We start from the raw sequence: 56,140 nt of genomic DNA on the forward strand, positions 1-56,140 counted from the left end.
TCCCGATGGCCACGGTGGACGCCTACAAGACCGGGCTGGCCCCGGTCGAGGAGCTGCCGCCGACGGCGGCCGGGCGGGCCCTGGAGGCGGTCGGGGTGAGCGTCTCCGGCCTCAACTCGCTGCTCCGGCAGGGCGCCGCCCAGCTGCTCCAGGTGCTGCTGCTGGTCGGTGTGGTGGTGGCGTTCCGGGCCCGGCGGCGGATCTTCCAGCCGGTCCGCGACCAGCTCACCCTGACGGTGGGCGCGGTCACCGTGATCGCGCTGCTCACCGTGGTGCCGCAGCTCTCGGTGGACTACGGCGTGCTGCGCGCCTTCCAGCAGGGCCTGTTCGTGTTCGCGCCGTTCGTCGCGGCCGGCACCCTCTGGCTGGCCCGCTGGGCCGGCCGGCGCGCGGTGCCGGTGGTCTGCGTGCTGGTGACCGGCCTCTTCCTGGACCTGACCGGTGTGGTGCCGCAGCTGCTCGGCGGCTACCCGGCCCAGCTCCAGCTGAACAACTCCGGCCGGGCGTACGACATCTACCACCCCACCACCGAGGAGCGGCTGGCCGCGTACTGGCTGGAGCGGACCACGGCCGGCCAGAAGCCGCAGCAGCTGGTGCAGACCGACGCGTACACCTTCGCCCGGCTGCAGACCCTGATCGAGGGCCCGGCGGTCGGCGACCTGTTCCCGACGGCGGTGCGCGCGCACGCCTACGTCATCCTGGGAACGGCCACCGTGCGCAGCGGCCAGGTGACCTTCGCCTACCAGGGCGACCTGATCACCTATCAGTACCCGGTCGGCCTGCTGGACTCGACCAAGAACCGGATCTACAGCAGCGAAGGGGCGGCGATCTACCGATGAGCACCACCGAGGCGCCTGTGCGGGTCCTGCTGGTCAGCCACTACTACCCGCCGCACCTGGGCGGCGTGGAGAACGTGGTCCGGCAGGAGGCCGTCCGGCTGGCCGCCGCCGGGGCCGAGGTCACCGTGCTGACCAGCGGCGAGCGCTCCTCCAGCACCCTGGAGGAGGGCGTCCGGGTGGTCCGGGTGGCGGCCTGGAACGGCGCGGAGAAGGCCGGGGTGCCGTTCCCGGTGCTGGCGCCGACGGTGCTCACCACCGCGCTGCGGCTGGCCCGCCGGGCCGACGTGGTGCACCTGCACGACTGCCTCTACCTGACCTCCTGGGCGGCCGGGCTGGCCGCCCTCCTCACCCGCACCCCGCACCTGCTGACCCAGCACGTCGGGATGGTGCAGCACCCGTCCGCCGTGGTCCGCGGCGTCCAGCAGGCGGTCTACGCGGTGGCCGGCCGGGCGCTGCTGCGCCGGGCCCGCCGGGTGATCACCCTGAACGCCTCGGTGGCCGCGTTCGTGCTGCGCCACGGCGCCCGCCCCGAACGCGCCGTGCACCTGGCCAACGGGGTGGACACCGAGCTGTTCCGCCCGGCCGCCGATGCGGACGAACGCGCCCGGGCCCGCAAGGAGTTCGGCCTGCCCGAGGACCGTCCGCTGGTGCTGTTCGCCGGCCGGCTGGTGCCCAAGAAGGGCTTCGACCTGCTGCTCGCCGCGCACGGGCCGGCGGCCGGCCACGACCTGGTGTTCGCCGGGGACGGCGACTCGGCCCCGCTGGCCGGCCGGGCCGGGGTGCACCACCTGGGCACCCTGACCCCCGAGCGGCTGGCCGTGCTGTACCGCGCCTGCGACGTCTTCGCGCTGCCCTCGACCGCGGAGGGCTTCCCGCTCACCGTGCAGGAGGCGATGGCCTCCGGACTGCCGGTGCTGACCACCGACGACCCCGGCTACGCGCCCTACGCCCTGGACCGCGGGCTGGTCCGGCTGGTGGAGCGGGACCCGGAGGTGCTGCGCGCCGCGCTGGCCGCCCTGACGGGCGATCAGGAGCTGCGGGAGCGGATGGGGCGCTACTCGCGCGGCTACGCCACCGGCTCCTTCGACTGGACGGAGCACGCCGCCACGCTGCTGCGCTGGTACCGGGAGCACCGTGGCTAGACACCGGGGCGGCCCCGGCGAACGAGACCGGGAGCGGACGGGCCGTCAGGAGGGCCGCCCGGCCCGGCGGCACGCCCGCCCGGCCGACCAGATGTACCGCAGCTCGCTCTTCATGCTGGCCTCGACCGCCGTCACGGCCGGGCTGGGCTTCCTGTTCTGGGTGGTGGTGGCCAACTTCTACCCGGCCCGCCAGGTCGGCCTGGCCACCTCGCTGATCTCGGCCACCACGCTGATCGCCTACCTGAGCCAGTTCGGCCTGGACAGCACGCTGATCCGCTTCCCGGCCGCCAGGACCTCCCGGAACGGGCAGCTGACCCAGTCGCTGGCGCTGGTCTCGGTGGTCGCCTGCCTGCTCGCCACCGGCTACCTGCTGGGCCTGCCGCTCTACGGCGAGAAGCTGCTCTTCGTCCGGGACAACCCGCTGGTGGCGGTGGCCTTCGTGGTGCTCTGCGCCTGCGCCGGGGTGAACCTGCTGACCAAGTCGGTCTTCGTCGGCGCCCGGGTGCCGCAGTTCAACGTGCTGGTGGACGGCCTGCTCCAGGGCCTGGCCAAGCTGGCGCTGCCGGCCGCCCTGGTCGGCTTCGGCACCTTCGGCATCGTCGGCTCCACCGGTGGCGGGTACGTGGTGGCCGCACTGGCCGCCCAGGTGCTGCTGCACCGCAAGCTGGGCTTCCGCTTCGACTTCCGCACCCGGGGCACCCGGCTGCGCGAGCAGCTGCGGTTCTCGGTGGCCAGCTACTCGGCCAGCCTGCTGAACCTGCTGCCGCAGCTGGTCACCCCGCTGATCGTGCTGCACCACCTGGGCGCCGAGGCGGCGGGCTACTACTACGTGGCCTACCAGATCGCCACCCTGCTGTACGCGATCTCCTGGTCGGTCGGCGACGCGGTCTTCGCCGAGGCCTCCTACGACCCGTCCCGCTTCGGGGTGCTGCTCCGCCGCTCGGCGGTGATCATGGCGGCGGTGCAGATCCCGGCCGCCGCCGTGGTGGCGCTCGGCAGCGGCCTGGTGCTGAAGCTGTTCGGCCACGGCTACGCCGAGCACGCCCAGGCGCTGCTGGCCGCGCTGGCGGTGGCGGCCGGGGCGGTGGCGCTGAACACCTGGGCCACCTTCGTGCTCAAGCTGACCGGCCAGCTGAAGACCCTGGTGGCCTGCAACGTGCTCTACGTGACGGTCTCGATCGGGCTGGCCCTGTCCTGGGCGCCGCGCGGCCTGGTCTGGTTCGGCTGGGCCTGGGCGGTCGGCAACCTGGCGGCCGGGCTGGCCGCGCTGGCCGGCCTGGCGCTCGGTCGCGGCTCGCGCCCGCCGGCCCCGCCGCCGCCCCCGCCGGTGCCGCCGGTCGAGGTGCCGCCGGCCCAGCACCGGCTGCCGTACTGGGCGCGGCCCCGGCAGCCCGAGGGCGAGCCGGCCGGACCGGACGAGGGTGCGCCGGCCGGACCGTACGGGGGCGAGCCCGGCGGGTCGTACGGGCGGCCGACGGAGGGTCAGGGGCCGTACGGCCCGCAGGACGTGGACCGGCCGGACTCCGGGGCGTGGGTGCCGGGCCGGCCGAGGACGGCGGAGAGTCACGCATGAGGGTGCTGCAGATCGTCAACCTGGGCTTCGAGGCGGGCGGTGCGGAGAAGAGCGTCCGCCTGATCGCCGAGGGCCTGACCGCCCGGGGGCACCGGGTCCGGGTGGTGGCCACCGACCGGCTGGCCGAGGGCCGGCCGGTGTTCGCGGACGAGCTGGTGCCCGGCATCTCCGGCGGCGCGGCGGCCCGGCTGCTGGGCTACTTCTGGCACCGGCCCGCGTACCGCGCGGTCCGCCGGACGGTCCGGGACTTCCGGCCGGACGTGGTCCACCTGCACACCATCGGCGAGTTCAGCCCGGCGGTGCTGGCCGCCACCGCCGGGGTGCCCCGGGTGCTGACCGTGCACGGCCCCGAGGACTGGACCCGGGACCTGCTGCGGTGGAACCTCGCCTCCGCCTCGGCCGGCGGCCCGCTCTCCGCCGGGGACCGGGCCCGCTACCTCTACCTGCGCTTCCTCCAGCGGCCCGCCTACCTGCCCCGGCTGCGCCGGGTCAGCCGGGTGCTGGCGCCCAGCCGGTACTTCGCCGAGACGGTCCGCCCGGACGTCGGCCGGGTGCCGGTGCACGTGCTGCCCAACGGCATCCCGCGCACCACCCGCCCCGAGCCGTTGACCGCCGACGACCAGCTGCTGTACGTCGGCCGGCTGGAGCCGGTCAAGGGCGTGCACGTGCTGCTGGACGCCTTCCGCCGGCTGACCGCCCGTCATCCCGGGGCCCGGCTCTCGGTGGTCGGCGACGGCCCGGCCCGGGCCGCGCTGGAGGAGCGGGCCGCCGATCTGGTGGCGGGCGGGCGGGTGGTCTTCTACGGCTGGCTGACGGGCGATCAGGTGGCCGCCCGGCTGCGGGCCGCCTCGGTGGTGGTGCTGCCCTCGCTCTGGCCGGAGAACTTCCCGACCGTCGCGCTGGAGGCGCTCCAGCTCGGCCGCCCGCTGGTGGCCTCCCGGGTCGGCGGCCTGCCCGAACTGGTCGGGCCGGACAACGGCGCGCTGGTCGAGCCCGGCGACCCGGCCGCGCTGGCCGCCGCGCTCGGCGGACTGCTCGGTGACCGCGGGCTGCTGGCCCGGCTCGGCGAGGGCTCGGCCGCGCGGGCCGGGCGGTACGGCGTCGAGGAGTTCCTGGACGGCCTGGAGCGGCACTACACGGAGGTGACGGCCCGGTGAGCACGACCACGGGTACCCGGCGGACGGTCGCCGTGGTGGCGCCCTACTACCCGCCCAAGGTCGGCGGGGTGGAGCACTACGCCGCCCGGATCGCCGCCGCGCTGGCCGCCGCGCCGGACCTGGAGCCGGTGGTGATCACCACCCGGCCGTCCGGCCTGCGCACCACCGTCACCACCGAACAGGGCGTCCGGGTGGTCCGGTTGGGCGCCTGGCTGAAGCTCTCCAACACCCCGCTCAGCCCGCTCTGGCCGTTCCAGCTGCGCCGCTGGCTGCGCCGCACCGGCGCCGAGCTGGTGAACGCGCACGCCCCGGTGCCGGGCCTGCCCGACCTGGCGGTCGCGGTCTGCGGCCGGCGCCCGGCCGTGCTCACCTACCACGCGGGCTCGATGCACAAGGGCGAGCCGGGCAGCGGGCTGGCCGACCGGCTGATCGGCGGGTACGAACGGGCCGTGCTGCCAAGGGTGTTCCGCCGGGCGAAGGCGCTGGTCGCGGTCTCCCCGGTCTCGCTGGCGGCCGGGCAGCCGCACGCGGTGCAGATCACCCCGGGCGTGGACACCGCCCGTTTCACCCCCGGCCCGCCCGCCTCCGGCCGGCCGCGCACCCTGCTCTACGTCGGCCGGATGGACCGCACCTCGGCCTGGAAGGGCGTGGACGTGCTGGTCGAGGCGTTCGCCCGGCTGGCCGACCTGCCCGACGCCCGGCTGCGGCTGGTCGGCGGCGGCGACGCGGTGCCGGAGCTGCTGGCCCTGGCCGGTCGGCTCGGGGTGGCCGAACGGGTCGAGGCGGTGGGCGAGCTGACGGGGGAGCAGCTGGTCTCCGAGGTGCGTGGGGCGGCCGTGCTGGCGCTGCCCTCGCGGACCGAGGCGGAGTCCTTCGGCATGGCCCTGGTCGAGGCGATGGCCTGCGCCACCCCGGTGGTCGGCTCGGCGGTCGGCGGCATCCCGCACGTGGTGACCGAGGGCGAGACCGGACTGCTGGTGGCCCCCGGGGACGCCGGGGCCCTGGCGGCGGCCTGCCGCCGGCTGCTCACCGACGGGGAGCTGGCCGACCGGCTGGGCGCCGCGGGCCGCCGCGAGGTGGAACGCCGGTACGCCTGGGACGGGCTGACCGAGCGTTACCTGGAGCTGTTCCGCTCGCTCTGAGCCGGGCGGCGCCCCCGGGGTGCCGCTACCCCTGGGGGTGCTGGGCCTCGTAGGCGCTGATCGCGGCCTTCCAGGAGTTCAGCGCGGCCTTCGGCGATCCGTCGTGGTAGCGCAGGCCGTAGAACTTCGAGCGGAACTGCCGGTCCTTCTCGGTGCCCTCGTCCTTGCCGGAGAACCAGAACACCGCTCCCACGTGCTTGTTGGCCGCCGCGGCCGGGACGGTGTCCAGGGCGATCGCGGCCTGGTAGGCCTCGGTGACGTGGGTGGCGTTCGGCGGGATGGTCGTGCCGTCCGCGGCGGCCCCCGGGCCGTTGGTGGCCGCGCCGGTCTCGGTCAGCCAGATCGGCAGGTCGGGGGTGCCGTAGGTCTCCAGGACGGCGACCAGGTTGCCCTTGGAGCTGCTGATCGCCTCGAAGGCGGTGCCGAAGTCGGTCTTGGCGCTGGGCAGGTGGGGGTAGGTGTACGGGTGGTACCCGATCGCGTCCACCAGCTTGTTGGCACCGAGCTTGCAGACCTCGGTGAGGTAGTCGGAGTGCGAGACGAAGTTCTTGTCCGGGTTGGTGCCGACCGCCGCCAGGCCGCCCATCACCAGGAACGCCTGGGAGTCCGCCGCCCGCATCGCCTTGGTGGTGGCGCGCAGCAGGTCGGTGTAGGCGGCCGGGTCGGGCTTGGGGTACCAGAACGGGATGTTGGGCTCGTTCCAGATCTCCCAGGTGTGCAGCCCCTGCGGGGCGTACCGCTCGACCGCCTTGCGGGCGAAGGCGGCGAAGGTCTCAGGGTTGGCCGGGACGCAGGAGACGTCGTTCGTGCAGCCGGGCTTGCGGGCCCAGGGCGGGGTGTAGCCGATGGTGGCGATCACCTCCAGCTTGCGGTCCCGGGCCGCCTTGAAGACCCGGTCGAAGCGCTGCCACTCGTAGCGCTTGGAGTTCTCCGGCTGGATGTTGGCCCAGGACAGGTCCACCCGGACCCACTTGGAGCCGGTGTTCACCGCGTCGTCCAGGCCGAGGGCGAGGTTGGCGTCCGACTCCCAGGTCAGCTGGTCGCCGTAGGCGATGCCGATCGGCAGGCCCTTGGGCTTGGACGGCTGGGAGGCGGACGGCGCGGCGGACGGCCCGCCGGTGGCGGCGGCATTGGCAGTGGGGTTCTGCGGGGAGGCCGGGGCCGGTCCGCCCCCGCCGGTCAGTATCGTGGCGCCCAGGGCGACCACGAACGCGAACAGCCCCACCACCAGCCGCTGCCGCCCACCCGAGTACCCCATCATGGCGACAGCTTAGACGAGGGGGGTGCGCGGCCCGCCGAGGAGGTTGCCGGACGGTGGCTCAGAGGTGCTCGGCCGAGTTCCACAGCTCCGGGCGCAGCCGGCCGTCCCGGGACCGCCAGAGGCTGGCGGAGCAGTTGGCCACCGGGGCGAGGTCGAGCAGCTGGCGCTCCGTCAGGCGGTCGAGGACGTACCGCAGCATCAGCACCGGGCAGTCGTGCGAGACCACCAGGACCGGCCGGCCCGCCTCCTCCTCGGCGAGGTCACGGAGCAGGCTGCGCATCCGCAGGGCGACGTCCAGGAAGGACTCGCCGCCCGGCGGCCGGTAGTACAGCTCGCCCATCTTGCGGCGGCGGGCGGCCTCGCCCGGGTGCTCCTTCTCGATCGCGGCGGCGGTGAGCATCTCCAGCACGCCGAGCTCGCGGTCCCGCAGCCGCTCGTCGTAACGGACCGTCAGGCCGACCGGCACCGCGCCGAGGCCGCCGGCCTGGGCCAGTGCGATCCGGGCGGTCTCGGCGGTGCGCACGTACGGCGAGCACCAGACCGAGCGCGGGCGGTCGGCCGGGGGCAGCGCGGCCCACCAGCGGCCGAGCGCCTGGGCCTGGGCCTGGCCGTGCAGGGAGAGCGGGATGTCGGCGTCCCGGCAGGTGATCGGGACGGCCATCGCGCCGGTCTCGGCCGCGAGTTGGAACTCCACGTTGGCGATCGACTCGCCGTGTCTGGTGGCGATCAGCGCCGACGGCAGTGGCGCTGTCCGGCGCTCACCGTCCTCGGCGGGGCGGGTGGTCTCCAGGACGCCGTTGCCGGTGCTGCTGCCGTTGAGGACGGTGCTGCGGTGATCCATGTGCTCTCCCCGTTGGTCCTACTACCCAATGATCGCGCCGTCCCCCCAGTGTTGACCGGGGAGACGGCGCGATCACAGGGCGCGCGCGGCACGGATCGGTGCGCCGTGGCGCCGTCAGTGCGCCGCGACGGGCTCCGGAGCCTCCGGCGATCCGGCGGCCGGCTTGGGGGCCTCGGCGGTGTAGTCCGCCTTGCTGGTCTCGTCGGCACCCTCGGGGGTCTTGAGCTGCCTGAGCACCACCGTCAGCACCACGGCGACCAGGACGTTCAGCACGAAGGCGGTCAGACCGATGTAGCCGATCTCGCCGACGCCGGGGATGACGGCCGAGCTCCCGCCGAAGTGCTTGGTGGCGGGGGAGGAGACCCCGTACGCCTTCCAGGTGCCGTAGACCATGCCGACCGCCCAGCCGGCCAGCAGCGCCCAGCGGTGGAACCACCGGGTGAACAGTCCGCCGACGATGGAGACGAAGGTCTGCAGGATCCAGATGCCGCCCAGCAGCTGGAGGTTGATGGCGAACTGCTTGTCCATCGCCAGCACGAAGGCCAGCGCGCCGACCTTCACCAGCAGCGAGGCGATCTTGGCGACCTTGGTCTCGTCCGCCGGGGTGGCGCCGGGCTTCAGGTACTCCTTGTAGATGTTGCGGGTGAAGAGGTTGGCGGCGGCGATCGACATGATGGCGGCCGGCACCAGGGCGCCGATGCCGATGGCGGCGAAGGCCACGCCGGTGAACCAGTCCGGGAACATGTTCTCGAACAGCTGCGGCACCGAGAGCTGCGGGTTGAAGCCCTTGACGCCCTTGCCGACCCCGGCCGCGATGGCCATGAAGCCGAGCAGCGCGAGCAGCCCGAGCATCAGCGAGTAGGCGGGCATGATGGCCATGTTCCGGCGCACCGTGTTGCGGGACTTGGAGGCCAGCACCCCGGTCACCGAGTGCGGGTACATGAAGAGCGCCAGGGCCGAGCCGAAGGCCAGGGTGGCGTAGGTCCACTGCGCGTTCGGCCCGGTGATCAGCGAGCCGGCCGGCTTGCCGGTGGCCGGGTTGACGGTGGAGAACTTCTGCGCGGCGGCGTCGAAGATCGCGCCGAAGCCGCCGAGCCGCATCGGGATGTAGATCACCGCGACGATGATCACCAGGTACACCAGGGTGTCCTTGACGAAGGCGATCAGCGCCGGGGCGCGCAGGCCCGAGGAGTAGGTGTAGGCCGCCAGCACCGCGAAGGCCAGGAACAGCGGCAGGTCCTTGACGAACCAGTTGCTGTCCGCGCTGCCGCCGACCCCGAGCACGTCCAGCACGGCCTGGATGCCGACCAGTTGGAGCGCGATGTACGGCATGGTGGCCAGGATGCCGGTGAGCGCGACCACCAGCGAGAGGCTCTTGGAGCCGTACCGCCCCTTCACGAAGTCGGCCGGGGTGACGTAGCCGTGCACCCGGGAGACCGACCAGAGCCGGGGGAGGAAGAGGAAGACCAGCGGGTAGGCCACGATCGTGTAGGGCACCGCGAAGAACCCGGCCGCGCCCGCGCCGTAGACCAGGGCCGGGACGGCCACGAAGGTGTACGCGGTGTAGAGGTCACCGCCGAGCAGGAACCAGGTGACCCAGGTGCCGAAGCTCCGGCCGCCGAGGCCCCACTCGTCCAGGTGCAGCGCGTCGTCCGCCCGGCGCCAGCGCGAGGCCAGGAAGCCCATCACGGTGACCAGGACGAAGAACAGCAGGAAGACCGTCAGCGCGGTCCAGTTGATCCCGGTGTGGCTCATGCGGACGCGTCCTTCCGGGGAGCGGGGACGCTCGCTGCCCGGCGGGCCTGCTCGTCACGGCGCAGCAGCAGGTAGGCCCCCACCGTGAAGACGGCCGAGAGCGGGACCCAGGCGAGTTGGTACCAGTAGAAGAAGGGCATCCCGCCGAGTTCGGGGGTGGCCTTGGCATACGAGGAAACCCAGAGCATCGCGACGACGGGCAGCAGCAGGCAGATTCCGGCGATCACCCGTGCCGGGGTGACCGCCGGGAGCTGACGTGCCCCTGGCATTTCTGACGACATGTGAGCGCTCCGCAACTGATCGACTGATCAGCGAAATCTAGGGCTCGTGGTGACGCGTGTCACCACCCCGTGCGGAACTTTCCGGATAACGGACGCTCTGGGTGCTACTCCGTCAGGAGGAGGGCCGCTGAAGGCGGGTGATGAACTTGTAGCGGTCGCCGCGGTAGATCGAACGGACCCATTCCACCGGGGCCCCTTCGGCGTCGAAGGAGTGCCGGGAGAGCTGGAGCATCGGCAGTCCGAGGTCGGAGCCGAGCAGGCCGGCCTCGCGCGGATTGGCCAGGGTGGTCTCGATGGTCTCCTCGGCCTCGGCGACGGTGACGCCGTAGACCTCGCGCAGCGCGGTGTAGAGGGAGTTGTGCTTGGCCAGGTTGCGCCGCAGGGCCGGGAAGCGCTTGGCGGAGAGGTGGGCCACCTCGATCGCCATCGGGTCGCCGTTGGCGAGGCGCAGGCGCTCGATCCGCAGCACCCGGCCGCCGGGCTTGATGTCCAGCAGCGGGGCCAGGTGGTCGTCGGCGCTGATGTAGCCGATCTCGATCAGCCGGGAGGTGGGCTCCAGGCCCTGGGCCCGCATGTCCTCGGTGTAGGAGGTGAGCTGGAGCGCCTGGGCCACCTTCGGCTTGGCCACGAAGGTGCCCTTGCCCTGGATGCGCTCCAGCCGGCCCTCGACCACCAGCTCCTGGAGGGCCTGGCGGACGGTCGTGCGGGAGGTGTCGAACTGGGCGGCCAGCGCGCGCTCGGGCGGCACCGGGGTGCCGGCCGGCTGGGTCTCGGTCAGCTGCAGCAGGTGGCGCTTGAGTCCGTAGTACTTGGGGACGCGGGCGGTCGGGTCGGCCGCCGGCCGCTCCGCCTGGGCCTCGGGTTCGGTCACCTGGGCCGCCGTGCTGCCCCCGTCGCTGCTCATTCGGCCGTATCTCCCGGTCCTCGCGGCGCCTTCCCAGACCCCGCTTCCTCAGTTAACGGCACACATCGTTGCACGTATGGCTTGTCAACGGGGACCTCATCACGCGATGAACGATGAGCGGTGTCGGCTTGGTAACGGGTGGTCCGGTTTGCTCTGGGAGCCGTTGACACGCCCATTGGTCTAGGCCAAGCTCCAGACATCTGGTCTACACCACTCAGACCACAATGAATTCCCAACCCCGTTCCAAGGGTTCGCGACACCCAATCCTGCTGAAATGCACGGGTATGTCGCTGCCCCCGGTGGGGGTAACCCGGGCATCCCTCAGGAGGATGGCGTGAAGCGTCAGCTCATCGCGGCGGTCGGCGTCGCAGCAATGGTCGTCGGTCTCGCGGCTTGTGGTTCGGACTCCAAGCCTGCGGGCGGCGACGGCAAGTCGGAGGCCGCTCCCACCAGCCTCACCGTCTGGCTGACGGTCGACGCCCAGCAGAACTGGCCCGAGCTGGTCAAGTCGGCGGACGACGCGATCACCGCCAAGTACCCGGGCATCAAGATCAACCACGAGTACTACGGCTGGAAGGACAAGAACACCAAGTTCGACTCCGTCCTCGCCACCGACTCGGTGCCGGACGTGGTCGAGATGGGCAACACCGAGATGCTGCCCTACATGATCAAGGGCGCGCTGGCCCCGCTGGACGTCTCGAAGTTCGAGAACAGCTCCGCCTGGCTGGACGGCCTCAAGGCCTCCGCCGTCTACAACGGCAAGACCTACGGTGTCCCCTACTACGCCGGTGCCCGCGTGGCCACCTGGCGCAAGGACATCGCCGCGGACGCCGGCGTCGCCGCCGCTCCGACCACCTACGCGGAGCTGACCGCCGCGCTGGACAAGATCCAGGCCAAGCAGGGCGACAAGTTCTCCGCCTGGTACCAGCCGTCGCGTGACTGGTACACCGCGATGTCCTTCGTCACCGACGCGGGCGGCGCGATCGCCAAGCAGGACGGCGACAAGTGGAAGGCCTCGCTCTCCTCGCCGGAGGCGATCAAGGGTCTGACCGCGTGGAAGGACGCCCTCGGCAAGTACATGAAGGGCGACCTGACCAAGGACGACGCGGACCGCTACATCGTCTACGGCCTGGGCCAGTCCGGCATGATCTACGGCGCCGGCTGGGAGGGTGGCTCCGCCGCCGACCCGAAGTTCGACAAGACCGGCGGCAAGCTCAAGGAGAACCTGGTCTCCTTCGTGATGCCCGGCCCGTCCGGCAAGAACCTCTCCACCTTCCTCGGCGGCTCCGACCTCGCCGTCCCGGTGAAGTCGAAGGCCAAGACCGCCGCCGCCGAGTGGATCAACGCCTTCACCAACAGCAAGGCGCAGGAGACCCTCATCAAGGCGGGCAACCTGCCCAACAACAAGACCCAGCTGGCCCCGCTCAAGGCCGACCCGAAGACCGCGGCCACCGCGACCGCGGCCGAGATCAGCTGGTTCGTCCCGACCGCGCCGGGCTGGCTGCAGGTCGAGAAGGCGAACGTCCTGCAGAACGCCCTGCAGGACATCGCCCAGGGCAAGAAGACCGTCGAGGCCGCGGCCAAGGACGCCGACACCGCCATCGACGGCCTGATCAACAAGGCCTGATCCACCGTCAGCCCGCCGGCCCCCTCACCACGCGAGGGGGCCGGCGGGCCCCGGTCGTGACGCCCCCATCTCCAAGCAAGACCAGGCGTAGTTGAGGAGCACGTGATGAGTGCCGACACATCCACCGCGAAGGTGCCGCAAAGGCGGCCCTCATCATCGGCGGGTGCGCCCGCCTCCGGCAGAGCGGCCAAGCGCGGCAGCCGTCTGAGCGGGGCGGCCGTCCCGTGGCTGCTGCTCGCCCCGACCATGGTCGTGCTGGCCGTGGTGCTCGGCTACCCCCTGGTCCGCCTGGTCACGCTGTCCTTCCAGGACTTCGGACAGTCCCAGCTCTGGGGCTTCCTGCCGACCGAGTGGGTCGGCTTCAAGAACTTCACCACCGTGCTCGGCGACTCGATGTTCTGGGACGTCGTGGTCCGCACGATCGTCTTCACGGTCGGCGCGGTGCTCTTCACCATGGTCCTCGGCATGCTGATCGCCATGCTGCTGGTCCGGGTCTCCGGCTGGGTGAAGACGCTGATCAACATCGCCCTGGTGGCGAGCTGGGCGATGCCGATCGTGGTCGCCGTCACCGTCTTCAAGTGGATGTTCGACACCGACTACGGCGTCGTCAACTGGCTGCTCACCAAGGTCGGCCTGGACTTCGAGAAGCACAACTGGTTCGTCGACTCCACCCAGGGCTTCGCCATCATCATGGCCCTGGTGGTCTGGGGTGCCGTGCCGTTCGTGGCGATCACCCTGCACGCCGGCCTCACCCAGGTGCCGAAGGAGCTGGAGGAGGCGGCCCGGATGGACGGGGCCGGCGCCTTCAAGGTCTTCCGCTACGTCACCATGCCGGTGCTCAAGCCGATCATCGTCATGCTGGCCACCCTCTCCGTGATCTGGGACATGGGCGTCTTCGCCCAGGTCTTCCTGATGCGCGGCGGCCACCCCGAGCCCGAGTACCAGCTGCTCACCACCTACTCCTACGACAAGGCGTTCGTGGTCAACGACTACTCGATGGGCTCGGCCATCGCCCTGCTGACCGTTCTGCTGCTGCTCGGCGTGATCGCCGTCTACATGCGACAGATGCTGAAGATTGGAGAGGTGGAGTGACGATGACCGACACCGCCGCCCCCGCCGCGTCCGAGCAGCCCGCCGTGCCGGCCCCGGCCGCGAAGCTCCGGAAGTCCAAGGAGAAGGCCCCCAAGGGACGCCCGCTCTACAACCTGCTCGGCGTCATCACCGCCGTGGTCCTGGGCTTCCCGGTCTACTGGATGGTCAACACGGCGCTCAAGCCGTCCAAGGACGCCATCTCGACCGACCCGAAGTTCCTGCCCTTCCCGCTCTCGCTGGAGAACTTCAAGCGCGCCCTGGAGGTCTCCGACTTCTGGGGGCCGGTGCTGCGCTCGCTGATCATCGCCGGCTCCACCGTGGCCATCGGCCTGGTGGTCGGCCTGCTGGCCGCGCTGGCCATCTCCCGGTTCGCCTTCCGGGGCCGCAAGGTGGTCATCGTCGGCATCCTGACGGTCCAGATGGTCCCGCTGGTCGCGATGATCATCCCGGTCTTCCTGCTGCTGAACGACCTGGGCCAGTACAACAAGCTGTCCGGCATCATCCTGACCTACCTCACCTTCGTGCTGCCCTTCACGGTGTGGACCCTGCGCGGCTTCATCGTGAACATCCCGAAGGAGCTGGAGGAGTCGGCCATGGTGGACGGCTGCACCCGCACCGGCGCCTTCGTCCGGGTGGTCTTCCCGCTGCTCGCCCCCGGCATGGTGGCCACCGCGATCTACGGCTTCATCCAGGCCTGGAACGAGTACCTCTACGCGCTCCAGCTGCTCAGCCAGACCAACACCACCGCCACGGTGTGGCTCGGCAACTTCACCACCACCCGAGGCACCGAGTACGCCCCGATGATGGCCGGCTCGACGATGATGGCCATCCCCGTGGTGATCTTCTTCCTCCTGGTGCAGCGCCGGATCGCCTCCGGCCTCACCGCCGGCGCCGTGAAGGGCTGAGCATGAGCATCCTGACCCCCGCCGTGACCGGCAGCGACCAGCTCCACCGGGACGCCCTGACGGTCCTGCAGCCGGGTTTCGTCGGCACCGCCACGCCGCCGGACTGGGTGCGCCGGCACCTGGCCGACGGCCTCGGCTCGGTCGCCCTGTTCGGCCGCAACGTGGTCGACCTGAAGCAGCTGGCCTCGCTCACCGCCCAACTGCGCGCGGAGAACCCGGACCTGCTGATCGCGATCGACGAGGAGGGCGGCGACGTCACCCGCCTGGAGGCGCCGTCCGGCTCCTCCTGGCCGGGCAACCTCGCGCTCGGCGCGATCGACGACGTGGCGCTCACCGAGAGCGTGGCCCGCGAGCTGGCCCGGGCCCTGGTGGCCTGCGGGGTCAACCACAACTGGGCGCCCTCGGCCGACGTCAACTCCGACCCGCGCAACCCGGTGATCGGCGTCCGCTCGTTCGGCGACGACCCCGAGCTGTGCGCCCGGCACACCGCCGCCTGGGTGACCGGTCTGCAGTCGGCCGGCGTGGCCGCCTGCGCCAAGCACTTCCCCGGCCACGGGGACACCGCGATCGACTCGCACCTCGGCCTGCCGGTGGTGGACGTCGACGTGGACCTGCTGCGCTCCCGCGACCTGCCGCCGTTCCTGGCCGCGATCGAGGCCGGTGCCAAGTCCGTGATGACCGCTCACATCATGGTCCCGGCACTGGACCCGGCCCTGCCCGCCACCCTCAGCCGCTCGGTCCTCACCGACCTGTTGCGCGGTCAGATGGGGTACCAGGGCCTGATCGTGACCGACGGGATCGAGATGGGCGCCATCTCGGACACCTACGGGATGGGCAACGGCACGGTCCGGGCGCTCGCGGCCGGCGCCGACGCGATCTGCGTCGGCGGCGGCCACGACGACGAGGAGACGGTGCTGCACCTGCGGGACGCCATCGTCGAGGGCGTGCGCTCCGGCGAGCTGGCCGAGGAGCGGCTGGCCGACGCGGCCCAGCGGGTCCGTGCGCTCGGCTCCTGGGCCCGGATCGAGGCCCAGGCCGGTCAGGCCGACCCGGAGCTGGCGATCGGCCTGCGGGCCGCCCGCCGGGCCCTGCGGGTGGTCCGCGCCCCGGGCCGCACCTTCGCCCCGGTGACGGAGCGTCCGTTCGTCGCCTCGCTCTCCGCCGAGCCGAACTTCGCGGTCGGCTACGAGACCCCGTGGGGCGTCTCGGCCATGCTGGCCGACCGCTTCCCGGGCACCTCGACCGCCGCCGTCGGCCCCGAGGACGCCGCCCCGGGCGCGCTGGCGGCCACCGCCGACCGCCTGCTGGCCGGCGCCGAGGGCCGCAGCCTGGTCCTGGTGGTCCGGGACGAGCACCGCTACCCGTGGATGACGGAGCTGCTCGCGCGGCTCCTGACGGCCCGTCCGGACGCCGCCGTGGTCGAGATGGGCGTGCCCCAGGCCAAGCCCGCCGGAGCCCTGTACGTGGCCACCCACGGCGCCGCACGGGTGTGCGGGCTGGCGGCCGTCGAGGTGCTCACCGGCCAGTGACCGGAATGCAATTGACATAACGTCAACAAAAGGCCCCCGGAGGAATTCCTCCGGGGGTCTTTTCCGTGTCCGCGACAAGAATTCTGACGACCCCTCAGGGTGCCTTAAGGGAGCATTAACGGAACCCTATGTGCCCGTCCGGCAACGCATCGCACACGACTCACAACAGGTCTGCAACGTCCGCCACTTGGACACCCGGAATCCGTTGACACCAGCTTTGGTCTAGGCCAGTCTCCAGCAATCCGGTCTAAACCACAGCTTGGTCCGGGATCGATACCAGGAGGATGGCGTGAACCGTCGGCTCATGGCGGCGTTCGGCGTCGCAGCACTGCTCGCGAGTACGGCCGCCTGCGGCAGCGGGGGCGGTTCGGGTGCCGCGAGCGGCGGTCCGAGCAGCGCGGACCCGAAGACGATGACCGGCAGCGTCACCATCTGGCTGATGAACGAGGCGCAGCAGAACTGGCCCGAGCTGGTCCAGCAGGTCAACGACGAGTTCGCGGCCAAGTACCCGAAGATCGACCTCAAGCTCAGCTACCAGGGCTGGGCCGACAAGATCGCCAAGCTGGACGCCGCACTGGCCGGCCAGGGCGAGGCACCGGACGTGGTCGAACTCGGCAACACCGAGACCATGAAGTACATCCTGAACAATTCGCTGCTCCCGGTCGACAAGGCGAGCTACGACAACTCCGACACCTGGATCAAGGGCCTGGTCAAGACCTGCGAGTACCAGGACAAGCTCTACTGCGTGCCGTACTACGCGGGCGCCCGGGTCGGCATCTACAACACCGCGATGTTCCAGGAGGCCACCGGCAGCGCCGACTTCCCGGCCACCGAGGAGGAGCTGAAGGTCGCGCTCGACAAGGTCGCGGCCAAGCGCAAGGGCGACAAGGGCTTCTCGGCGCTCTACCTGCCCGGTCCGTACTGGTACGCCGCGATGTCCTACGTCGAGGCGTACGGCGGCACCATCGCCCGCTTCGACGCCACCGGCAAGTGGCACGGCTCGCTGCACGACGAGAAGTCCCAGAAGGGCGTCCAGCACTTCGTCGACCTGGTGAAGACGTACAACAAGGGCGACCTGACGGTGAACGAGCTCAACCAGTCCGGGGTGCTCGGCAAGCAGCGGGCCGCGATGCTCTACGGCAACGGCTGGGAGATCGGCACCGCCACCGCCCCGGTCGGCGGCAACCCCTCGCTCAAGGACGTGCTCAAGGTGGTCGGCATGCCCGGCCCGAACGGCAAGCCGCTGCCCTCCTTCATCGGCGGCTCCGACCTGGCGGTGACCGCCAAGTCGCAGAGCCCGGACGCGGCGAAGGACTGGATCCGGATGTTCACCAGCGCCAAGTCGCAGCAGGTGCTGGTCGACAAGGACACCCTGCCGAACAACCTCACCCAGCTCGCCCCGCTGAAGTCCAAGCCCACCACGGCGGCGGCGGCCAACGCGGTGCCGAACGCCTGGTTCACCCCGCTGGCGCCGGGCTGGGGCGCGGTGGAGAAGCAGAACGTGCTGGTCAACATGCTCACCGACATCCTGAAGAACGGGAAGACGGTCGACCAGGCCACCCAGGAGGCCGACGCCAAGATCGACCAGCTGATCAACAACCCGTCCTGACGCGGACCCGTCCCGACGCGGTCCCGTCCTGACGCGGACCGGTCCTGACACGGACCCGTCCTGACGCACCGTCGGAAGCCGCCGTCCACCCGCTCCACCGGACGGCGGCTTCCGCGTGCCGGGGCGGCCGGCGGTCCGTAGGCTCTCCAGCGGGGGAGTCGGAGCGAGCCGGAGGCAGCGTCAGATGTCCCTCGCCGAAGGGCCCGGCCGCATCATGGCGGCGGAGACGGCCGAGCAGCCCGCCGTGCTCCGCCGGATCCTCCGCGAGGGCGCCCCGGGCATCGCCGCCGTGGCGGCCGAGATCGCCGCCCGCCGTCCGCGCTTCGTGCTGCTGACCGCGCGCGGCACCTCGGACAACGCCGCGCTGTACGCCAAGTACCTGGTGGAGATCCGGCTCGGCCGGCCGGCCGGGCTCAGCTCGATGTCCACCGTGACCGCCTACGGAGCCCGGCCCGACCTCACCGACGTGCTGGTGGTGACGGTCAGCCAGTCCGGGGGCTCCCCGGACCTGGTGGCCTCCACCAACGCGGCCCGGGAGGCCGGCGCCGTGACGCTGGCCGTCACCAACAACCCCGGCTCGCCGCTGGCCGAGGTCTCCGAGTTCCACGTGGACGTGCTGGCCGGGCCGGAGCGGGCGCTGCCGGCGACCAAGACGTACACCGCCGAGCTGCTGACGCTCTACCTGCTGGTGCAGGGCCTGCGCGGCGAGGACGGGGCACCGGCCGAGGTGCTGCCGGAGCTGGCCGAGGAGCTGCTCGGGCGGCGGGACGAGGTGCGGGCGCTGGCCGAGCGGTACCGCTTCGCCCAGCGGCTGGTGCTCACCTCGCGCGGCTACGGCTACCCGACCGCCCGGGAGGCGGCGCTCAAGCTGATGGAGACCAGCTGGATCCCGGCCACCCCGTTCTCCGGCGCGGACCTGCTGCACGGACCGCTGGCGATGGTGGACAACGTCTCACCGGTGATCGCGGTGGTGCCGGACGGCAGGGGCGGGGACGCGCTCCAGCCCGTGCTGGACCGGCTGCGGGGGAGGGGCGCCGACCTGGTGGTGTTCGGCAGCGAGCAGCAGGTGGCGGCGGCCTCGGCCGGCTTCGTGCTGCCGTCCGGGGTGCCGGAGGAGCTGCAGCCGGTGCTGGAGATCCTGCCGTTGCAGCAGCTGGCCCACGAGGTGGCGATCGCCCGCGGCCAGGACCCGGACGCGCCGCGGGCGCTGGCCGGCACCGGCGGGGGGTAGCGGCCGGGGGCGGAGAAGGGGAGCGGAGGAGGGCCCGGAACGGGCCCGGACAGCACTACGGGCCACGGCGCCGACACAGGACCCTCAACCCGTGCGGCACCGCAGCCCGGAGCTGTCGTCGGTCGCTCCTGAGGGCCGGGGACTGTGCGGGGTCACCGGTCCGGAGCGTCCGACCGAGGAGCCACCGCGCGCGGTCAGGGCAGTTGCGCGGGGGGTGGACTCCTTGGTGCTCTTCCATTGTGGACTAGACCAATCCTGGTTGTCCAGAGAGGCCCCCGGATTGGTCTGGACAACCTGCGGCGACCTTCCGGCGGACCTCCGGCGGCCCCCGGGTGGACGCCCGGGGACGGCCTGGTGAGCCCCGCCGGGGCCGATCCGGATACGCTCGCCCTGTGCCCTCGCTGAACGAACTCGTCCGCCGCCACACCACCCTGACCGGTGCCGACGTGGAGTGGCTGCACAACCTGGTCTCGGAGTGGCAGCTGCTCTCCGACCTCTCCTTCGCCGACCTGGTGCTCTGGATCCCGACCTGGGACGGCATCCGGTACGTCTCGGTGGCCCAGATGCGGCCGAACACCGGCCCCACCTCGTACCAGGACGACATGGTCGGCCACCTGGTGCCGCGCGGTCGCCGCCCGCTGCTGGACGCCGCCTACGACGAGGGCCGGATCGTCCGCGAGGGCGACCCCGAGTGGCGCGAGGAGGTGCCCGTCCGGGTGGAGTCCATCCCGGTCCGCCGGGAGGGCCGGGTGCTCGGGGTGATCGCCCGCAACACCAACCTGCTGACCGTCCGCACGCCCAGCCGGCTGGAGCTCACCTACCTGCAGTCGGCCTCCGACCTGGCCCAGATGATCGCGGCCGGCAGCTTCCCCTACCCGGGCGTCGAGCAGGCCGACATGGACGCCGCCCCCCGGGTCGGCGACGGCCTGATCCGGCTCGACGCCGACGGCATCGTCACCTACGCCAGCCCGAACGCGCTCTCCGCCTACCACCGCCTGGGCCTCACCACCGATCTGGTGGGCAGTCACCTCGGCCGCGCCACCGCCGAGTTGGTGCCGCCCTCGCGCGGCGCGGTGCACGAGGCGCTGGTCAAGCTGGCCAGCGGCTGGGCCCCCCGGCAGACCGAGGTCGAGGCCCAGGGCGGCGTGGTCACCCTGCGGGCCATCCCGCTGAAGCCCAAGGGCACCCTCACCGGCTCGCTGGTGCTCTGCCGGGACGTCACCGAACTCCGGCGCCGCGACCGGGAGTTGATGACCAAGGACGCCACCATCCGGGAGATCCACCACCGGGTGAAGAACAACCTCCAGACGGTGGCGGCGCTGCTGCGGCTGCAGGCCCGCCGGATGGACTCCGAATCCGGGCGGGCCGCGCTGGACGAGGCGGTCCGCCGGGTCGGCTCGATCGCCATCGTGCACGAGACGCTCTCCCAGGGCCTGGACGAGGCGGTGGCCTTCGACGAGATCGCCGACCGGGTGCTGGCCATGGTGATGGAGCTCTCCCAGGACGGCCGGGTGGCCACCAGGCGCACCGGCTCGTTCGGCATCCTGTCGGCGGAGATGGCCACACCGCTGGCGATGGTGCTCACCGAACTGCTGCAGAACGCGCTGGAGCACGCCTTCGGCCCGAGCGCCGGGGGCAATCTGGAGGTCAGTGCACTCCGGGGGCGCGCGCCGGCCACCGGCAAGGGCTGGTCGGACAGTTGGAACACCGGGGCGAAGCCGGAGGAGTACCTGCTGATCACCGTGCAGGACGACGGCACCGGCATGCCGGAGGGCTTCGACCCGCAGAGCTCGGGGAACCTCGGGCTGCAGATCGTCCGGACCCTGGCCACCAACGAACTCGGCGGCACCTTCGACATGGTGGCGGCGCCGGAGGGCGGGACGAAGGTGATCCTGGAGATCCCCGTGCGGTAGTGCGCGACAGCACGGGCGGGCGGACGCAGGACTGCGGCTGCGGGTGGTCGCCTGCCGATTCGCGCAGTTCCTCGCGCCCCGGGCGTGACCCGGTTGCCGAAGAAGGACGAAGCAGGACAACGAAACGAGGCCCTGTCGACCGGGGGGGTGGGTCGACAGGGCCTCTCAACCCGTTCCGGCCGTCGGGGGGAGTCGGCCGGAACGGGGGCTCTGTGGTGTCGCGCGGCACTCGTCCCGCGTGTTGCACACGGTGAGCGCCACAGCTCCACGGTATTGCTCTGAGTGAACCGTATCAAGTACCCGCGGTGCGGAAGGCCCGGCGCGCCGAGCGGCGCTGCCTGACCCTTGATCGTGGATTGATCAGGCGGGGCTGACGGTCAATCAGGCGGTGCGGGCCCGGTTGCGGGCGGCGCGGCGCTTCATCGCACGACGCTCGTCCTCGCTCATGCCGCCCCAGACGCCGGCGTCCTGGCCGGTCTCGAGCGCCCACTGGAGGCACTGCTCCATGACGGGGCAACGGCGGCACACGGCCTTGGCTTCCTCGATCTGCAGCAGAGCGGGGCCGGTGTTCCCGATCGGGAAGAACAGCTCCGGGTCCTCTTCGCGACAGACAGCGCGGTGGCGCCAGTCCATGTTCGTCCAACTCCTCCGGTCGGCAGGCTGTGGCCCGCTCGACGCAATCGATGGTGGCTTGTGAATGTGAACGCTTTCACGAATCCCGCAACAGCAAAAGGGACCAAAGGCCCATGAGGCCTGGGAGGTCTGTGCTGGAGGGGGTTCGGGCTATCAAGGGAGCTTGTCGCGGTATGTCCCGCTGCGACGTGTCCCGATCGCCATGTAGAGGTTCGCAAACCTCGGGCCCGGATACAACCCCCTTCGGCTGGAAATTTTTGATTCTTCGGTGTCGCTTAGCTCACAGCCCGTACTTCTATGGGGTGAAGGGGGCTTGTGCGTTCGAGAAGAAGGGCAACGGGCCCTTCTGGTCACACAATCACACGCAGTGCCCGCCGAACGCCTGTGAAACTGACGCGACTCCTGTCTCCAAGGTGGTCCCCGTCGACCTGGAACGGGGCTGGTTCCTGCGAAACCAAGGTGAAGTGCCGGACGTCGTGGTAGGAGACGAGGTGCTTGCCGGTGGGGCCGGACGGCCGTGCGGCGCCTTCCGAAGTCGTGTGCGAACGCAGAATCTGACGCACCGTTCGAGCCGTGCCGAACGCGGTCATTCGAGTGATGCCGAAGATGTCCAGGTCGGTCTCGAAGGACGCGGAGGGGGAGGGGAAGACCGGACGGCTGCCCAGGAAGGTCCAGGGAGAGGTATTGCTGACTATGGCCAGGACGAGGCCCGGCACCGGCTCCTGGCCGTTGATTTCCAGGCGGATGGGGCCGTTTCGGCGGTGATCACGCTCGGTGACGAAGTGCCGGAGCGCCTGGCCCACGTACAGCCCGTGGGTGGACTTTCGGCCGGCCCGCCGCTGCTCCTCCACCCGGCCGACCACGCCGGCGTCGAAGCCCAGGCCGGCGGTGAAGGTGAACCAGCGGTCCGGGTGCCCCTCGGCCATCGCCTTGCCCAGGCCGATGGCCCGCTCCCGGCGGTGCTCCAGCGCGTCCAGCAGGGCCCCGGTGGCCTCCACGGGGTCGTTCGGCAGGCCGAGGGTGCGGGCGAAGACGTTGGTCGAGCCGCCGGGCACCACGGCCAGCCGGGGCACCCGTTCGGAGGGGCCGTGCGCGAGCAGCCCGTTGACGACCTCGTTGACGGTGCCGTCCCCGCCCAGGGCGACCACCAGGTCGAAACCGCGTTCGGCGGCGCCTTCGGCCAGGTCGTGGGCGTGTCCCCGGTACTCGGTGTGCGCCACCTCCAGCCGGAGGTCACTGCGCAGGGCGTGGATCAGCACGTCGCGGGTGCGTCCACTGGTGGTGGTCGCCTTCGGGTTCACGACCAGGAGAGCGCGCATGGCGCTCAGCCTACGGGTCGGGGTGCGAACCGCTGCGGCTACCCTGCTGGAGTGACCACGGATTCCATCACCCCCGCCCCCGCCCGGCCCACCGCGCTGCTCGTCGGCGCCGCGATCACCGCGGTGGAGGGTGCCGCGCTGGCCGGCTGGGGCGTCTACGACGTGATCGCCGGGTTCTTCTGGGACTCCCCGGCGCTGGGCCGCAGCGAGTTCGGCGGGGTGATCCTGCTGCTGCTCGGCGCGCTGCCGCTGCTGGCCGGCCGGGCGCTGCTGCGGCTGCGCCGCTGGGGCCGCACCCCGGCCGTGCTGACCAACTCGATCTGCCTGCCGGTGGCCTACTACATGTGGCAGAACGGCGGGGCGATGCAGGTGCTGGGCGTGGCGGTCGGCCTGGTCGGCCTGGTCGGCATCGGTGCGCTGCTCAACCCGAAGGTGACGGGGGTGCTCTACTCGCAGCCCGAGTAGCGCACCCCCGCCGACGTCACCTGACGGTCCGTCACTCCTCGACGAGCAGCTTCTCCCGGAGCTGCGCGAGGGTGCGGGCCAGCAGTCGGGAGACGTGCATCTGGGAGATGCCGACCTCGGCCGCGATCTGGGACTGCGTCATGTTCCGGAAGAACCGCAGCACCAGGATCTTCTGCTCCCGGGGCGGGAGTTGGGCGAGCAGCGGCTTCAGCGACTCGCGGTACTCGACGCCCTCCAGCGCCTCGTCGGTGGCGCCCAGGGTGTCGGCCACGGCCGGCGACTCGTCGTCGCTGTCGGGCACGTCCAGCGAGAGGGTGGAGTAGGCGTTGGCCGACTCCAGGCCCTCCAGCACGTCCTCCTCGGAGATGCCGAGGTGCTCGGCCAGCTCGTGCACCGTGGGGGAGCGGCCGTGCCGCTGGGAGAGCTCGCTGGTCGCCGTGGTGAGCGAGAGCCGCAGCTCCTGGAGGCGGCGCGGCACCCGGACCGCCCAGCCCTTGTCCCGGAAGTGCCGCTTGATCTCGCCGACGATGGTCGGGGTGGCGTAGGTGGAGAACTCCACCCCGCGCTCGACGTCGAAGCGGTCCACCGACTTGATCAGGCCGATGGTGGCGACCTGGGTCAGGTCGTCCAGCGGCTCGCCGCGGTTGCGGAACCGGCGGGCCAGGTGCTCCACCAACGGGATGTGCATCCGGACCAGCTGGTTGCGCAGTTCGACCCGCTCGGGCGACCCGTCCTCCAGTTCGGCCAGCCGGACGAAGAGCGCCCGCGCGGCCTCCCGGTCCGGCGCACCGGAGCGGTGCGCCTGGGCCGGGACGGCTCCGGCGACCGGCGGTCGCACCGGCGGGGCGGGCGGCTGGTCGTTCGTCGGGTCTGTCGGCTGGGTCATCCGATGGTTGTCCTTCGGGTGCACGTCGGCGGGGTCGGTTCGGGCAGGGGTCGGCGTGGCGGCGGCCTGCTGGGCCGGCACGGTCACCTCTGCGGTGACGGCCGGGCCCGGGGCCATGCCTGTGCGGTCGAGATCACTCACGGCGGTCACCCGTTCCGTTCCGGGAGCACTTCACTGAGGGTCGTACCGCGCTGCGGTACGGGGGAGCCGTACGCGCGGCCGGGCCGCGCGTACGGCTTCGCGAGTGGGCTCACACCGCGACCGGTGCTCCGCCGCGCTTCTTGTGCAGGCTGATGCTCACGGTGTTGTCCTCGGCGACGACGGACTCCACCTCGCCGGCCAGGGCGGAGAGCACCGTCCAGGCGAAGGTGTCCCGCTCGGGGGCCCGGCCGTCGGTGGTCGGGGCCGCCACGGTGACCCGGAGCGAGTCACCGACCAGACGGAACTCGCAGCTCAGCACGGAGCCCGGGACCGCCTGCTGGAGCAGGATGGCGCAGGCTTCGTCCACCGCGATCCGGAGGTCCTCGATCTCGTCGAGGGTGAAGTCCAACCGGGCCGCGAGACCGGCCGTCGCCGTTCGCAGCACCGAGAGGTACGCCCCCGCCGCGGGCAGCCGGACTTCGACGAAGTCCTTCACTCCGGGATCGCCGTCGATCTGGGACACCCTCACCTCCTGGGTGACGCGCGGTGCTTGCGGCCGGGAGGCCGCGGCACTTCCTGTTGCTCGGTTCAACTGCTCAGCCCCAACTGTGACGAGGGGTGGTGCGGTACGTACCGGTCATACCCATACCGGAGAGGTCGGAACGCCGCGCATCCGCCCGAGACGTTACCGCGCCGGACCGGCGCTTGTCGCGATCCCGGACGTCCGTCACGGGAACGGGCGAAGGAGTTCGAACTCCCGTGGCAGGCACGGTCCTCCGCTACTCGGCGCCGAGGGCGGCCAGCGCCTCGCCGGTCAGCCGGTGCACGGTCCACTCGTCCATGCCCACCGCGCCCAGCGAGGTGTAGAAGCCGATGGCCGGCTCGTTCCAGTCCAGCACGGTCCACTCCAGCCGGGAGTAGCCGTTGCGCACGCAGATCCGGGCCAGCTCGGTGAGCAGCGCCTTGCCGTGGCCGCCACCGCGCGCGGTCGGGCGGACGTAGAGGTCCTCCAGGTAGATCCCGTGGGTGCCGCGCCAGGTGGAGAAGTTCCGGAACCAGAGCGCGAAGCCGACCGCCTCGCCGCTCGCGTCGTCCTCGGCGATCAGGCCGAACACCGCCGGGTTCACCCCGAACAGCGACGCCTCCAGCTGCTCCGCGGTCGCGACGGCCTCCTCGGGGGCCTTCTCGTACTCGGCCAGCTCGCGGATCAGGTCGAGGATCAGGGGGACGTCGGACGGCGTTGCTTCGCGGATCATACGGCGAGCCTACTCGGGCGGCCCGGCGTTCCGGGAAGGAGTTCCGGCGGGTGGACGGGCGGGTGGACGGGTGGCCGGACGCACCGGTGCCCCGGGCTCCGCGAGGGAGCGCCGGGGCACCGGTGAGCGGGGCGTCAGGCAGCCTTCTTGGTCTCCCAGAAGATGCTGTCGATCTCCGCGATGAGGTCCAGCAGGGCCTGGCCGGTGGCCGGGTCGGTGGACGCCTTGGCGGCCGAGGCCGCCTTGCCCGCGTTGTTGAACAGCTCGTGCAGCTGCGGGTACTTCTCGAAGTGCGGGGCCTTGAAGTAGTCGGTGTGCAGCACCGAGAGGTGGTGCTTGACCAGCTCGGCCCGCTCCTCCTTGATGACGATGGCGCGGGCCCGGAAGACCGCGTCCTCGTTGGCCTGGTACTTCTCCTGGGTGGCCTTGACCGACTCGGCCTCGATCCGGGCCTGGGCCGGGTCGTAGACGCCGCAGGGCAGGTCGCAGTGGGCGTGCGCGGTGACGCGCGGAGCGAACAGACGCATAGGGGAGTCCTTCCATAATCGTCTTCCCGCGCCAGAGATTACCCTTCGGTGCGGAGTTCGGCCGGAAGGAGGGTGCATGACGGACCGACAGCAGCCCGGCGGGCTCCTGCCGTTCGGGGTGGTGGTGGTCGCCGGGCCCTCGATGCGCCCGGCCCTGCGGGACGGCGACCGGGTGCTGGTGCGCTACGGCGCCCCGGCGCGCGCCGGGAGCGTGGTGCTGTTCCGACACCCCGTCAGGCCCGGTCTGCTGGTGCTGAAGCGGGCCGCCGGCCGGCGGCCGGAGGGGTGGTGGATGCTCTCCGACAACCCCTTCGTGGAGACCGACAGCCGCCAGTACGGCCCGGTGCCGGGCGAGTTGGTGCTCGGGCGGGTGGTGCTCCGGCTGGGGTGGCCCCGGCGGACGCGCCGTCAGCCGGCGGCCGAGGCCGCCTGACGGGCCTCCTCGCGCTTGCGGGCGCGGTAGGCGGCCACGTTGGCCCGGGTGGCGCAGCGGTCCGAGCAGTAGCGCCGCGAGCGGTTGGTGGAGGTGTCCAGGTAGGCGTTCCGGCAGGGCGCGGCCTGGCAGATGCCGAGCCGGTCGGCGCCCAGCTCGGTGAGGTGGACGGCCAGGCCCATGCAGGCCACCGCGGTGAAGTTGGCGGCGGCGGTCGAGGCGTTGTCGGCCAGGTGCAGGTGCCAGCGCGGTCGGCCGGCCTCGTCCAGGTAGTCGTGGCCGGAGACCAGCGGGCTGACGGGGTACTCCACCAGCAGGCTGTTCAGCAGGTCCACCCCGCGCACCTCGTCGCCCTCGGCGGCGGCCTCGAAGACCCCGCGCAGCCTGGTCCGGACCGCCCGCAGCCGGGGGATGTCGCTCTCGTCCGCGGTCCGGGCCGCCTGGGCCGACGGGCCGAACAGGGCCCGCACCGCCTCGACCGAGGTCAGCGCGTCGGTGCCCCGGTCGGGCTCCTCGCTGTTCACCAGCCGAACGGCGAAGTTGGCGTACGCGGCGAGCTCCACGAGTGGTCCTTCCAGGGCCGGTAACGGGTGAGCTGCCCCCAGGGTATTACCTCGGCGGACGGAAACGGGAGCCCCGGTGAGCCGGAAGGGCTCACCGGGGCTCCCGGGCGTGTCGACGGTACCCCGGCGGGTCAGAGCACCCGGGACAGGAAGGCGCGGGTGCGCTCGTGCCGAGGGTTGGTCAGCACCTCGCGCGGGTGGCCGGATTCGACCACCACACCGCCGTCCATGAAGACCAGCGCGTCGCCGACCTCGCGGGCGAAGCCCATCTCGTGGGTCACCACGATCATGGTCATCCCGTCCTGGGCCAGCTGGCGCATCACGTCCAGCACGTCGCCGACCAGCTCCGGGTCGAGCGCCGAGGTGGGCTCGTCGAAGAGCATCAGCTTGGGCTCCATGGCCAGCGCGCGGGCGATCGCGACGCGCTGCTGCTGTCCGCCGGAGAGCTGGGAGGGGTAGTTCCCGGCCTTGTCGGCCAGGCCGACCCGGGCCAGCAGCTCCAGGCCCTTGGCCTTGGCCTCGGCCTTGCCCAGGCCCTTCACCTGGACCGGCGCCTCGATCACGTTCTCCAGCGCGGTCATGTGCGGGAAGAGGTTGAAGCGCTGGAAGACCATGCCGATGTCCCGGCGCTGGAGGGCGACCTCACTGTCCTTCAGCTCGTGGAGCCGGTCGCCCTTCTGCCGGTAGCCGACCAGCTCGCCGTCCACCCAGAGGCGTCCGGCGTTGATCCGCTCCAGGTGGTTGATGCAGCGCAGGAAGGTGGACTTGCCCGAGCCGGACGGGCCGACCAGGCAGAACACCTCGCCCTGCTTGACCTCCAGGTCGATGCCCTTGAGCACCTCGACGGCGCCGAAGGACTTGCGCACGCCCTCGGCGCGGACCAGTGGCCGGCCGGCGGGGGACGCGGCGTCGGTGGGGGTCTTGTCGAAGCTGGTCATCGGGCACGCCCCAGGGAGGTCAGGTTGGCCTTGATCTTCTGCAGCGGGGTGGCCGGCAGGGAACGGGTGGAGCCCTTGGCGTAGTGCCGCTCCAGGTAGTACTGGCCGATCGAGAAGACCGTGGTGAGCACCAGGTACCAGAAGGAGACGACGAAGAGCAGCTCCATCACCGCGAGGTTGTTGGTGTAGACGTCCTTCGCCTTGGTCATCAGCTCGGGGTAGGTCACCACGTAGGCCAGCGAGGAGGTCTTCAGCATGTTGATGAACTCGTTGCCGCTGGGCGGCACGATCACCCGCATGGCCTGCGGCAGCACCACCCGGACCATGGTCTTGAAGCGGGACATGCCGAGCGCGTGGGCGGCCTCGGTCTGGCCCTCGTCGACCGACTGGATGCCGGCCCGGACGATCTCCGCCATGTAGGCGCCCTCGTTGATGCCCAGGCCCAGCAGGGCGGCGACGAACGGGGTGATGATCGTGTTGGTGTCCTGGCCGAACATGGTCGGGAAGATCAGCGCGAGGTTCCACCAGAGCAGCAGCTGGACCAGCACCGGAGTGCCGCGGAACAGCCAGATGTAGCCCCAGGCGACGGTCGAGGTGACCGGATTGTGGGAGAGCCGCATGACGGCGGCGAGCACGCCGAGCAGCAGGCCGAGCGCCATCGAGCAGACGCTGATCAGCAGGGTGTTCCAGGCACCGAGGAGGGTGTCCTGCTTGAACAGGTACTCGCCGGTGGTCTCCCAGGTGATGTTGCCCTGGGAGAAGGCGTAGACGAGCCAGGCGAGCAGCGCGACCACCACGACGGCGGAGACCCAGCGGCCGTAGTGCCGGACCGGGACGGCCTTGATCTCGTGGTGCGCCGGGACGGTGCCCGGCTCGGAGGAGGGGGTACTCATGCGGGGAGCCTCTCGGGCGTGGCGAGGGGGTGGAACGGCCCCGGGCCCGCGCTGTGGTGCGGGCCCGGGGTGACGACGGGTCAGGAACCGCCGTTGACCGTCACGGAGTCGACCGCGCCGAGCTTCACGTTGTACTTGTCGAGGATCTTGGCGTACTCGCCGTTGGCGATCAGCGCCTCGATGCCGGCCTTGACCGCGTCGCGCAGCTGGGTGTTGTCCTTGGCCACGCCGATGCCGTACAGACCCGGGTCGATCTGCTCGCCGACCACCTCGAAGTCCTTGCCGCCGCCCGAGGTCTGGGCGTTGTACGCGGCCACCGGGTAGTCGTTCAGGTCGGCCACGGCGGCGCCGGACTTCAGCTTGAGCAGGGCCTCGCCGTCGTGCTCGTAGCCCTGGATGGTGATCTCGGGCTTGCCGGCCGTCTTGCACTTCTCGGACTGCGCCTGGGCGGTCTCCTCGTTGACGGTGGCCTTCTGCAGCGCCACGGTCTGGCCGCAGAGGTCGTCGAGCGACTTGATGCCCTTCGGGTTGCCCTTCTGGACCAGGATCGAGGTGCCGGCCTTGAAGTAGTCGACGAAGTCGACGCCCTTGCCCTGGCGGTCCTTGTTGTCGGTCATCGCCGACATGATCAGGTCGATCCGCTTGGTGGAGAGCGAGGTGATCAGGGTGTCGAAACCGGCGTCCTGGATCTGGAACTTCACGCCGAGCTGCTTGCCCAGTGCGTCGGCCAGGTCCGGGTCGATGCCGGTGATCTTGCCACCGTCCTTGTACTCCACCGGCGCGTACGCGACCTCGGAGCCGACCTTGACGACGCCGGCCTTCTGGATGTCGGCCGGGAGCTTGGAGTACAGCGGGGCCGAGGAGCCGGCCGCCGTGGTGTCGTCCTTCTTGTCGTCGCCGCAGGCGGTGAGCACCAGCGAGGCGGTCGCGATCAGGGCACCGGCGGCGAGGAGGCGGGTGCGCGGGTTACGGACGGTCATGGGGGGAGTCTCCTCCTGTGGGAGAGGCTTGGGCGGAGCGCGCCGCTGGCGGCGTACACGGGGGCCGGGGCTGTCGCCACCCTCCGCCGAGGTGGGCTGAAGCGATCCGAGTTGGTGGGAATCCTGCCACCAGGAATTCGGTAACGGACCACTATTCAGATCAAAATCGGATAACGAGGGGCCGGAGTGTCCGCTATCCGGACGAATACCGTGTCCCTGTCACTGCGTGTATAAGTATGCGGACCTGAAGGCTCCGGAGCGTCAGAACCCGCCGTTGACCACGGCGTTCTGCGCGGCGCCGGCGGACACGTTCCACTGGGTGAGGATCCGGTCGTACTCGCCGCTGCGGATCACCCGGTCCAGTGCCTTCGCCAGCGCGTCGCGCAGCGCGGTGTTCTCCTTGGTCAGCGCGATCCCGTACGGGCCGGGCTGGATCTGGGCACTGGCCACCTCGAAGGCCTTGCCGCCGTCCTGCTGCTGCGCGACGTACGCCGCCACCGGGAAGTCGTTCAGGTCGGCCACCGCGCGCCCGGCCTTCACCTCGGCGAGCGCCTTGTCGTCGGTGTCGAACAGCTTCACCGTGAGCGGCTTGGAGCGCCGCTCGCAGGCCGCGGTCTGCCGGGCCACGATCGCGTCCTGGGTGGTGCCGCGCTGGAGCGCGACGGTGTGGCCGCAGAGGTCGTCGAGCGAGGCGATGCCCTTCGGATTGCCCTTCTTGACCAGGATCGAGGTGCCGGCGATGAAGTAGTCGACGAAGTCCACCCCGGGATTCGTCTGGTTGCCGTTGTCGTCGGTGCCCTCCCGGCGCTGCCGGTTGTCGCTCAGCGCCGACATCACCACGTCGTACTGCTTGGCGTGCAGTCCGGGGATCAGCTGGTCGAACGGGGTGTCCTGGAACTCGACCCGCAGGCCGAGCTGCTTGCCGATCGCCTCGGCGATGTCCGGGTCGAGCCCGGTGGCCTGCCCGTTCTGGTCCTTGAACTCGACCGGGGCGTAGTTCAGGTCGGAGGCGATCCGCAGGACGCCGGCGTCGCGGACGGCGGCCGGGAGCATCGCGCGCGGGTCGTCGGTCTGGCTCTTGGGCGCGGCCTGGCCGCCGCAGCCGGTGAGCAGGACCGAGCCGACCGCCAAGGCGGCAGTGGTTCGGGTGATCTGAGGGGGTATGAGGGATTTGCGCTGCATGAGGGTGCTGCTCCTCCTGTGGGAGAGGTTGTGCAGTCCCGACGGGTTGCGGGTGTCCGGAGTGTGGCATCCCGACCTGCCACGACAGGTCTCGGGTGTGTCAGAATCGGGTATCGGGTGACCCCCGATCAGAACCCCAGGCCGCCGGGTCGCGACAGACCCGGGGCGCGCAGAACCGGAAGTCGGGTACGCAGACTCCGGATTCGAGGCGCCAGCTCCCCTCCGTGTCTGGTGTTCAACTCCTGCGGGTGTGCGTGCACGATCGCCGTCGTCGGCGCAGGGCCGTCGGTACTTCCGAAACCTTCGGCCGTCAACTGCCTGACCTGGTGATGACGTGTGCGTGAAGAGGACAGAAAGGCATAGGTGCGATGCCACTGTCCGGCCTAGGCTCAAGATCCGGTTCCCGCCGGATCCGGTCCCGGGCAGACCGGAAGCACAACCGCAGAGACACCCCTAAAACCCTCATTCGAGGGCGCCGCCCGACGGCAGCGCCCCGACCCCTCGTCCGGGAGCCCTTCGGCGTCCCGGGTTTTCGGCATCCCGCCCAGGGGTGCCCGAGCGGGTCCCGGCCCGTCGAGCGCGCTCTCGCTGATCAATGACGAAGAGGTCATCGTGGCAGCGGAGATCATCCACACCAGCACTGAGACCGACGACCCGGTCGACGCCGTTTTCGCGCTCCACCGGGGCGGGAAGATGGAGGTCCGGGCGACGGTGCCGGTGCGCGATGCGGACGACCTGTCCCTCGCCTACACCCCCGGTGTCGCCAAGGTCTGCACGGCCATCGCCGAGCAGCCCGAGCTGGTCAACGACTACACCTGGAAGTCCAACGTGGTCGCCGTCGTCACCGACGGCACCGCCGTGCTCGGCCTGGGCGACATCGGCCCGGAGGCCTCGCTGCCCGTGATGGAGGGCAAGGCGATCCTGTTCAAGCAGTTCGGCGGCGTGGACGCGGTGCCGATCGCGCTGGCCTGCACCGGCGTCGACGAGATCGTCGAGACCGTGGTGCGGCTCGCCCCGTCCTTCGGCGGCGTCAACCTGGAGGACATCTCCGCCCCGCGCTGCTTCGAGATCGAGCGGCGGCTCCAGGAGGCCCTGGACATCCCGATCTTCCACGACGACCAGCACGGCACCGCGATCGTCACCACCGCCGCGCTCTGGAACGCCGCCAAGGTGACGGGCCGTGAGATCGGCTCGCTGCGCGCGGTGATCTCCGGCGCGGGCGCGGCCGGCATCGCCATCGCCAAGATGCTGCTGGCCGCCGGGATCGGCGACGTCGCGGTCTGCGACCGCAAGGGCGTGGTGTACGACGGCCGGGGCGACCTGACCGACGTCAAGGCCGAGATCGCCGCGATCAGCAACCGGACCGGCCTCAAGGGCTCGCTGGCCGACGCGCTGGCCGGCGCCGACGTCTTCATCGGCGTCTCCGGCGGCACCGTCCCCGAGGACGTCGTCGCCACCATGGCCGAGGGCTGCTTCGTCTTCGCGATGGCCAACCCGAACCCGGAGATCCACCCCGAGGTGGCCCACCGCTACGCGGCCGTGGTCGCCACCGGGCGCTCGGACTTCCCGAACCAGATCAACAACGTGCTGGCCTTCCCCGGCATCTTCGCCGGTGCGCTCCAGGTCCGGGCCACCCGGATCACCGAGGGCATGAAGCTGGCCGCCGCCGAGGCACTGGCCGCCGTGGTCGCCGACGAGCTGACCCCGCAGAAGGTCATCCCCTCGCCGTTCGACCCCCGGGTCGCCCCGGCGGTCACCAAGGCGGTGGCCGAGGCCGCCCGCCGCGAGGGCGTCGCGCGGGTCTGACGCTCCGTCCGTCGGCCGGGCGCCCACGGGCCCTGACTCTCACGGGCTCTGGCGCTGAAGGGCTCTGGCACTCACGGGACGCGGGTGTGACGGTTACCGCCGTCACACCCGTGTCCCGTTCCGGTTAGTGGTGGTTCACCGCTAGTGTCCGGTCCATGTTCGCCGCCTACGCAGCCCGCATCGACGCCGACGACCCGCTCAGCGCACTGGAGTTGGGCGAGCTCCCGGAGCCGGAGGCCCGCCCCGGATGGAGCGTGGTGACGGTCAAGGCCGCCACCCTCAACCACCACGACCTCTGGTCGCTGCGCGGGGTGGGCCTGCCCGCCGAGCGGCTGCCGATGATCCTCGGCTGCGACGCGGCCGGGATCGACGAGCACGGCAACGAGGTGGTCATCCACTCGGTGATCGGCCAGAGCGGCCACGGAGTCGGCCCGGACGAGCCGCGCACCATCCTGACCGAGAAGTACCAGGGCACCTTCGCCCAGCGGGTCGCCGTCCCGACCTGGAACCTGCTGCCCAAGCCGGCCGGGCTCTCCTTCGCCGAGGCCGCCTGCCTGCCCACCGCCTGGCTGACTGCCTACCGGATGCTGTTCACCAAGGCCGCCGCGAAGCCCGGCCAGACCGTGCTGGTGCAGGGCGCCGGCGGTGGGGTGGCCACCGCGCTGATCGTGCTGGCCAAGGCGGCCGGCCTGCGGGTCTGGGTCACCGGCCGGGACGAGGCCAAGCGGGCCCGGGCGGTGGAGCTCGGCGCGGACGCCGCCTTCGAGAGCGGTGCCCGGCTGCCGGAGCGGGTGGACGCGGTGATGGAGACCGTCGGCGCCGCGACCTGGTCCCACTCCGTCAAGTCGCTGAAGCCGGGCGGCTCGATCGTCATCTCCGGTGCCACCTCGGGCCCGAGCCCGAAGGCCGCCGAGCTGAACCGGATCTTCTTCCTGGAGCTCAGCGTGCACGGCTCCACCATGGGCACCAAGGAGGAGCTGGCGGCCCTGCTCGCGCTCTGCGGGACGGCCGGCGTGCGGCCGGTGATCGACACCGTGCTGCCGCTCACCGAGGCCCGGGACGCCTTCGCCCGGCTCGCCAAGGGCGAGGTCTTCGGCAAGCTCGTCCTCGAACCCTGACGCTCGGGCGGTGCTCCGCGCCCGGGCTGCCCGGAGGGCAGTCAGGGGCGCGGGGAACTGCGCGCAGGGGAACGAACTGACCCGTGTGCCGGGTACGGGGTTCACTTGCAAGTGAGTGTCCGTACCCGGCACACGGGTCTCGTTCTTCCGTCTCGCGCAGTTCCTCGCGCCCCTGGGGCGTGCCCTGCCGGGCCGGGTGCCTTGCTTGGGGCTCGGGGTGCTCGTTGGGTGGTCAGGGGCGCGGGGGAACGAACTGACCCGTGTGCCGGGTGCGGGGGTTCACTTGCAGGTGGGTGTCCGTACCCGGCACACGGGTCTCGTTCTTCCGCTTCGCGCAGTTCCTCGCGCCCCTGGGGCGGGTGCCTTGCTTGGGCAGTCAGGGGCGCGGGGGTGTGCGATGACTCGTGTGCCGGGTACGGGGGTTCACTTGCAGGTGGGTGTCCGTACCCGGCACAGGGGTCTCGTTCTTCCGTCTCGCGCAGTTCCTCGCGCCCCTGGGGCGCTTGCCCTGCCCCCGGCCGGGGGGTCAGCCCCGGGTGCGGCGGAGCCGGTCGGCGGCGGCGGCCAGGGTGGCCTGGGCCTCGGCGAGGCCGGCCCGGGTGACGCCGGAGTCGCGGGCGGCGTCCCGGACCTGGTCGCGGAAGCGGTCGAGGAGGCGCTCCAGCTCGCGGGCCGGGTCGCCGTTCGGGTCGGTGACGGCCCAGCCGGGCAGGTCGGCCGGCTTCTCGGTGGTGCGCTCCCCGGTGGGCTTGTCGAAGTCCACCCGGGAGGCCTTGAGGTCCTCGGTGACGGTGCCGGCGCCCCACTTGGCGGCGTCGGCCAGCCCGGAGAGCGAGCGGGTGATCTCGGCCAGGCCCTCGGACAGGCCGGTGGACCAGTCACCGCGCGAGGCGGCCTCCTTGACGTGCTGCTCGACCCGGCGCTTGATCCGCAGCGCCTCCTGCTGGGCGGCGGCCCGGGAGGCCTTGGCCTCCTCGCGCAGCCGGCGGGCCTCCGCCTCGGCGGCCTTGGCCTGCTGCTTGGCGGCCCGCTCCTGCTCCTTGGCGCGCTTGGCCTGCTCCTTGGCCTGCGCCTTGAACTGGGCGAACTCCTCCTTGGCGCGCTTCCAGGACTCCTTCTCACCCCAGGGACCGGTCCACGGGTCACCGGTCCGCTCACCGGCCCGCTGCTCGCCGTCCGACTCCCCCTCGGGGGCCGGCGCGGCCTTCGGCGCGCCCTTGGCCGCGCCCCAGATCTCCTCCCGGAGGTCCTTGGCGATGTCCCGGACGTCCTCCCGGATCGCCCCCGCGAGCTGGGCCACCGAGTCCCGGATCTCCACCTCCAGCTCGGCCAGCTCGGCCTGACGGTCCGCCAGCTCGGTGCGGCCGGCCTCGGTGAGGCGGTAGACCTTGCGGCCACCCTCGGTGCTCTGGGTCACCAGGCCCTCCTGCTCCAGCTTCGCCAGCCGGGGGTACACGGTGCCGGCCGAGGGTGCGTACAGGCCTTCGAAGCGCTCCTCCAGCAGGCGGATCACCTCGTAGCCGTGGCGCGGGGACTCGTCCAGCAGCTTGAGCAGGTAGAGGCGCAGGCGGCCGTGGCCGAAGACGGGGGTCATGTCAGCCCTCCTGGGCGGGGTCGGTGTCGGTGCCGGCGGTCGGGGCCTCGGCGGGGGCGGCGGGCAGCTCCTTGGTGAAGCGCACCTGGCCGTCCTCGCTCTCCGGGCGGCGCAGCACGGTGACGGCGCCGGAGACGGTGTTCACCTGGAGCCGGCCGGTGCCGGAACCCAGCTGGCCGGAGAGCTTGCGGGTGCCCCAGCCGCCGCCGATGGTCAACTCCTCGAAGGTGCTGGAGAGTTCGCCGCCGGTGGAGCCGGCCTCGACCTTGGCGTCGGCAGCCGAGGGCAGCCGGACGGCGACCGGGCCGCTGACCGTGGCCACGTGCAGGTCGGTCGGGGTGGTGGCGTCCAGGTCGAGCGTGACGGAGCCGCTGACCGACTTGGCGTGCAGCTTCTCGCCGCTGCCGGCCACCACGGTGAGGTGCCCGGAGACGGTGTTGACCCTGAGCTCGCCGGCCACCGACTGGGCGTTCACGTCGCCGGTCACCGACTTCACGTCGGCCCGGCCGCTCAGGTTGACCAGGGTGGTCTCACCGCTGGCGCCCTGCACGCCGACCTTGCCGGCCACACCGGAGACGGTGGTGTCGGCCGAGACCGACCCGATCTTCACCTCGGCGGCGGCCGGGACGGTCAGCGAGACCACCGCGCGGCGCTTGCGGCGCAGGCCCTCGAAGAAGGTCTTCACCTTCTCCACCGACTTGGCCGACTCGGTCACCTCGCTCCACGAGAGGTCCTTGTAGGTGACCGTCAGCACGCCGTCCTCCAGCGAGACCAGCAGCGGGTCTCCCTCCAGCTCGGCCACCTCCAGCCGGGCCGGGCCGTCGGCCGCGACCACGTTCACCGCGCCGGCCACCACCCGGACCTGGAGCACGTCCAGCGGCTCCTCGAAGGTGATCTTCTCCGGCCCCTCGACCGTCCACTTGCCCATGGTTCCGTCCCGCCTCCCGCTCGTCGGATACGCGATGTATCGCGTCCCCCCTGAACAACACGATATATCGCGTAGTGCCGAAGTCAAGGACGACCGGGCGCTCTCCGGGTCGGGTCAGGGTCATCCCCCAGGAAGCCGTACGGGCCCGGACGGCCGCAGCCGTCCGGGCCCGTACGGGTCCCGAGGGGGAGTTCCGAGGTCAGTCCTCGTCCTCGTCGTCGAGCCGGGCCAGCCAGGTGGCCAGCCGCTCGACCGGGACCTCGAAGTCCGGGTTGAGGTCGACGAACTCACGCAGCCGGTCGGCCAGCCACTCGAAGCTGACCTCCTCCTCGCCGCGCCGGTTCTGCAGTTCCTCGATGCCTCGGTCGGTGAAGTACACGGTGAGCTCTCCGGTGCGCTGGGAAATCCGATCCGGTCAGAATAGGTCAGGCCAGCCGGTAGTAGTCCATGGAGATCGCCACCGGCCCCTTGTCGGTCACCGAGATCACCCGCACCACCGCGACCTCCATGCTGGTCCGGGCCCGGACGCAGAAGCTCCGGCCGGCCGGCAGCTCGTCGTAGCGCAGCTCCTTGACCGGCTCCCGGTCGATCGCCGCCGAGCAGTTCTCCGGGGTCAGCGCGGTGCCGGAGGGCGCGATGTAGGCGTCGCTCTCCGAGGGCATCTGGAACTCCTCGCTGCCGTGGCCGATCCACCACTTGGTGGTGTAGTTGGCCACCACCTTCCCGGACTTGATGTCGAAGTCGTAGGAGGTGCTCGGCGAGCTGAGCTCCCGGCCGGTGTACACCGGCGTGTACTTGGTGCCGGTGACGCCGGAGGGCTTGGCCGAAGGTGACGCGTCGTCAGTACCGGCGGTGGTGGCCTTCGGCGAGGAGCTCTTCTCGGCGGACGGCGTGGGCGTGGGCGTGGGCGTGGGGGAGGGCGACGGCGACGGCGATGCCGAGGAGGCCGAGTCGCCGCCCGGGGTACGGGCACCGGCCGCCCTGGCGCCCGCGTCCTTGTCGTCCTCCTTGAACTTCAGCACCAGCACCACGCCGCCGACGGTGGCCAGCAGGGCCGTCACCGCGACGGTGGTGAGCAGGGTCTTCCAGGACACCCCGCGCCGGTGCGGCGCGGCCGGGGCGCCCGGCCCGCTGACCACCGGGCCGGGCGGCGGGGTGTCGTGCAGCCGGTCGTGGCCCGGCTGCGGGGTCGGCGGGAGCACCGGACCGGTCACCACCTCGCTGGTGGGCTGCACCGGGCCGAAGGCGCCGGGCGGCGGGCCGACGGGGTGCCCGGCCGACGGCGGCTGCTGCGGCGGGGGCGGCACGACCGGGCCCGCGCCGGTGGCCAGGACGGTGGCCGGCGGCAGCGGGGGAGCGATCGGCAGCGGGGTGGGCGGGGTCCGGGGCAGGTCGGAGCGGCGGGTGATCTCGGTGCTGACCTCCGAGGGGAGCCAGTCCTCGCCGAACCGCAGCTGGCCGCCGACCGCCGGGTGGTTCCGGGCGAAGTCGATGATCTCCGCCGGGCTCGGCCGGTCCTCCGGCCGCTTCGCCAGGCAGCGCAGCAGCAGCTCGCGCAGGGCCGTCGGCACGCTCTCCAGATCCGGCTCCTCGTGTACCACCCGGTACAGCACCGCGGTGTCCGGGCCCTCGCCGAATGGCGGCGCGCCGCCCGCCACGTACGCGGCCAGCGCGCCGAGCGCGAAGACGTCGGTGGCGGCGGTGACCGGGCTGCCCTGGGCCTGCTCGGGGGCCATGAAGGCGGGGGAGCCGATCCGGAAGCCGGTGCCGGTCAGCGCGGTGGCGTCGGCGGCCCGGGCGATCCCGAAGTCGATCACCCGGGGGCCGTCGGCGGCGACCAGCACGTTGGCCGGCTTGAGGTCGCGGTGCACCACCTGCACGCTGTGGATCGCCTGGAGCGCCTCGGCGATGCCGCCGAGCAGCAGCAGCACGGTGCGCACCGGCAGCGCGCCGTGCTCCCGGGTGACCTGCTGGAGCGAGGGGCCGGGCACGTACGCGGTGACCAGCCAGGGCGCCTCGGCGTCCGGTCCGGAGTCGATCACCTGGGCGGTGTACAGCCCGTGGATCCGCTGGGCGTTCAGCACCTCCTGGGCGAACCGGCGGCGGAACTCGGCGTCCTCGGCGAACTCCGGCCGCACCACCTTCAGCGCCACCGGCCGTCCGCCCGGGGTGTACGACAGGTAGACCCGGCCCATGCCGCCGGCGCCGAGCCGGGCGTACAGCCGGTAGCCGCCGACCTCCCGGGGATCGTCGGCGGCCAACGGCTGGAAGACCGGCGGCAGGTGATCGGTGGTCATGCGGTGGCTCCCCCTGATTCGGTGACGACCATACGGTAGTGACCTGCGGAGGTTTCGCCCAACGCCCCGTCAGTTTGGTTACTCAGAAGAGACGTTGGGGACGCCCGAGGGCCCCGCCCGCCGCCGGAGCGGTGAGCGGGGCCCTCGGGGCCGTGCGTACTGACCGGGGGTCAGATGGTGAAGATCTCCTCCAGCAGCGCCTGCTGCTCGGCCGCGTGGCGCTTGGCCGAGCCGACCGCCGGGGCGGAGGAGGCGGTGCGGGCGACCCGGCGCAGGCGGGCGGCGCCCGCCGAGCGACCGATGACGACCTGGAGGTGGTCGACCAGGTTCATGGCGATGAACGGCCACGCGCCCTGGTTGGCCGGCTCCTCCTGGGCCCAGATGAACTGGACGTCGTCGCCGTAGCGGGCCAGCTCCTCCTGGAGCTCGGCGACCGGGAGCGGGTAGAGCCGCTCCACCCGGACGATGGCGGTGTCGGTGATCCCGCGCTCGGCCCGGGCGGCCTCGATGTCGTAGTAGAACTTGCCCGCCGTGATGACCACCTTGCGGACGTTCGCCGGGTCGACGGTGGTGTCACCGATGACCGGGCGGAACGAGCCGCTGAGGAACTCGCTGGTGGCGGACGCCGCGGCCTTCAGGCGCAGCATCGACTTCGGGGTGAAGACGATGAGCGGCTTGTGGTGCGGGTTGTGCGCCTGCCAGCGGAGCAGGTGGAAGTAGTTCGACGGCAGGGTCGGCATCGCGACCGTCATGTTGTCCTGCGCGCACATCTGGAGGAAGCGCTCCGGGCGGGCGGACGAGTGGTCCGGGCCCTGGCCCTCGTAGCCGTGCGGCAGCAGCAGGGTGACGCCGGAGTGCTGGCCCCACTTCTGCTCGGCCGAGGCGATGTACTCGTCGACCATGGTCTGCGCGCCGTTGACGAAGTCGCCGAACTGCGCCTCCCACATCACCAGCGCGTTCGGCCGGGTGAGGGAGTAGCCGTACTCGAAGCCCATCGCCGCGTACTCGCTGAGCAGCGAGTCGTAGACGGTGTAGCGGGCCTGGTCCTCCGTCAGGTACAGCAGCGGGGTGTAGTCCTCGCCGGTGTTCCGGTCGATCAGCACCGCGTGGCGCTGGCCGAAGGTGCCGCGGCGCGAGTCCTGGCCGGCCAGCCGGACGGGGTGACCCTCCATCAGCAGCGAGCCGATGGCGAGGGTCTCGCCCATCGCCCAGTCGATGGTGTTGTCCTCGACCGAGGCGGCCCGGCGCTGGAGCTGCGGGAACAGGCGCGGGTGGACGGTCAGCCACTCCGGCAGGTTGACCTGCGAGGCGGCGATCCGCTTCACCATCTCCTCGGAGATGCCGGTCTGGATGGAGACCGGGAAGTCGGCGACCGGCTTGCCGTTGGTGGTGCCCTGCTGGGCGCCGGCGGCGTCGCGGACCTCGGAGAAGACCTTCTCCAGCTGGCCCTGGAAGTCCTGGAGCGCCTGCTCCGCCTCTTCCATGGTGATGTCGCCGCGGCCGATCAGGCCCTCGGTGTAGAGCTTGCGCACCGAGCGCTTCTTGTCGATCAGGTCGTACATCAGCGGCTGGGTGAACGACGGGTTGTCGGCCTCGTTGTGACCGCGGCGGCGGTAGCAGATGAGGTCGATCACGACGTCCTTGTGGAACGCCTGGCGGAACTCGAAGGCGAGGCGCGCGACGCGGACCACGGCCTCCGGGTCGTCGCCGTTCACGTGGAAGATCGGGGCCTCGATCATCCGCGCCACGTCGGTGCAGTACATCGACGAGCGGGACGACGCCGGGGCGGCGGTGAAGCCGACCTGGTTGTTGACCACCAGGTGCACGGTGCCGCCGGTGCGGTAGCCGCGCAGCTGCGACATGTTCAGGGTCTCCGCGACCACGCCCTGGCCGGCGAAGGCCGCGTCGCCGTGGATCTGGATCGGCAGCACCGGGAAGGTGGTGCCGCCCTGGTCCAGCACGTCCTGCTTGGCGCGGACGATGCCCTCGACCACCGGGTCGACCGCCTCCAGGTGGGAGGGGTTGGCGGCCAGCGAGACCTTGATGGTCTCCCCGTCCAGACCGGTGAAGGTGCCCTCGGAGCCCAGGTGGTACTTGACGTCGCCGGAGCCGTGCATCGACTTCGGGTCGAGGTTGCCCTCGAACTCGCCGAAGATCTTGCCGTACGGCTTGCCGACGATGTTCGCCAGCACGTTCAGGCGGCCGCGGTGGGCCATGCCGATGACGGCCTCGTCGAGGCGGTGCTCGGCCGCCGCGTCGATGGTGGCGTCCAGCAGCGGGATGAGGGACTCGCCGCCCTCCAGGGAGAACCGCTTCTGCCCGACGTACTTGGTCTGCAGGAAGGTCTCGAACGCCTCGGCCGAGTTCAGCCGGCGCAGGATGCGCAGCTGCTCCTCGCGCTCCGGCTTGGTGTACGGCTTCTCCAGGCGCTCCTGCAGCCACTTGCGCTGCTTCGGGTCCTGGATGTGCATGTACTCGATGCCGACGGTGCGGCAGTAGGTGTTGCGCAGCAGGCCGAGGATGTCGCGGAGCTTCATCATCTTCTGGCCGCCGAAGCCGCCGACCGCGAACTCGCGCTCCAGGTCCCACAGGGTGAGGCCGTGGTTGGTGACGTCCAGGTCGGGGTGCTTGCGCTGCTTGTACTCCAGCGGGTCGGTGTCGGCCATCAGGTGACCGCGGACCCGGTAGGAGTGGATCAGCTCCATGACGCGCGCGGTCTTGTTGACCTCGTCGTCGTGGGTGGTGGCGACGTCGGTCGCCCAGCGCACCGGCTCGTACGGGATGCGCAGCGACTCGAAGACCTCGTCGTAGAAGTCGTTCCCGCCCAGCAGCAGCTGGTGGATCGACCGCAGGAACTCACCCGAACCGGCGCCCTGGATGACGCGGTGGTCGTAGGTGGAGGTCAGCGTCATGGTCTTGGAGACGCCGAGGCGGGCCAGCGTCTCAGGGGCGGAGCCCTGGAACTCGGCCGGGTACTCCATGGCGCCGACGCCGACGATGGTGCCCTGACCCTGCATCAGGCGCGGCACGGAGTGCACGGTGCCGATGCCGCCGGGGTTGGTCAGCGAGACGGTGACGCCGGTGAAGTCGTCCATCGTCAGCTTGTTGGCGCGGGCCCGGCGGACGATGTCCTCGTAGGCCTGCCAGAAGCCCAGGAAGTCGAGGGTCTCGGCCTTCTTGATGGCCGCGACCACCAGCTGGCGGTCGCCGTTCGGCTTGACCAGGTCGATGGCGAGGCCGAGGTTCACGTGCTCGGGCTTCACCAGGTAGGACTTGCCGTCCTCCACCTTGTAGCTGTAGTTCATGCCCGGGTTGGCCTTGACGGCCTGGACCAGGGCGTAACCGATCAGGTGGGTGAAGGAGACCTTGCCGCCACGGGCGCGCTGCAGGTGGTTGTTGATGACGATGCGGTTGTCGATCAACAGCTTGGCCGGCACGGCGCGGACCGAGGTCGCGGTCGGCACCTCCAGCGAGGCGTCCATGTTGGTGGCGACGGCCTTGGAGGGCCCTCGCAGCACGACCAGCTCCGGGCCGGTCCCGTCGGCGGCGGCGGGCGCGGCGGCCGGGGCGGCGGCCTTCGGCGCGGGCGGCGCGGCGGGTGCTGCGGCGAGCGGCGCGGGCGCCGGCTGGACCGGCGCGGCCGGTGCAGCGGGGGCGGGCGTCGCCGGAACGGCAGCAGGGGCAGGGGCGGCAACGGCGGTCGGCGTGGGGCCGACCTGGGTCGCGGCCTGGGTCACTGGAGTCACCTCGGTACCGGGCTTGTAGTCGGCGAAAAAGTCTCACCAGGCTCGGTCGACCGAGTTGGGATCCTGGAGGTACTGCTGGTAGATCTCGTCGACGAGCCACTCGTTGGGGCCGAAGCCAGTGGAGCTTGCCGAGCTGACGGGGGTTTCAGGGTGTGGCGACACGGGCAAACCGCCCTCTTCCGCTTCCTTTTGGGATGGTGGACAGCGGGGATTAAGGCTACGCCTACGATCACAGATCGCGCAGTCCCCCAGGGCCAGGCGTCGCCCAGATCACAGTGCCGACCGGTAATTTGGCCGGAAACGTGCGTTAGAAAGTTCCAACACTGGGGAACCGATCGCCTCCCAAATGGGTGGAAATCCCCTCCGAACAGGACAATACCGCAGGTCAGCGCGGTGCGGTCCGATCTGACGCAGTCGCGGCCTCCGCGCCAAGGTCCCAGTTCTGTGACAACTCGGCCGGAGCCGCCGGGCCGCCGGGCAGGGTGACCACGATCCGGCAGCCCCGGGAGGCCTCGGCCACGCCGATCCGGCCGCCGTGCAGGTCGACCGCCCAGCGGGCGATGGCCAGGCCCAGACCGGTGCCGCCGTCCGAGCCGGGGCCCTGGGAGGTGGCGGAGCCGCTGCGGCCGAAGCGTTCGAAGACCCGGTCGCGGTCCTGCGCCGGGATGCCCGGGCCCTGGTCCTCGACCTCCAGCACCAGCGCGCCGTCCGACTCCCCGGCCCGGGCCCGGACGGTCACCGTGCCGCCGGCCGGGGAGTGCTTGCAGGCGTTGTCCACCAGATTGGCCACCACCTGGTGCAGCCGCTCCGGATCCGCCCAGGCCGACAGCCCGGCCGGGCTGACGTCCAGGGCCAGCCGGACGTCGTCGCGCCGCCCGTGGGCGCCGGCGGCGGTGGAGCCGTCCACCGTCACCCCGCGCAGCACGCCGGCCAGGAAGGGGCTGACCTCGAACGGGCGGGCGTCCAGCGGGACCACGCCGTCGTCCAGCTTGGAGAGGTCCAGCAGGTGGGTGACCAGGCGGCCGAGCCGCTCGGTCTGCTCCAGCGCGGCGCCGAGCGTCTTCGGGCCCGGCTCGACCACGCCGTCCACCACGTTCTCCAGCACGGCGCGGAGCGCGGCGATCGGGGTGCGCAGCTCGTGCGAGACGTTGGCCACCAGCTCCCGCCGGTGGCGGTCTGCCGCCTCCAGGTCGCCGGCCATCCGGTTGAAGGTCGCGGCGAGCTCGCCGATCTCGTCCCGGGAGTTCACCTCGACCCGGATGCTGTAGTCGCCCTCGGCCATCGCCCGGGCGGCGGCCGTCATGTCGCGCAGCGGCGCGGTGAGGCCGTGCGCCAGGAACTGCATGAAGAGCAGCGAGGCGATCATCGAGAAGATCATGATGATCCGGATCTGGGTCTCCGACCGGATCGCGACCACCACCATCAGGCTGGCCAGGAAGACCGAGACGATCACCAGCAGGGTGAGTTTGCCCTTGATGGACCGGACCGGGTCCAGCGGCCGGACGTCGTCCCAGAGCCGGCTGGCGGCCCGGCTGGCCAGACCCCTGGGGTCCTCGTGGTGGTGCTGCGCGGTGCGCTTGCGCTGTTGTGGGAAGGTCATCTCGTCCCTGCTCGTCCCCCCGGGTGCTCCTCGGCCGGTGCGGCGCGGCCAGGACCCCCCGGTCCCGGCGCGACCGTGCTCCCGGTCAGGAGAGCGGTGCCTCCAGGGCGTACCCGACGCCGTGGACGGTGCGGATCCAGCTGGCGCCGATCTTCCGGCGCAGCGCCTTGACGTGGCTGTCCACGGTGCGGGTGCCGGACGCGTCGGTCCAGTCCCAGACCTCGGCCAGCAGCTGCTCGCGGGTGAGCACCGCGCGCGGCTGGGCGGCCAGGCAGGCCAGCAGGTCGAACTCGGTCGGCGTCAGGTGGACGTCACCGGTGCCGATCCGGACCCGCCGCTGCACGTGGTCGATCTCCAGGTCGCCGAACCGCAGGCTGCCCAGTGCGGGCGTCCGGGCGGCCTGCTGGGCCCGCTCGACCCGGCGCAGCAGCACGTTCACCCGGGCCGCCAGCTCGCGCATCGAGAACGGCTTGGTCATGTAGTCGTCGGCACCGACCCCGAGGCCGACCAGCAGGTCGGTCTCGTCGTCCCGGGCCGTCAGCATCAGGACCGGTACCGGGCGCTGGGCCTGGATGCGCCGGCAGACCTCCAGGCCGTCGAAGCCGGGAAGCATCACGTCCAGCACCACCAGGTCCGGCTGCCAGGTGTGGAAGCCGTCCACCGCGCCGGGCCCGTCGTGCGCCACGGCCACCTTGAAGCCCTCGGCCCCGAGCCGGGCCGCGATGGACTCCGCGATGGTGGGCTCGTCCTCCACGACGAGCACCCGTCGCTGGGTGCCCACCGCGCTGTTGTTGTTGGTCTCCTGCTGAATCTCTGTCACGGTCACGCCACCGCCCCCAGGGCTGCGGCCCGGCTGCCTGTGGGGACAGCGGGGTCCGCTCGTAGTCGTCTTGTGTTCCGTCGGCGGGCCCGTGCCGGGCCCGCGAAAACCACCCGGACCGTCCGCCGAGGTCGCGGGTCCGGAAAGGGTACGCAGGTGTGGACCGCGCACCGTTTCCGCTCTGGTCGCAGCGTACGTACGCCGCGAGCATCCCGGCAGGTGAACCGGGCACAACCGGCCTTCCGACCAGCCTCGACCCGGGCCGGGATGCGGCACGGGGCGATACCTTACCCGCCGAAAATATCGCCCGTAACGGTGCGTATGCCGTCGAAGGGATGGCAGACTCCTGAACGGGTTTGCTACTGGTCCGTAGGCGGAGGGTTGGTCCGGACCAACGGTTCGCGCGGTCCGGTCCGGGTTCTCAGCGGGCTCTCAGCAGACTCTCAGACCATGGAAGTACCGTGGGCATTCTGCGAAGAGCCGTGAGCACGACAAGTCACATGGTGGCACGAGTGGAGCGGAGGACGGAATGGCCGATCGCCGGTCGAAACTGTCCGTCCGGCTGCGCAGCGCGCTCCCCACGCCCCGCCGCAACCCCTTCGCGCTCGGCTACCTGGCGGTGCTGCTCGGCACCACGCTGTTCGCCCGGTTCGGCGACCCGGTGGTGGTGGAGCGGCTCCAGGGCTACTCCAGCTCGGATGCCCACAATCTGCTGAGCCATCCGGTCGGATCGCTGCTGCTGAGCGGGATCTGGGTGGCCGGACCGGTCTGGATGCCCTACTTCTGGGCCTTCGCCGTCACCGTGGCGCCGCTGGAGCGGCGGGTCGGCGGGCTCCGGGCGGCCGGGGCGTTCGCCGCCGGGCACGTGCTGGCGACGCTGCTCTCGCAGGCGGTGGTGCTGGCGGCGGTCGCGGCCGGGCGGCAGGACGGTGCCGCGCTGGACGGGCTGGACATCGGGGTGAGCTACGGCGTGTTGGCTTCCTTGGGGGCGCTTGCCGGGCTTCTCACGCTTCCCGGGCGCCTCTGTGCGCTGGCGGCGGCGGGTGGCCTGATCGGCCATCAGTTCCTGGACGAGACCGACCTGGTGACCGGGGTCGGGCACCCGGCGGCCCTGCTGGTGGGCGTCGCCCTCTGGCCCTGGCTCCGGCGGACCGGCGGGCGCGGGCCCGGCCTGGCGCGGCGGCCGCAGCGGCGCCTGGAGCCCTCGGAGGCCTGAGGCGGGGCCGCTGAACTCCTCCGTGGGGTGGGCCCCGTCGGCGTGCGGATCCGCCGGGTGGGCCTGCGGGCACGGCAGCGGGCCTGTCGGTCGGGCGCACGCGCTGCGGTGGTCCTGCTGTGGGCGGTCACCGAGGCAGCCGGCTCGCCTGCTCGCCGGGGCGCCTCCACTTCGCGCCGGGGGCCTGCCGTGCCGCGCTTCAGGGGAGTCGGTGCCGGCGGGCGAGATCGGCGAAGACCGGGCCGGTGGCGGCGGAGAGGTGGACGGTGCCCCGGGTGGCCGTGGCGCAGTCGCCGTCGGGGGTCTCCAGCAGCTCGGGCGGGCTCCAGTCGCCCGGCAGTGCGGCGCAGGCGGCGAGCAGCGAGCCTCGGACGTCCGCAGTGTCCAGCCAGGTCGGCCGGACCAGCGCGGTGGGCCCGTACGGCGACTGTCCCGGGGTGACGGCGGCGTCCGGGGCGAGGGTGGCTGCGAGCGCGGCGCCGAGGCGTCCGGCGAGTGCGCGGGCCGACGGGTCGTCAGGAGTGGGGGCCTCCACGGTGACCAGCAGCCAGAGCGAGAGGTAGTCGATCAGCTCGCGCACCGCCTCCTCCTGTCCGGGGGCGGGCGGGGTGCCGGTCAGCTGCTCCGGGGCGGCCGGGTCGCGGCCGAGTTCGGCGTAGAGCAGCGGGCGCCCGTCGGCGTCGTCGAGCCGGGCGAAGGGTTCGCCGTCCCAGACCTCCAGCGCGGTCAGGTCCAGGCCGAGCTCGGCCGCCGGGCCGGCCAGGACCGTCCGGACGGCCCGTTCGAACGGGCCGCCGGGGTGCGGGGCGGCGAGCAGCAGGCCGTCGCCGTCCTCGGCCAGGGCCCGGGCCCGGAGGGTGGCGGGAAGGCTGCGGGGGTCCGGGAGGTTGACCCGGATGCCGAACTCGGTGGGTTGGATTTCCACGTTCGGCACTCTGGCGCACCGCCCCCGCCTGGGGCAATGCCCTGATCGCTCAGAGCGAACAAGAGCCGGGGAACATTCGGGGCTCACCGAACCTTAGTCAGGTCAACTCAACTTCACTGACTGGGGAGAGATCATGGCATCGACGTCCACTCCGCTCACCCTGCCCGTGCTCCCCCTCGACGACGAGGTCGTGCTCCCCGGCATGGTGGTCCCGCTGGACCTGAAGGACACCGAGGTGCGCGCCGTCGTGGACGCCGCCCGGGCCGCCGTCTCCGGTGGGGCCAAGCCGCAGGTGCTGCTGGTGCCCCGGCTGGACGGCACGTACGCGTCGGTCGGCACGCTGGCCACGGTCGAGCAGGTCGGCCGGCTCTCCGACGGCGATCCGGCCGCGCTGGTCCGGGCCGTCCGCCGGGTCCGGATCGGTGCCGGGACGACCGGCCCCGGTGCGGCGCTCTGGGTGGAGACCAGCACCTTCCACGAGTCGGACGCCGGCCTGCCGGTGGCCGGGCGGGCGGCCGAGCTGGTCAAGGAGTACAAGGCGCTCTCCACCCACTGGCTGCGCAAGCGCGGCGCCTGGCAGGTGGTCGACCGGGTCTCGCAGATCGACAAGGTCGGCGAGCTGGCGGACAACATCGGGTACGCCCCCTTCGTCACCGCCGAGCAGAAGCTCAAGGTGCTGCTGGAGTCCGACCAGCTGGCCCGGCTGGAGTACGCGCTGGTCCTGCTCCGCGAGCACCTCGCGGAGGAGGAGGTCAACGACACCATCCGCAAGGACGTCGAGGAGGGCGTGGCCAAGCAGCAGAAGGAGTTCCTGCTCCGCCGCCAGCTGGAGGCGGTCCGCAAGGAGCTCGCCGAGCTGAACGGGGACCCGGCCGACGAGGAGGGCGACTACCGGGCCCGGGTCGAGGCGGCCGAGCTGCCCGAGAAGGTCCGGGAGGCCGCGCTCAAGGAGGTCGACAAGCTGGAGCGCTCCTCCGACCAGTCGCCCGAGGGCTCCTGGATCCGCACCTGGCTGGACACCGTGCTCGAACTGCCGTGGAACGTCCGGACGGAGGACTCCTACGACATCAACGGCGCCCGCGCGGTGCTGGACGCCGACCACGCCGGCCTGGCCGACGTGAAGGACCGGATCGTCGAGTACCTGGCCGTCCGCAAGCGCCGGGCCGACCAGGGCCTCGGCCAGATCGGCGGCCGGCGGGGCGGCGCGGTGCTGGCGCTGGTCGGCCCGCCCGGGGTCGGCAAGACCTCGCTCGGTGAGTCGGTGGCGCGGGCCATGGGCCGCGAGTTCGTCCGGGTGGCGCTCGGCGGCGTGCGGGACGAGGCGGAGATCCGGGGCCACCGGCGGACCTACGTCGGGGCGCTCCCCGGCCGGATCGTCCGGGCGGTCAAGGAGGCCGGCTCGATGAACCCGGTGGTGCTGCTGGACGAGATCGACAAGGTCGGCTCGGACTACCGGGGCGACCCGGCGGCGGCCCTGCTGGAGGTGCTCGACCCGGCGCAGAACCACACCTTCCGGGACCACTACCTGGAGGTCGAGCTCGACCTCTCCGACGTGGTCTTCCTGGCCACCGCCAACGTGCTGGAGGCCATTCCCGAGCCGCTGCTCGACCGGATGGAGCTGGTCCGCCTGGACGGCTACACCGAGGACGAGAAGGTCACCATCGCCCGGGACCACCTGCTGCCCCGTCAGCTGGAGCGGGCCGGGCTCAAGCCCGAGGACGTGACGGTCGGCGAGGACGCGCTGCGCAAGCTGGCGGGGGAGTACACCCGGGAGGCGGGCGTGCGCACCCTGGAGCGCTCGGTGGCCCGGATCCTGCGGAAAGTCGCGGCCGAAGCCGAGCTGGGGTCGCGGGAGCTCCCCGCCGCCATCGGAGCCGAGGACCTGCGGGCGCTGATCGGACGGCCGCACCACACCCCGGAGGCGGCCCAGGAGCCGGCCGAGCGGCGCACCGCCGTGCCCGGCGTCTCCACCGGCCTGGCGGTCACCGGTGCGGGCGGTGACGTCCTCTACATCGAGGCCTCGCTGGCCGATCCGGAGACCGGCTCCACCGGCCTGACCCTGACCGGGCAGCTGGGCGACGTGATGAAGGAGTCCGCGCACATCGCGCTCTCCTACCTGCGCTCGCGCGGCGCGGAGCTGGAGCTGCCGGTGACCGGGCTGCGGGAGCGCGGCATCCACCTGCACGTCCCGGCGGGTGCCGTCCCCAAGGACGGGCCGAGCGCGGGCATCACCATGACGACGGCGCTGGCCTCGCTGCTCTCCGGGCGGAAGGTCCGGCCGGAGGTGGCGATGACCGGTGAGGTCTCGCTGACCGGGCGGGTGCTGCCGGTCGGTGGCATCAAGCAGAAGCTGCTGGCGGCGGACCGGGCCGGGATCACCACGGTGATCATCTCCAAGCGGAACGAGCCCGACCTGGACGACCTGCCGGCCGAGGTGCTGGAGCGGCTGACCGTGCACACCGTCTCCGACGTGCGGGAGGTGCTGGAGCTGGCGCTGGAGCCGGCGGCGGTGCCGGTCGCGGTCTGAGGTGACGTCAGGGCCCCGGCGGGGTGCGGCTCGTGGAGCCGTGGCCCCGCCGGGGCCGCCGCACGGGCGGGGCGGGTGCCGTGCGCGGCTCGGGGTGCCTCGGTGTCCTGGAGCTCCGGCGCGCTGCGGCTGTGGGTCGGGGGTGGGGCCGGGGCGCGTGCGGCGGACCCGGGTGCCCTCGGTGCGGGAGGGGATCCTCCGCCTCGCGCAGTTCCCCGCGCCCCTGACGGCGCCTTCGGCGCCGCTGCCTCGCGCCGCTGGTCCGGGACTTCGGCGCGTACCTGACCGGCCCGTGAGACGGCTCTTGTGTGACGGTCCGTCAGCACGGCAGGATCGCTCGCCATGGACCGCCACACGCACCTGAGCCGTCGACTCGCCGTCGACCTGGCCCGTGCGTGCTCGGCCATCTGTCACCGCGCGCTCTGAATCGCGCGGTGCCCTCCCGCCCGGTCGACCGCCGGGCCCACCTCACGTCCCACCGGGCGGAGTGCACCCCTGCCGTGCCCCTCCTCCCGGAAACGGACTCCCATGCGCCTGCGCACCCGCGCCGCCGTGCTCGCCACCGCCGCGCTGCTGCTCTCCGCCCACACCCCGGCCCACGCGGCCGAGCGGTTCGCCCCGCTGCCGCCGGCCAACCCGTACGCGGGCCCGCCCGGCACCGCGACCATGCACGGCGACACCGGGTCCTCCGACGCCACCGCGCTGCCGGGGCCGGGCGCGGGCACCCTGAGCTCGCACCGGACGGCGCTGGCCTCCGCCTGCCCGACCGTGCTGGTCGGCGCGGACGGGTACCCGGTGGCGCTCTGCACCGAGATCTTCGGCCGGACCCCCACCGTCCACCTGCTCGACCCGGCGACCGGCGGCTCGCTGGCCGAGCTGGGCCTCGCCAAGGGCTCACTGCTCGGCGGCGTCTACGCCTACCTGGACCACCGGGACCGGCTGGTGGTGGTGGACGGCAACCGCGACCTGCTGCGGATCGGCCACCGCCGCACCGCCGCCGGCTGGCAGCTCGCGGTGGACTCCCGGCTGCCGCTGGCCGGGGCCGTCCCGGCGGGCGACGCGGTGACGGGGCTCTCGCCGGACTGGCGGGGCCGGGTCTGGTTCGCCACCGGCGGTGGCGTGGTCGGCACCGCCGACGACGAGGGCACGGGCGCCGTCCGCACCCTGGCCCTGCCGGCCGGCGAGCGGATCGCCAACTCCATCTCGACCGCCCCCGAGGGCACCGCCGTGGCCACCACCCACGCCACCTACCTGCTCACCGCCGGTCCGGACGGGACCCCCGAGGTGAGCTGGCGTCAGGCGTACGACCGGGGCCCGGGCCGCAAGCCCGGCCAGCTCAGCTGGGGCACCGGCTCCACCCCGACCTTCTTCGGCCCGCGCACCGGCACCGACTACCTGACCGTGGTCGACAACGCCGCCCCGACGGTGAACCTGCTGGTGTACCGGACCTCGGACGGCGGGCAGGTCTGCTCGGTTCCGGTGCTGAAGTCGGGCGGCAGCGGCAGCGAGAACTCCCCGGTGGCGGTGGGCAACGCGGTCTTCGTCGCCAGCACCTACGGCTACCCGTACCCGGCGCTGCCGGACGACGCCGGGCCCGCCGTGCCGTCCTCCGGGGCCTTCCGGGGCGGCCTGAGCCGGGTCGACGTCCGGCCCGACGGCAGCGGCTGCGACCTGCGCTGGGACAACCGCACCCGCTCGGCGGCGGTGCCCCGGCTGTCCACCGCCGACGGGCTGCTGCGCACCGTGCTGCGCGAGCCGGTGATCCCGGGCACCGACAGCACCTCGGCGCTGGACCCGTACCGCTACGCCGAGATCGACCCGGAGACCGGGCGCACCGTGCGGAGCGCGTACCTGGGCTCGGGCTTCCTGTTCGACACCCTGCAGATGGTCGGTTCGATCGCCCCTGGCCGGGTGGTGCTCCAGGGCACGGTGACCGGAGTCCTGCGGATCACGGCCGGGTAGCAGGGGGACGGCGCGAGTACCGGTGCCCCGACGGGCGTGCGAGACTTTCGAAATGCCGTCACCCACGCAACGGGCCCTGGCTCTGGTCCCGCAGGGGCTGCGACCGACCGTGGTCAAGCACCGCAAGCTGGTGAAGTTCCTGCTCGTGGGCGGGACCTGCTTCCTGCTCACCCTGGTGATCAACCTGACCCTCAAGGCCACGGTCCTGTCTGCCAAGCCGGTCGCCGCGCTGACCATCGCGACGGTGACCACCACCGTGGTCTCGTACCTGCTGAACCGCAAGTGGTCGTTCCGCGCGTACGGGCGGCAGCGCGAGGCGGTGCTGTACTTCGTGGTCAGCGCGCTGGCCATCGTGGTGAACAACATCCCGCTGGCGTTCTCCCAGTACGTGCTGGACCTGCGCGAGCCGCACCTCTCCGCCTTCGGCGAGGCGATGGCGGACTTCCTCAGCGGCATGATCATCGGCACCCTGCTGGCCATGGTCTTCCGCTATTGGGCGATGGCCCGGTACGTCTTCACCGATCGGCTGGACACCCGGCCGGTGCAGCCGTCCGAGCCCGAGCGGGTCTGACCCGCCCGTGACGACCCGGAGAGCCCGGCCCCCGCAGCGGGGGCCGGGCTCTCCGGGTCGTGCAGGACGGGTCAGACGGCGCTGGGCACCGGCTCCCGGCCGGAGCGCGGGCGGCGGGCCACCGCGTACAGCGTGACGCCGACGCCGACCAGCGCCCAGGCGACCAGGACCAGCAGCGGGACCAGCACGTTGCTGCCGCCCAGGTAGGCGATCGAGCGGGCCACGTCGGTACCGGCGCCGTTCGGGATCCAGGCGCCGATGGCCCGCCAGAACGGCGGCATCATCGGCGGCGGGAAGACGCCGCCGGCGCTCGGGTTGCCGAGCACCACGAAGATCAGCACCGCCACGCCGATGCCGACGATGTCGAACAGGCACTGCAGCGCCATGGTGATCGCCCCGACCGCGAAGACCACCAGGCTGCCCAGGCCGATCAGGGCCCAGCTGGAGCCGGGCAGCGCGTTCAGCACCGGGCCGATCAGCACCGCGCCGCCGATGCCGGCCGCCACCGAGTAGAGCGCCAGGGTGCCGAGCCGGATGGTGGCGCGCTTGAGGTTGGCGGGCCGGGAGCCGGCCGAGATGCCGAGGATCGAGGCGACCAGGTAGCCGCCGACGCACCAGCCGATCACCAGGTAGAAGGAGGACAGCCCCTCCGCGTCCCCGTCGGCCAGCGGGATGACGTCCTCGGTCTTCACCGTGCGGCCCTGGGTCTGGTCCACCGCGGTGACGATGGTCTCGGCGGCCCGGGAGGCGGCCGGGCCCCGGGCGTCGGCGACCAGCAGGGTGTCCTGGGTGGACGTGGGGTCGAAGATCCAGGCGGCGTAGACCTTCTGATCCCGGATCAGCTCCTCGGCCGCCGCCCGGTCGGCGGCGGTGGTGGCGCGCACCGCGTCGTTCGGCACCTGCTCCAGCGCGCCGGTCAGCTTGGGGCTGACCTCGGCCGGCGCGACCACCGCGATGGACAGCTCGTGCGGCTTCGGGTGGTGCAGGGCACCCACGTACGAGGTGATGAAGCCGAGCTGGAGCAGCAGCACCCCGAGCACGAGCAGGAAGGCGCGCGGTGTCACGGCGTCCTTCAGCTCGGTCGTGAAGCTTCGGCGGGCCTGGTCGGCCATCGAACCTCTCCAATCGCAAAGACGGGCAAAACGGATACTTCATATCATGAAACAGTTGCTGCTCACCGGAAGGCGCGACTGCGGGATACTGCTGCCATGGGTGCGAGCACAGCTGACGGGGTGACGGCGGACGCGGCGTTGGTCGCCGTGGAGCGCGAGATCGCCGTGCTGTTCCGGCGCGGCCGGGCCAGGGCGGCGGAGATGTCCCGCCAGGTGCACCCGGCGCTGGAGGGCGTGGCGTACAGCATGCTCGGCTTCGTGCTGGAGGCCGGGCAGGTCCGGCTGACCGACATCGGGCTGCACTTCGGGGTCGGCAAGCCGACCATCAGCCGCCAGGTGAAGGTGTTGGAGGAGCTCGGCCTGGTCACCCGGGAGACCGACCCGCTGGACCGGCGGTCCTCGCTGGTCTCGCTCACCGAGGACGGTGCGGCCCGCTACCTGGCCGCCCGCAGCGGCCGGCTGGACCGCTTCCGGGCGATCCTGGACGGCTGGGAGCCGGCCGATCTGGCCCAGCTCGGCGAGCTGCTCGGCCGGCTGAACGACGCCCTGGGCGAGCCCAAGATCGCCTGATCCGACGTAGTGCCACGGCGATGGCCGGTTCCGGCCCCCGTTGGTTGCCTGCTGCAACCATCGGGTCTTATGGTTGCCCAAGGCAACGATTCTCAGGCCGAAGGACCCTAATGAGCACAGCTTCCGACCCTGCACCCATGAGCCACCGTCAGGTACTGGAAGCCCTCTCCGGCCTCCTGCTCGGCCTGTTCGTGGCGGTGCTCTCCTCGACCGTGGTGGCCAACGCGCTGCCGCACATCCTGCACGACCTGCACGGCGGCCAGACCGCCTACACCTGGGTGGTCACCGGCGCGCTGCTCTCGCTGACCGCCGCCACCCCGATCTGGGGCAAGCTCTCCGACCTGGTCAGCCCGAAGAAGCTGGTGCAGGCCGCCCTGGTGATCTACATCGTCTCCTCGGCGCTGGCCGGGCTCTCGCAGAACACCGGCCAGCTGATCGCCTGCCGGGTGCTCCAGGGCATCGGGGCGGGCGGCGTCACCGCACTGGCCCAGATCTGCCTGGCCGCCATGGTGCCGCCGCGCGAGCGCGGCCGGTACAGCGGCTACTTCGGCGCGGTCTTCGCCCTCGCCACCATCGGCGGTCCGCTGATCGGCGGCGTCATCGTGGACACCGACTGGCTGGGCTGGCGCTGGTGCTTCTACCTCGGCGTGCCCTTCTCGCTGATCGCCATCGCGGTGCTGCAGCGCACCCTGCGGCTGCCGGTGGTGAAGCGCCAGGCGAAGATCGACTACCTCGGCGCGCTGCTGATCACCGGCTCGGTCAGCCTGCTGATGATCTGGATCACGCTGGCCGGCGACAGCTACGCCTGGCTCTCCTGGCAGACCGCCGCGATGGTCGGCGGTGGGCTGGCACTGGCCGGTCTGTTCGTGTGGGCGGAGAGCCGGGCGGCCGAGCCGATCGTGCCGCTGGACCTCTTCAAGCACCGCACGGTGACACTGGCCTCGATCGCCAGCGTGCTGGTCGGGGTCGGGATGTACGGCGCCACCACCTTCCTCAGCCAGTACTTCCAGCTGGCCCGGAAGGAGTCCCCGACCATGGCCGGGCTGCTCACCCTGCCGATGATCCTCGGCCTGGCGCTCTCCTCCACCGTGGCCGGCAAGCTGATCACCCGGTACGGCCGCTGGAAGGCCTACCTGGTGGCCGGGGCGGGCCTGCTCACGGTCGGCTTCGCGCTGCTCGGCACCGTCCGGGACGACAGCTCCTACGGCCTGCTGGCGGCCGGGATGGCGGTCACCGGCGTCGGCCTCGGCCTGACCATGCAGAACCTGGTGCTCGCGGTGCAGAACACCGTGCCCCGGCACGAGCTCGGCACCGCCTCCTCCACCGTCACCTTCTTCCGCACCATGGGCGGCGCGATGGGCGTCTCGGCGCTCGGCGCGCTGCTCTCGCACCAGGTGAGCCAGCACCTGGACGACAGCCTGGCCGCCGCCCACCTGCCGACCGGTGCCACCGGCGGCGGCATCCCGGACCTGAAGACGCTGCCCGCCCAGGTGGTCCCGATGGTCACCGACGCCTTCGGGCACGGCGTGGCCACCGTCTTCCTGATCTCCGCACCGTTCGCCCTGGCGGCCTTCCTGGTGGTGCTGATGATCCGTGAGGTCCCGCTGCGCACCGCCCAGCAGGACGTCCCGGCCGAGCCCCCGGCCCGGCAGCCGGTCGGGAACTGACGGAGCGTACGACGAAGCCCCCGGGTCCGTTGGCGGACGGACCCGGGGGCTTCGTACTGCTCGGAGTGCGCTCCTCGCTAGGCCGCGATCAGGTAGAGGCCGTAGCCGACCACCGAGGCGCAGGCCGCGAAGCAGAGGCCGGCGGCCCCGAGGGCCACGGTGCCCTTGGCGGAGCCGGCGTCACCGGACTCCAGGGCGGCCTCCCGGCGGGAGAGCGCCATGATGCCCAGGGAGAAGACCACCACGGTGGCCACGGTGACGGCGAAGCTGATGCCGGCGGTCTCGGCCAGGGCGGCCCACTTGATGCTCATGCTCATGGTTCGGTCCCTTCCGGACTCAGGCGGCGACGGTGGTCGCGGCGGGGGTGGCGGGCTGTCCGGCCGGGACGCCGACCGGGGTGACGTCGCCGACCTCGTTGACGTTGCCGGCGTGCACCGGCTGGCGGCGGGAGATCACGTACATCGCGGCCGAGCCGATCACCAGCGCGGCGCCGACCAGCACGACGCCCCAGGTGCCCTGGTCCGCCAGGAAGGCGGCCACGCCGCCGACGGTGGCGGCGGCCGGCAGGGTCAGGCCCCAGGTGTAGATCATGCGGCGGGCCATGCCCCAGTTGACCTCGGCCTTCGGGCCGCCGAGGCCGGCGCCCATGATGCCGCCGGAGCAG

48 protein-coding genes and 1 pseudogene (2 of these 49 cut by a window edge) are annotated in these 56,140 nt (G+C 71.9%); 22 read left to right on the plus strand and 27 right to left on the minus strand.

Features of this window, described 5'->3' with window-relative positions:
• The 5 genes in view from ACIRBX_RS21200 to ACIRBX_RS21220 are tightly spaced (each overlapping or abutting the next) and all read left to right on the plus strand, a layout consistent with a single transcriptional unit that may run on beyond the window.
• Positions 1-839 carry the final stretch of a hypothetical protein gene (locus tag ACIRBX_RS21200; protein ID WP_402298599.1) on the plus strand. The gene continues 1,483 nt to the left of window position 1, outside the view, so only the last 839 of its 2,322 coding nucleotides appear in the window; its start codon lies beyond the left edge, outside the window; its stop codon occupies positions 837-839.
• On the plus strand, positions 836-1,981 hold the full coding sequence (locus ACIRBX_RS21205; RefSeq protein ID WP_402298600.1) for a glycosyltransferase family 4 protein: 1,146 nt from the start codon (positions 836-838) through the stop codon (positions 1,979-1,981). Before ACIRBX_RS21200 ends, ACIRBX_RS21205 begins: the two co-directional genes overlap by 4 nt.
• Entirely contained in the window at positions 1,974-3,554 is a 1,581-nt protein-coding gene (locus tag ACIRBX_RS21210; RefSeq protein WP_402298601.1) for a lipopolysaccharide biosynthesis protein, read from the plus strand. The genes ACIRBX_RS21205 and ACIRBX_RS21210 overlap by 8 nt, the downstream gene beginning before the upstream one ends.
• Positions 3,551-4,711 carry a glycosyltransferase family 4 protein gene (locus ACIRBX_RS21215; RefSeq protein ID WP_402298602.1) on the plus strand — a complete coding sequence of 387 codons (1,161 nt, stop codon included), beginning with the start codon at positions 3,551-3,553 and terminating at the stop codon, positions 4,709-4,711. Before ACIRBX_RS21210 ends, ACIRBX_RS21215 begins: the two co-directional genes overlap by 4 nt.
• On the plus strand, positions 4,708-5,853 hold the full coding sequence (locus tag ACIRBX_RS21220) for a glycosyltransferase family 4 protein (RefSeq protein WP_402298603.1): 1,146 nt from the start codon (positions 4,708-4,710) through the stop codon (positions 5,851-5,853). Before ACIRBX_RS21215 ends, ACIRBX_RS21220 begins: the two co-directional genes overlap by 4 nt.
• 25 nt (positions 5,854-5,878) lie before the next feature.
• On the opposite strand, the gene ACIRBX_RS21225 is transcribed toward ACIRBX_RS21220, so the two are convergent.
• The 5 genes from ACIRBX_RS21225 to ACIRBX_RS21245 form a co-directional block, all read right to left on the minus strand.
• Complete coding sequence (locus tag ACIRBX_RS21225) at positions 5,879-7,114, minus strand: cellulase family glycosylhydrolase (RefSeq protein WP_402298604.1); 1,236 nt, start codon at positions 7,112-7,114, stop codon at positions 5,879-5,881.
• A 58-nt stretch (positions 7,115-7,172) separates the two neighbouring features.
• On the minus strand, positions 7,173-7,955 hold the full coding sequence (locus tag ACIRBX_RS21230; RefSeq protein ID WP_402298605.1) for a histidine phosphatase family protein: 783 nt from the start codon (positions 7,953-7,955) through the stop codon (positions 7,173-7,175).
• Positions 7,956-8,069: 114 nt separating this feature from the next.
• Positions 8,070-9,710, minus strand: coding sequence for a monocarboxylate uptake permease MctP (gene mctP, locus ACIRBX_RS21235; protein WP_402298606.1), 1,641 nt, complete (start codon positions 9,708-9,710; stop codon positions 8,070-8,072).
• Positions 9,707-9,979, minus strand: a complete 273-nt coding sequence (locus ACIRBX_RS21240; RefSeq protein ID WP_402298607.1) for a DUF3311 domain-containing protein — start codon at positions 9,977-9,979, stop codon at positions 9,707-9,709. The genes mctP and ACIRBX_RS21240 overlap by 4 nt, the downstream gene beginning before the upstream one ends.
• Positions 9,980-10,103: 124 nt before the next feature.
• The gene (locus ACIRBX_RS21245) at positions 10,104-10,895 is read right to left on the minus strand and encodes a GntR family transcriptional regulator (RefSeq protein ID WP_402298608.1); all 792 of its coding nucleotides are present in this window, start codon (positions 10,893-10,895) and stop codon (positions 10,104-10,106) included.
• 334 nt (positions 10,896-11,229) lie between these two features.
• Between ACIRBX_RS21245 and ACIRBX_RS21250 the strand changes: the two genes are divergently transcribed.
• The 7 genes from ACIRBX_RS21250 (at position 11,230) to ACIRBX_RS21280 (ending at position 20,801) form a co-directional block, all read left to right on the plus strand.
• The gene (locus tag ACIRBX_RS21250) at positions 11,230-12,522 is read left to right on the plus strand and encodes an extracellular solute-binding protein (protein WP_402298609.1); all 1,293 of its coding nucleotides are present in this window, start codon (positions 11,230-11,232) and stop codon (positions 12,520-12,522) included.
• Positions 12,523-12,627: 105 nt separating this feature from the next.
• Positions 12,628-13,614 carry a carbohydrate ABC transporter permease gene (locus ACIRBX_RS21255; RefSeq protein ID WP_402298610.1) on the plus strand — a complete coding sequence of 329 codons (987 nt, stop codon included), beginning with the start codon at positions 12,628-12,630 and terminating at the stop codon, positions 13,612-13,614.
• A gap of 2 nt (positions 13,615-13,616) precedes the next feature.
• On the plus strand, positions 13,617-14,519 hold the full coding sequence (locus tag ACIRBX_RS21260) for a carbohydrate ABC transporter permease (RefSeq protein WP_402298611.1): 903 nt from the start codon (positions 13,617-13,619) through the stop codon (positions 14,517-14,519).
• 2 nt (positions 14,520-14,521) lie between these two features.
• Positions 14,522-16,048 carry a glycoside hydrolase family 3 protein gene (locus ACIRBX_RS21265; protein WP_402298612.1) on the plus strand — a complete coding sequence of 509 codons (1,527 nt, stop codon included), beginning with the start codon at positions 14,522-14,524 and terminating at the stop codon, positions 16,046-16,048.
• A gap of 289 nt (positions 16,049-16,337) precedes the next feature.
• On the plus strand, positions 16,338-17,657 hold the full coding sequence (locus ACIRBX_RS21270; RefSeq protein ID WP_402298613.1) for an extracellular solute-binding protein: 1,320 nt from the start codon (positions 16,338-16,340) through the stop codon (positions 17,655-17,657).
• Positions 17,658-17,841: 184 nt separating this feature from the next.
• Positions 17,842-18,888 (plus strand): SIS domain-containing protein, encoded by a 1,047-nt coding sequence (locus ACIRBX_RS21275; protein ID WP_402298614.1) that lies wholly within the window; start codon positions 17,842-17,844, stop codon positions 18,886-18,888.
• Positions 18,889-19,280: 392 nt separating this feature from the next.
• Positions 19,281-20,801, plus strand: coding sequence for a sensor histidine kinase (locus ACIRBX_RS21280; protein ID WP_402298615.1), 1,521 nt, complete (start codon positions 19,281-19,283; stop codon positions 20,799-20,801).
• 381 nt (positions 20,802-21,182) lie between these two features.
• Here ACIRBX_RS21280 and ACIRBX_RS21285 read toward each other — a convergent pair whose 3' ends face one another.
• Both ACIRBX_RS21285 and ACIRBX_RS21290 read right to left on the minus strand, forming a co-directional pair.
• The gene (locus ACIRBX_RS21285; RefSeq protein ID WP_014138019.1) at positions 21,183-21,434 is read right to left on the minus strand and encodes a WhiB family transcriptional regulator; all 252 of its coding nucleotides are present in this window, start codon (positions 21,432-21,434) and stop codon (positions 21,183-21,185) included.
• Positions 21,435-21,784: 350 nt separating this feature from the next.
• A complete protein-coding gene (locus tag ACIRBX_RS21290) occupies positions 21,785-22,753 on the minus strand; it encodes a diacylglycerol/lipid kinase family protein (protein ID WP_402298616.1) in 969 nt (322 codons plus the stop codon).
• 51 nt (positions 22,754-22,804) lie between these two features.
• Here ACIRBX_RS21290 and ACIRBX_RS21295 point away from each other — a divergent pair, with 51 nt between their 5' ends.
• Positions 22,805-23,218, plus strand: a complete 414-nt coding sequence (locus ACIRBX_RS21295) for a hypothetical protein (protein WP_402298617.1) — start codon at positions 22,805-22,807, stop codon at positions 23,216-23,218.
• 31 nt (positions 23,219-23,249) lie between these two features.
• On the opposite strand, the gene ACIRBX_RS21300 is transcribed toward ACIRBX_RS21295, so the two are convergent.
• From ACIRBX_RS21300 to sodN, 4 genes are all read right to left on the minus strand, one after another.
• Positions 23,250-24,104 carry an RNA polymerase sigma factor SigF gene (locus tag ACIRBX_RS21300; RefSeq protein WP_402298618.1) on the minus strand — a complete coding sequence of 285 codons (855 nt, stop codon included), beginning with the start codon at positions 24,102-24,104 and terminating at the stop codon, positions 23,250-23,252.
• A 250-nt stretch (positions 24,105-24,354) separates the two neighbouring features.
• The gene (locus tag ACIRBX_RS21305; protein ID WP_402298619.1) at positions 24,355-24,768 is read right to left on the minus strand and encodes an anti-sigma regulatory factor; all 414 of its coding nucleotides are present in this window, start codon (positions 24,766-24,768) and stop codon (positions 24,355-24,357) included.
• Between the two features lie 256 nt (positions 24,769-25,024).
• Positions 25,025-25,501 carry a GNAT family N-acetyltransferase gene (locus ACIRBX_RS21310; protein ID WP_402298620.1) on the minus strand — a complete coding sequence of 159 codons (477 nt, stop codon included), beginning with the start codon at positions 25,499-25,501 and terminating at the stop codon, positions 25,025-25,027.
• Between the two features lie 134 nt (positions 25,502-25,635).
• A complete protein-coding gene (gene sodN, locus ACIRBX_RS21315) occupies positions 25,636-26,028 on the minus strand; it encodes a superoxide dismutase, Ni (protein WP_402298621.1) in 393 nt (130 codons plus the stop codon).
• Between the two features lie 76 nt (positions 26,029-26,104).
• On the opposite strand from sodN, the gene sodX reads away from it, so the two are divergent.
• A complete protein-coding gene (gene sodX / locus ACIRBX_RS21320; RefSeq protein ID WP_402298622.1) occupies positions 26,105-26,461 on the plus strand; it encodes a nickel-type superoxide dismutase maturation protease in 357 nt (118 codons plus the stop codon).
• On the opposite strand, the gene ACIRBX_RS21325 is transcribed toward sodX, so the two are convergent.
• The 5 genes from ACIRBX_RS21325 to ACIRBX_RS21345 all read right to left on the minus strand — a co-directional run bounded on the left by ACIRBX_RS21325 (position 26,437) and on the right by ACIRBX_RS21345 (position 31,017).
• Positions 26,437-27,024 carry a CGNR zinc finger domain-containing protein gene (locus tag ACIRBX_RS21325; protein WP_402298623.1) on the minus strand — a complete coding sequence of 196 codons (588 nt, stop codon included), beginning with the start codon at positions 27,022-27,024 and terminating at the stop codon, positions 26,437-26,439. The two genes, sodX and ACIRBX_RS21325, sit on opposite strands and share 25 nt — an antisense overlap.
• A 131-nt stretch (positions 27,025-27,155) precedes the next feature.
• The gene (locus tag ACIRBX_RS21330) at positions 27,156-27,962 is read right to left on the minus strand and encodes an amino acid ABC transporter ATP-binding protein (RefSeq protein ID WP_402298624.1); all 807 of its coding nucleotides are present in this window, start codon (positions 27,960-27,962) and stop codon (positions 27,156-27,158) included.
• The gene (locus ACIRBX_RS21335) at positions 27,959-28,855 is read right to left on the minus strand and encodes an amino acid ABC transporter permease (RefSeq protein WP_402298625.1); all 897 of its coding nucleotides are present in this window, start codon (positions 28,853-28,855) and stop codon (positions 27,959-27,961) included. Before ACIRBX_RS21335 ends, ACIRBX_RS21330 begins: the two co-directional genes overlap by 4 nt.
• A gap of 80 nt (positions 28,856-28,935) precedes the next feature.
• Positions 28,936-29,835 (minus strand): ABC transporter substrate-binding protein, encoded by a 900-nt coding sequence (locus ACIRBX_RS21340; protein ID WP_402298626.1) that lies wholly within the window; start codon positions 29,833-29,835, stop codon positions 28,936-28,938.
• 261 nt (positions 29,836-30,096) lie between these two features.
• Complete coding sequence (locus ACIRBX_RS21345) at positions 30,097-31,017, minus strand: ABC transporter substrate-binding protein (protein WP_402298627.1); 921 nt, start codon at positions 31,015-31,017, stop codon at positions 30,097-30,099.
• Positions 31,018-31,629: 612 nt separating this feature from the next.
• Between ACIRBX_RS21345 and ACIRBX_RS21350 the strand changes: the two genes are divergently transcribed.
• A complete protein-coding gene (locus ACIRBX_RS21350) occupies positions 31,630-32,823 on the plus strand; it encodes an NADP-dependent malic enzyme (RefSeq protein ID WP_402298628.1) in 1,194 nt (397 codons plus the stop codon).
• Between the two features lie 155 nt (positions 32,824-32,978).
• Complete coding sequence (locus tag ACIRBX_RS21355; RefSeq protein ID WP_402298629.1) at positions 32,979-33,941, plus strand: zinc-binding dehydrogenase; 963 nt, start codon at positions 32,979-32,981, stop codon at positions 33,939-33,941.
• A 526-nt stretch (positions 33,942-34,467) separates the two neighbouring features.
• On the opposite strand, the gene ACIRBX_RS21360 is transcribed toward ACIRBX_RS21355, so the two are convergent.
• The 7 genes and pseudogenes from ACIRBX_RS21360 to ACIRBX_RS21390 all read right to left on the minus strand — a co-directional run bounded on the left by ACIRBX_RS21360 (position 34,468) and on the right by ACIRBX_RS21390 (position 44,926).
• Positions 34,468-35,535, minus strand: coding sequence for a PadR family transcriptional regulator (locus ACIRBX_RS21360; RefSeq protein ID WP_402298630.1), 1,068 nt, complete (start codon positions 35,533-35,535; stop codon positions 34,468-34,470).
• A 1-nt stretch (position 35,536) separates the two neighbouring features.
• Positions 35,537-36,463 carry a DUF4097 family beta strand repeat-containing protein gene (locus ACIRBX_RS21365; protein ID WP_402298631.1) on the minus strand — a complete coding sequence of 309 codons (927 nt, stop codon included), beginning with the start codon at positions 36,461-36,463 and terminating at the stop codon, positions 35,537-35,539.
• A 199-nt stretch (positions 36,464-36,662) separates the two neighbouring features.
• A complete protein-coding gene (locus tag ACIRBX_RS21370; protein WP_345290039.1) occupies positions 36,663-36,842 on the minus strand; it encodes a DUF6104 family protein in 180 nt (59 codons plus the stop codon).
• Between the two features lie 46 nt (positions 36,843-36,888).
• The gene (locus ACIRBX_RS21375; RefSeq protein WP_402298632.1) at positions 36,889-38,760 is read right to left on the minus strand and encodes a serine/threonine-protein kinase; all 1,872 of its coding nucleotides are present in this window, start codon (positions 38,758-38,760) and stop codon (positions 36,889-36,891) included.
• Positions 38,761-38,930: 170 nt separating this feature from the next.
• A pseudogene (locus tag ACIRBX_RS21380) lies at positions 38,931-42,668 on the minus strand (multifunctional oxoglutarate decarboxylase/oxoglutarate dehydrogenase thiamine pyrophosphate-binding subunit/dihydrolipoyllysine-residue succinyltransferase subunit).
• Positions 42,669-42,891: 223 nt separating this feature from the next.
• Entirely contained in the window at positions 42,892-44,106 is a 1,215-nt protein-coding gene (locus ACIRBX_RS21385) for a sensor histidine kinase (RefSeq protein WP_402298633.1), read from the minus strand.
• 85 nt (positions 44,107-44,191) lie between these two features.
• Positions 44,192-44,926: a response regulator transcription factor gene (locus ACIRBX_RS21390; protein ID WP_345290044.1), complete on the minus strand. Its 735-nt coding sequence runs from the start codon at positions 44,924-44,926 to the stop codon at positions 44,192-44,194.
• 529 nt (positions 44,927-45,455) lie between these two features.
• Here ACIRBX_RS21390 and ACIRBX_RS21395 point away from each other — a divergent pair.
• The gene (locus ACIRBX_RS21395; protein ID WP_402298634.1) at positions 45,456-46,142 is read left to right on the plus strand and encodes a rhomboid-like protein; all 687 of its coding nucleotides are present in this window, start codon (positions 45,456-45,458) and stop codon (positions 46,140-46,142) included.
• 199 nt (positions 46,143-46,341) lie between these two features.
• On the opposite strand, the gene ACIRBX_RS21400 is transcribed toward ACIRBX_RS21395, so the two are convergent.
• Entirely contained in the window at positions 46,342-47,067 is a 726-nt protein-coding gene (locus ACIRBX_RS21400) for a hypothetical protein (protein ID WP_402298635.1), read from the minus strand.
• 133 nt (positions 47,068-47,200) lie between these two features.
• Between ACIRBX_RS21400 and lon the strand changes: the two genes are divergently transcribed.
• The 3 genes from lon (at position 47,201) to ACIRBX_RS21415 (ending at position 52,127) form a co-directional block, all read left to right on the plus strand.
• Positions 47,201-49,594, plus strand: coding sequence for an endopeptidase La (gene lon, locus ACIRBX_RS21405; protein WP_402298636.1), 2,394 nt, complete (start codon positions 47,201-47,203; stop codon positions 49,592-49,594).
• A 528-nt stretch (positions 49,595-50,122) separates the two neighbouring features.
• On the plus strand, positions 50,123-51,556 hold the full coding sequence (locus ACIRBX_RS21410) for a hypothetical protein (RefSeq protein WP_402298637.1): 1,434 nt from the start codon (positions 50,123-50,125) through the stop codon (positions 51,554-51,556).
• 52 nt (positions 51,557-51,608) lie between these two features.
• Positions 51,609-52,127 carry a GtrA family protein gene (locus tag ACIRBX_RS21415; RefSeq protein WP_402298638.1) on the plus strand — a complete coding sequence of 173 codons (519 nt, stop codon included), beginning with the start codon at positions 51,609-51,611 and terminating at the stop codon, positions 52,125-52,127.
• A 71-nt stretch (positions 52,128-52,198) separates the two neighbouring features.
• Here the strand turns inward: ACIRBX_RS21415 and ACIRBX_RS21420 are convergent, their stop codons facing one another.
• Positions 52,199-53,239 (minus strand): ABC transporter permease, encoded by a 1,041-nt coding sequence (locus tag ACIRBX_RS21420; protein WP_402298639.1) that lies wholly within the window; start codon positions 53,237-53,239, stop codon positions 52,199-52,201.
• Between the two features lie 96 nt (positions 53,240-53,335).
• Here ACIRBX_RS21420 and ACIRBX_RS21425 point away from each other — a divergent pair, with 96 nt between their 5' ends.
• Together ACIRBX_RS21425 and ACIRBX_RS21430 are read left to right on the plus strand one after the other, a co-directional pair.
• Complete coding sequence (locus ACIRBX_RS21425; RefSeq protein ID WP_402298640.1) at positions 53,336-53,809, plus strand: MarR family winged helix-turn-helix transcriptional regulator; 474 nt, start codon at positions 53,336-53,338, stop codon at positions 53,807-53,809.
• A gap of 137 nt (positions 53,810-53,946) precedes the next feature.
• The gene (locus tag ACIRBX_RS21430; protein ID WP_402298641.1) at positions 53,947-55,476 is read left to right on the plus strand and encodes an MDR family MFS transporter; all 1,530 of its coding nucleotides are present in this window, start codon (positions 53,947-53,949) and stop codon (positions 55,474-55,476) included.
• Between the two features lie 77 nt (positions 55,477-55,553).
• On the opposite strand, the gene ACIRBX_RS21435 is transcribed toward ACIRBX_RS21430, so the two are convergent.
• Together ACIRBX_RS21435 and ACIRBX_RS21440 are read right to left on the minus strand one after the other, a co-directional pair.
• A complete protein-coding gene (locus ACIRBX_RS21435) occupies positions 55,554-55,793 on the minus strand; it encodes a hypothetical protein (RefSeq protein WP_402298642.1) in 240 nt (79 codons plus the stop codon).
• A gap of 19 nt (positions 55,794-55,812) precedes the next feature.
• On the minus strand, positions 55,813-56,140 hold the end of the coding sequence (locus ACIRBX_RS21440; protein WP_402298643.1) for an anion permease. 845 nt of this gene lie beyond the right edge of the window; only the last 328 of its 1,173 coding nucleotides appear in the window; its start codon lies off the right edge, out of view; it ends in the stop codon at positions 55,813-55,815.

It is taken from the genome of Kitasatospora sp. NPDC096147 (assembly GCF_044763225.1).
Lineage (GTDB): Bacteria > Actinomycetota > Actinomycetes > Streptomycetales > Streptomycetaceae > Kitasatospora.

What these genes read in the sequence shown, in the direction of transcription:
- ACIRBX_RS21205 (WP_402298600.1), top strand. Translation starts at nt 836, where the DNA reads ATGAGCACCACCGAGGCGCCTGTGCGGGTCCTGCTGGTCAGCCACTAC.
- ACIRBX_RS21215 (WP_402298602.1), top strand. Translation starts at nt 3,551, where the DNA reads ATGAGGGTGCTGCAGATCGTCAACCTGGGCTTCGAGGCGGGCGGTGCG.
- ACIRBX_RS21225 (WP_402298604.1), bottom strand. Translation starts at nt 7,114, where the DNA reads ATGATGGGGTACTCGGGTGGGCGGCAGCGGCTGGTGGTGGGGCTGTTC.
- ACIRBX_RS21230 (WP_402298605.1), bottom strand. Translation starts at nt 7,955, where the DNA reads ATGGATCACCGCAGCACCGTCCTCAACGGCAGCAGCACCGGCAACGGC.
- mctP (WP_402298606.1), bottom strand. Translation starts at nt 9,710, where the DNA reads ATGAGCCACACCGGGATCAACTGGACCGCGCTGACGGTCTTCCTGCTG.
- ACIRBX_RS21240 (WP_402298607.1), bottom strand. Translation starts at nt 9,979, where the DNA reads ATGCCAGGGGCACGTCAGCTCCCGGCGGTCACCCCGGCACGGGTGATC.
- ACIRBX_RS21245 (WP_402298608.1), bottom strand. Translation starts at nt 10,895, where the DNA reads ATGAGCAGCGACGGGGGCAGCACGGCGGCCCAGGTGACCGAACCCGAG.
- ACIRBX_RS21255 (WP_402298610.1), top strand. Translation starts at nt 12,628, where the DNA reads ATGAGTGCCGACACATCCACCGCGAAGGTGCCGCAAAGGCGGCCCTCA.
- ACIRBX_RS21260 (WP_402298611.1), top strand. Translation starts at nt 13,617, where the DNA reads ATGACCGACACCGCCGCCCCCGCCGCGTCCGAGCAGCCCGCCGTGCCG.
- ACIRBX_RS21265 (WP_402298612.1), top strand. Translation starts at nt 14,522, where the DNA reads ATGAGCATCCTGACCCCCGCCGTGACCGGCAGCGACCAGCTCCACCGG.
- ACIRBX_RS21275 (WP_402298614.1), top strand. Translation starts at nt 17,842, where the DNA reads ATGTCCCTCGCCGAAGGGCCCGGCCGCATCATGGCGGCGGAGACGGCC.
- ACIRBX_RS21285 (WP_014138019.1), bottom strand. Translation starts at nt 21,434, where the DNA reads ATGGACTGGCGCCACCGCGCTGTCTGTCGCGAAGAGGACCCGGAGCTG.
- ACIRBX_RS21290 (WP_402298616.1), bottom strand. Translation starts at nt 22,753, where the DNA reads ATGCGCGCTCTCCTGGTCGTGAACCCGAAGGCGACCACCACCAGTGGA.
- ACIRBX_RS21300 (WP_402298618.1), bottom strand. Translation starts at nt 24,104, where the DNA reads ATGACCCAGCCGACAGACCCGACGAACGACCAGCCGCCCGCCCCGCCG.
- ACIRBX_RS21310 (WP_402298620.1), bottom strand. Translation starts at nt 25,501, where the DNA reads ATGATCCGCGAAGCAACGCCGTCCGACGTCCCCCTGATCCTCGACCTG.
- sodN (WP_402298621.1), bottom strand. Translation starts at nt 26,028, where the DNA reads ATGCGTCTGTTCGCTCCGCGCGTCACCGCGCACGCCCACTGCGACCTG.
- sodX (WP_402298622.1), top strand. Translation starts at nt 26,105, where the DNA reads ATGACGGACCGACAGCAGCCCGGCGGGCTCCTGCCGTTCGGGGTGGTG.
- ACIRBX_RS21330 (WP_402298624.1), bottom strand. Translation starts at nt 27,962, where the DNA reads ATGACCAGCTTCGACAAGACCCCCACCGACGCCGCGTCCCCCGCCGGC.
- ACIRBX_RS21335 (WP_402298625.1), bottom strand. Translation starts at nt 28,855, where the DNA reads ATGAGTACCCCCTCCTCCGAGCCGGGCACCGTCCCGGCGCACCACGAG.
- ACIRBX_RS21340 (WP_402298626.1), bottom strand. Translation starts at nt 29,835, where the DNA reads ATGACCGTCCGTAACCCGCGCACCCGCCTCCTCGCCGCCGGTGCCCTG.
- ACIRBX_RS21345 (WP_402298627.1), bottom strand. Translation starts at nt 31,017, where the DNA reads ATGCAGCGCAAATCCCTCATACCCCCTCAGATCACCCGAACCACTGCC.
- ACIRBX_RS21355 (WP_402298629.1), top strand. Translation starts at nt 32,979, where the DNA reads ATGTTCGCCGCCTACGCAGCCCGCATCGACGCCGACGACCCGCTCAGC.
- ACIRBX_RS21360 (WP_402298630.1), bottom strand. Translation starts at nt 35,535, where the DNA reads ATGACCCCCGTCTTCGGCCACGGCCGCCTGCGCCTCTACCTGCTCAAG.
- ACIRBX_RS21365 (WP_402298631.1), bottom strand. Translation starts at nt 36,463, where the DNA reads ATGGGCAAGTGGACGGTCGAGGGGCCGGAGAAGATCACCTTCGAGGAG.
- ACIRBX_RS21375 (WP_402298632.1), bottom strand. Translation starts at nt 38,760, where the DNA reads ATGACCACCGATCACCTGCCGCCGGTCTTCCAGCCGTTGGCCGCCGAC.
- ACIRBX_RS21385 (WP_402298633.1), bottom strand. Translation starts at nt 44,106, where the DNA reads ATGACCTTCCCACAACAGCGCAAGCGCACCGCGCAGCACCACCACGAG.
- ACIRBX_RS21395 (WP_402298634.1), top strand. Translation starts at nt 45,456, where the DNA reads ATGGCCGATCGCCGGTCGAAACTGTCCGTCCGGCTGCGCAGCGCGCTC.
- lon (WP_402298636.1), top strand. Translation starts at nt 47,201, where the DNA reads ATGGCATCGACGTCCACTCCGCTCACCCTGCCCGTGCTCCCCCTCGAC.
- ACIRBX_RS21410 (WP_402298637.1), top strand. Translation starts at nt 50,123, where the DNA reads ATGCGCCTGCGCACCCGCGCCGCCGTGCTCGCCACCGCCGCGCTGCTG.
- ACIRBX_RS21415 (WP_402298638.1), top strand. Translation starts at nt 51,609, where the DNA reads ATGCCGTCACCCACGCAACGGGCCCTGGCTCTGGTCCCGCAGGGGCTG.
- ACIRBX_RS21420 (WP_402298639.1), bottom strand. Translation starts at nt 53,239, where the DNA reads ATGGCCGACCAGGCCCGCCGAAGCTTCACGACCGAGCTGAAGGACGCC.
- ACIRBX_RS21425 (WP_402298640.1), top strand. Translation starts at nt 53,336, where the DNA reads ATGGGTGCGAGCACAGCTGACGGGGTGACGGCGGACGCGGCGTTGGTC.
- ACIRBX_RS21430 (WP_402298641.1), top strand. Translation starts at nt 53,947, where the DNA reads ATGAGCCACCGTCAGGTACTGGAAGCCCTCTCCGGCCTCCTGCTCGGC.
- ACIRBX_RS21435 (WP_402298642.1), bottom strand. Translation starts at nt 55,793, where the DNA reads ATGAGCATGAGCATCAAGTGGGCCGCCCTGGCCGAGACCGCCGGCATC.